49 protein-coding genes, 2 tRNA genes and 1 pseudogene (2 of these 52 cut by a window edge) are annotated in these 56579 nt (G+C 69.3%); 25 read left to right on the top strand and 27 right to left on the bottom strand.

Translation table 11 applies throughout. The features are described from left to right. Positions 1-1115 carry the 5' portion of an AAA family ATPase gene (locus GRS48_RS06055; RefSeq protein WP_321168316.1) on the bottom strand. It extends 46 nt beyond the left edge of the window, so only the first 1115 of its 1161 coding nucleotides appear in the window; its start codon is at positions 1113-1115; its stop codon lies off the left edge, out of view. 85 nt (positions 1116-1200) lie between these two features. Continuing rightward, positions 1201-1401 carry a hypothetical protein gene (locus GRS48_RS06050; RefSeq protein ID WP_159484560.1) on the bottom strand — a complete coding sequence of 67 codons (201 nt, stop codon included), beginning with the start codon at positions 1399-1401 and terminating at the stop codon, positions 1201-1203. Positions 1402-1660: 259 nt separating this feature from the next. Between GRS48_RS06050 and GRS48_RS06045 the strand changes: the two genes are divergently transcribed. Next, positions 1661-2062, top strand: coding sequence for a hypothetical protein (locus tag GRS48_RS06045; protein WP_159484558.1), 402 nt, complete (start codon positions 1661-1663; stop codon positions 2060-2062). 24 nt (positions 2063-2086) lie between these two features. Here the strand turns inward: GRS48_RS06045 and GRS48_RS06040 are convergent, their stop codons facing one another. Together GRS48_RS06040 and glpK are read right to left on the bottom strand one after the other, a co-directional pair. After that, positions 2087-3190 (bottom strand): hypothetical protein, encoded by a 1104-nt coding sequence (locus GRS48_RS06040; RefSeq protein ID WP_235028008.1) that lies wholly within the window; start codon positions 3188-3190, stop codon positions 2087-2089. A 3-nt stretch (positions 3191-3193) separates the two neighbouring features. Further along, a complete protein-coding gene (glpK, locus tag GRS48_RS06035) occupies positions 3194-4732 on the bottom strand; it encodes a glycerol kinase GlpK (protein WP_159484556.1) in 1539 nt (512 codons plus the stop codon). Positions 4733-5133: 401 nt separating this feature from the next. Here glpK and glpA point away from each other — a divergent pair, with 401 nt between their 5' ends. The 6 genes from glpA to GRS48_RS06005 all read left to right on the top strand — a co-directional run bounded on the left by glpA (position 5134) and on the right by GRS48_RS06005 (position 12644). Continuing rightward, positions 5134-6879: an anaerobic glycerol-3-phosphate dehydrogenase subunit GlpA gene (gene glpA / locus GRS48_RS06030; RefSeq protein WP_159484554.1), complete on the top strand. Its 1746-nt coding sequence runs from the start codon at positions 5134-5136 to the stop codon at positions 6877-6879. After that, positions 6866-8281 (top strand): glycerol-3-phosphate dehydrogenase subunit GlpB, encoded by a 1416-nt coding sequence (gene glpB, locus GRS48_RS06025; protein WP_159484552.1) that lies wholly within the window; start codon positions 6866-6868, stop codon positions 8279-8281. The genes glpA and glpB overlap by 14 nt, the downstream gene beginning before the upstream one ends. Next, positions 8278-9861 (top strand): anaerobic glycerol-3-phosphate dehydrogenase subunit C, encoded by a 1584-nt coding sequence (locus GRS48_RS06020; protein ID WP_159484550.1) that lies wholly within the window; start codon positions 8278-8280, stop codon positions 9859-9861. Before glpB ends, GRS48_RS06020 begins: the two co-directional genes overlap by 4 nt. 99 nt (positions 9862-9960) lie before the next feature. Then, positions 9961-11352 carry a CRTAC1 family protein gene (locus GRS48_RS06015; protein WP_159484548.1) on the top strand — a complete coding sequence of 464 codons (1392 nt, stop codon included), beginning with the start codon at positions 9961-9963 and terminating at the stop codon, positions 11350-11352. Positions 11353-11551: 199 nt separating this feature from the next. Continuing rightward, complete coding sequence (locus GRS48_RS06010) at positions 11552-11749, top strand: hypothetical protein (RefSeq protein WP_159484546.1); 198 nt, start codon at positions 11552-11554, stop codon at positions 11747-11749. 169 nt (positions 11750-11918) lie between these two features. Then, a complete protein-coding gene (locus tag GRS48_RS06005; protein ID WP_159484544.1) occupies positions 11919-12644 on the top strand; it encodes a ribosome assembly factor SBDS in 726 nt (241 codons plus the stop codon). 41 nt (positions 12645-12685) lie between these two features. Here GRS48_RS06005 and GRS48_RS06000 read toward each other — a convergent pair whose 3' ends face one another. Further along, positions 12686-13777, bottom strand: coding sequence for a transcription initiation factor IIB family protein (locus GRS48_RS06000; RefSeq protein ID WP_159484542.1), 1092 nt, complete (start codon positions 13775-13777; stop codon positions 12686-12688). Between the two features lie 255 nt (positions 13778-14032). Between GRS48_RS06000 and GRS48_RS05995 the strand changes: the two genes are divergently transcribed. After that, positions 14033-14692, top strand: a complete 660-nt coding sequence (locus tag GRS48_RS05995) for an HAD family hydrolase (protein ID WP_159484540.1) — start codon at positions 14033-14035, stop codon at positions 14690-14692. Between the two features lie 255 nt (positions 14693-14947). Here GRS48_RS05995 and GRS48_RS05990 read toward each other — a convergent pair whose 3' ends face one another. The 5 genes from GRS48_RS05990 to GRS48_RS05970 all read right to left on the bottom strand — a co-directional run bounded on the left by GRS48_RS05990 (position 14948) and on the right by GRS48_RS05970 (position 22400). Beyond that, entirely contained in the window at positions 14948-16186 is a 1239-nt protein-coding gene (locus GRS48_RS05990; protein WP_159484538.1) for an adenosylhomocysteinase, read from the bottom strand. 92 nt (positions 16187-16278) lie between these two features. After that, entirely contained in the window at positions 16279-17742 is a 1464-nt protein-coding gene (locus GRS48_RS05985; RefSeq protein WP_159484536.1) for a DHH family phosphoesterase, read from the bottom strand. 197 nt (positions 17743-17939) lie between these two features. After that, positions 17940-20672: a TRAP transporter fused permease subunit gene (locus GRS48_RS05980; RefSeq protein ID WP_159484534.1), complete on the bottom strand. Its 2733-nt coding sequence runs from the start codon at positions 20670-20672 to the stop codon at positions 17940-17942. Beyond that, entirely contained in the window at positions 20669-21319 is a 651-nt protein-coding gene (locus tag GRS48_RS05975) for a DUF1850 domain-containing protein (RefSeq protein ID WP_321168315.1), read from the bottom strand. Before GRS48_RS05975 ends, GRS48_RS05980 begins: the two co-directional genes overlap by 4 nt. A gap of 1 nt (position 21320) precedes the next feature. Continuing rightward, positions 21321-22400, bottom strand: coding sequence for a TAXI family TRAP transporter solute-binding subunit (locus GRS48_RS05970; RefSeq protein WP_159484532.1), 1080 nt, complete (start codon positions 22398-22400; stop codon positions 21321-21323). 157 nt (positions 22401-22557) lie between these two features. Between GRS48_RS05970 and GRS48_RS05965 the strand changes: the two genes are divergently transcribed. Then, positions 22558-22631: transfer RNA gene (locus GRS48_RS05965), tRNA-Lys, on the top strand. Positions 22632-22734: 103 nt separating this feature from the next. Continuing rightward, a complete protein-coding gene (locus GRS48_RS05960) occupies positions 22735-27099 on the top strand; it encodes an Eco57I restriction-modification methylase domain-containing protein (protein ID WP_321168314.1) in 4365 nt (1454 codons plus the stop codon). Here GRS48_RS05960 and GRS48_RS05955 read toward each other — a convergent pair. After that, positions 27089-27364: a transcriptional regulator gene (locus GRS48_RS05955; protein ID WP_159484530.1), complete on the bottom strand. Its 276-nt coding sequence runs from the start codon at positions 27362-27364 to the stop codon at positions 27089-27091. The genes GRS48_RS05960 and GRS48_RS05955 overlap by 11 nt on opposite strands. 147 nt (positions 27365-27511) lie before the next feature. On the opposite strand from GRS48_RS05955, the gene GRS48_RS05950 reads away from it, so the two are divergent. After that, positions 27512-28486 carry a sugar phosphate nucleotidyltransferase gene (locus GRS48_RS05950; RefSeq protein WP_159484528.1) on the top strand — a complete coding sequence of 325 codons (975 nt, stop codon included), beginning with the start codon at positions 27512-27514 and terminating at the stop codon, positions 28484-28486. A 53-nt stretch (positions 28487-28539) separates the two neighbouring features. Here the strand turns inward: GRS48_RS05950 and GRS48_RS05945 are convergent, their stop codons facing one another. Then, entirely contained in the window at positions 28540-29820 is a 1281-nt protein-coding gene (locus GRS48_RS05945) for a glycosyltransferase (RefSeq protein ID WP_159484526.1), read from the bottom strand. 61 nt (positions 29821-29881) lie between these two features. Then, positions 29882-30994, bottom strand: coding sequence for a glycosyltransferase family 4 protein (locus GRS48_RS05940; RefSeq protein WP_343160878.1), 1113 nt, complete (start codon positions 30992-30994; stop codon positions 29882-29884). A gap of 127 nt (positions 30995-31121) precedes the next feature. Here GRS48_RS05940 and GRS48_RS05935 point away from each other — a divergent pair, with 127 nt between their 5' ends. Both GRS48_RS05935 and GRS48_RS05930 read left to right on the top strand, forming a co-directional pair. Continuing rightward, positions 31122-31706 (top strand): SRPBCC family protein, encoded by a 585-nt coding sequence (locus GRS48_RS05935; RefSeq protein WP_321168313.1) that lies wholly within the window; start codon positions 31122-31124, stop codon positions 31704-31706. A 158-nt stretch (positions 31707-31864) separates the two neighbouring features. Then, positions 31865-31936 (top strand) — tRNA-Ala (locus tag GRS48_RS05930). 46 nt (positions 31937-31982) lie between these two features. Here the strand turns inward: GRS48_RS05930 and GRS48_RS15375 are convergent. From GRS48_RS15375 to purD, 3 genes and pseudogenes are all read right to left on the bottom strand, one after another. Continuing rightward, positions 31983-32114, bottom strand: a pseudogene (locus GRS48_RS15375) (type II toxin-antitoxin system HicA family toxin); the annotation flags it as partial. A gap of 72 nt (positions 32115-32186) precedes the next feature. Beyond that, entirely contained in the window at positions 32187-32678 is a 492-nt protein-coding gene (locus tag GRS48_RS05920) for a DapH/DapD/GlmU-related protein (protein ID WP_159484972.1), read from the bottom strand. Between the two features lie 279 nt (positions 32679-32957). Then, positions 32958-34241, bottom strand: coding sequence for a phosphoribosylamine--glycine ligase (purD, locus tag GRS48_RS05915; protein ID WP_159484520.1), 1284 nt, complete (start codon positions 34239-34241; stop codon positions 32958-32960). Between the two features lie 145 nt (positions 34242-34386). On the opposite strand from purD, the gene GRS48_RS05910 reads away from it, so the two are divergent. Together GRS48_RS05910 and GRS48_RS05905 are read left to right on the top strand one after the other, a co-directional pair. Then, on the top strand, positions 34387-36567 hold the full coding sequence (locus GRS48_RS05910; RefSeq protein ID WP_159484518.1) for a thioredoxin domain-containing protein: 2181 nt from the start codon (positions 34387-34389) through the stop codon (positions 36565-36567). A 113-nt stretch (positions 36568-36680) separates the two neighbouring features. Then, positions 36681-37763: a geranylgeranyl reductase family protein gene (locus GRS48_RS05905; protein WP_159484516.1), complete on the top strand. Its 1083-nt coding sequence runs from the start codon at positions 36681-36683 to the stop codon at positions 37761-37763. A gap of 50 nt (positions 37764-37813) precedes the next feature. Here GRS48_RS05905 and GRS48_RS05900 read toward each other — a convergent pair whose 3' ends face one another. Next, positions 37814-38335 carry a TRAM domain-containing protein gene (locus GRS48_RS05900; RefSeq protein ID WP_159484514.1) on the bottom strand — a complete coding sequence of 174 codons (522 nt, stop codon included), beginning with the start codon at positions 38333-38335 and terminating at the stop codon, positions 37814-37816. Between the two features lie 116 nt (positions 38336-38451). Between GRS48_RS05900 and GRS48_RS05895 the strand changes: the two genes are divergently transcribed. Further along, the gene (locus GRS48_RS05895; RefSeq protein WP_159484512.1) at positions 38452-39690 is read left to right on the top strand and encodes a mandelate racemase/muconate lactonizing enzyme family protein; all 1239 of its coding nucleotides are present in this window, start codon (positions 38452-38454) and stop codon (positions 39688-39690) included. A 63-nt stretch (positions 39691-39753) separates the two neighbouring features. Here GRS48_RS05895 and GRS48_RS05890 read toward each other — a convergent pair whose 3' ends face one another. Continuing rightward, the gene (locus GRS48_RS05890; RefSeq protein ID WP_159484510.1) at positions 39754-40167 is read right to left on the bottom strand and encodes a hypothetical protein; all 414 of its coding nucleotides are present in this window, start codon (positions 40165-40167) and stop codon (positions 39754-39756) included. A 6-nt stretch (positions 40168-40173) separates the two neighbouring features. After that, the gene (locus GRS48_RS05885; protein WP_159484508.1) at positions 40174-40620 is read right to left on the bottom strand and encodes a phage tail protein; all 447 of its coding nucleotides are present in this window, start codon (positions 40618-40620) and stop codon (positions 40174-40176) included. Between the two features lie 109 nt (positions 40621-40729). On the opposite strand from GRS48_RS05885, the gene GRS48_RS05880 reads away from it, so the two are divergent. Further along, positions 40730-41779 (top strand): acetamidase/formamidase family protein, encoded by a 1050-nt coding sequence (locus tag GRS48_RS05880; protein WP_159484506.1) that lies wholly within the window; start codon positions 40730-40732, stop codon positions 41777-41779. A 166-nt stretch (positions 41780-41945) separates the two neighbouring features. Beyond that, positions 41946-43571 carry a lipopolysaccharide biosynthesis protein gene (locus GRS48_RS05875; RefSeq protein WP_321168312.1) on the top strand — a complete coding sequence of 542 codons (1626 nt, stop codon included), beginning with the start codon at positions 41946-41948 and terminating at the stop codon, positions 43569-43571. 93 nt (positions 43572-43664) lie between these two features. On the opposite strand, the gene GRS48_RS05870 is transcribed toward GRS48_RS05875, so the two are convergent. Further along, positions 43665-44306 (bottom strand): hypothetical protein, encoded by a 642-nt coding sequence (locus GRS48_RS05870; RefSeq protein ID WP_159484504.1) that lies wholly within the window; start codon positions 44304-44306, stop codon positions 43665-43667. Then, positions 44296-45498 (bottom strand): DUF3179 domain-containing protein, encoded by a 1203-nt coding sequence (locus tag GRS48_RS05865; protein WP_159484502.1) that lies wholly within the window; start codon positions 45496-45498, stop codon positions 44296-44298. Before GRS48_RS05865 ends, GRS48_RS05870 begins: the two co-directional genes overlap by 11 nt. Positions 45499-45687: 189 nt before the next feature. On the opposite strand from GRS48_RS05865, the gene GRS48_RS05860 reads away from it, so the two are divergent. Then, entirely contained in the window at positions 45688-46299 is a 612-nt protein-coding gene (locus GRS48_RS05860; RefSeq protein WP_159484500.1) for a translation initiation factor IF-2 subunit beta, read from the top strand. 245 nt (positions 46300-46544) lie between these two features. Further along, entirely contained in the window at positions 46545-47948 is a 1404-nt protein-coding gene (locus tag GRS48_RS05855) for a PAS domain-containing sensor histidine kinase (protein ID WP_159484498.1), read from the top strand. A gap of 166 nt (positions 47949-48114) precedes the next feature. Here the strand turns inward: GRS48_RS05855 and dph2 are convergent, their stop codons facing one another. Next, positions 48115-49158, bottom strand: coding sequence for a diphthamide biosynthesis enzyme Dph2 (gene dph2, locus GRS48_RS05850; RefSeq protein WP_159484496.1), 1044 nt, complete (start codon positions 49156-49158; stop codon positions 48115-48117). A gap of 162 nt (positions 49159-49320) precedes the next feature. On the opposite strand from dph2, the gene GRS48_RS05845 reads away from it, so the two are divergent. The 4 genes from GRS48_RS05845 to GRS48_RS05830 all read left to right on the top strand — a co-directional run bounded on the left by GRS48_RS05845 (position 49321) and on the right by GRS48_RS05830 (position 51971). Beyond that, a complete protein-coding gene (locus GRS48_RS05845) occupies positions 49321-49974 on the top strand; it encodes an alpha/beta hydrolase (RefSeq protein ID WP_159484494.1) in 654 nt (217 codons plus the stop codon). Between the two features lie 182 nt (positions 49975-50156). Beyond that, complete coding sequence (locus tag GRS48_RS05840; protein ID WP_159484492.1) at positions 50157-50531, top strand: YlbF family regulator; 375 nt, start codon at positions 50157-50159, stop codon at positions 50529-50531. A gap of 58 nt (positions 50532-50589) precedes the next feature. After that, entirely contained in the window at positions 50590-51312 is a 723-nt protein-coding gene (locus tag GRS48_RS05835) for a cell division inhibitor MinD (RefSeq protein WP_321168311.1), read from the top strand. Positions 51313-51317: 5 nt separating this feature from the next. Further along, positions 51318-51971 (top strand): transcriptional regulator, encoded by a 654-nt coding sequence (locus GRS48_RS05830; protein WP_159484490.1) that lies wholly within the window; start codon positions 51318-51320, stop codon positions 51969-51971. Positions 51972-52096: 125 nt separating this feature from the next. On the opposite strand, the gene GRS48_RS05825 is transcribed toward GRS48_RS05830, so the two are convergent. After that, complete coding sequence (locus GRS48_RS05825) at positions 52097-52354, bottom strand: hypothetical protein (protein WP_159484488.1); 258 nt, start codon at positions 52352-52354, stop codon at positions 52097-52099. Positions 52355-52427: 73 nt separating this feature from the next. Next, positions 52428-53369 (bottom strand): peptidylprolyl isomerase, encoded by a 942-nt coding sequence (locus GRS48_RS05820; RefSeq protein ID WP_159484486.1) that lies wholly within the window; start codon positions 53367-53369, stop codon positions 52428-52430. 152 nt (positions 53370-53521) lie between these two features. Here GRS48_RS05820 and cyaB point away from each other — a divergent pair, with 152 nt between their 5' ends. Then, positions 53522-54103 (top strand): class IV adenylate cyclase, encoded by a 582-nt coding sequence (gene cyaB / locus GRS48_RS05815; protein ID WP_159484484.1) that lies wholly within the window; start codon positions 53522-53524, stop codon positions 54101-54103. Positions 54104-54145: 42 nt separating this feature from the next. Here the strand turns inward: cyaB and GRS48_RS05810 are convergent, their stop codons facing one another. The 3 genes from GRS48_RS05810 to GRS48_RS05800 form a co-directional block, all read right to left on the bottom strand. Continuing rightward, positions 54146-54346 carry a hypothetical protein gene (locus tag GRS48_RS05810; RefSeq protein ID WP_159484482.1) on the bottom strand — a complete coding sequence of 67 codons (201 nt, stop codon included), beginning with the start codon at positions 54344-54346 and terminating at the stop codon, positions 54146-54148. A gap of 139 nt (positions 54347-54485) precedes the next feature. Then, a complete protein-coding gene (locus GRS48_RS05805) occupies positions 54486-55088 on the bottom strand; it encodes a DUF2062 domain-containing protein (RefSeq protein ID WP_159484480.1) in 603 nt (200 codons plus the stop codon). A 58-nt stretch (positions 55089-55146) separates the two neighbouring features. Next, a protein-coding gene (locus GRS48_RS05800) for an HAD-IC family P-type ATPase (protein ID WP_200840211.1) crosses the window boundary here: on the bottom strand, positions 55147-56579 show its 3' portion. Its footprint extends 1297 nt past the window's final position; the window shows 1433 of its 2730 coding nt (coding positions 1298-2730); its start codon lies beyond the right edge, outside the window — the gene reads right to left on this strand; the stop codon is at positions 55147-55149.

Raw genomic sequence — 56579 nt, 5'->3', positions numbered from 1 at the left:
GGGACGAGCCGGCTCGGCGGCCGACCCTTCCCGTCGGAGCGCTCGACGGTTACCCGGTCGAGCAGCCCCGCGTCGGCGAGCTCGTACAGGACCCGACGCACCGTCGACGCGGACAGGTCGACGTCCCCCGTGCTGGCGATCGCCTCGGTGGCCGCGTTGACCGACTCGCGATCCGCCTCGGAGAGGCTCACGAGCTCGTACAGCAGCCGCTGTCGGCTGTCCGACAGCGCCAGCACCCGCCCGAGCGAGACGCAGGGTTTCGGCACCCCCGCGATGCCCGCGTCGAGGTCCGCGGGGCGGATCGTCGTGGCCCCGGCGCGCTCGGCGTGCCAGGCGGCCCCCGTGATGGCGGCCAGCGCGTCGTGGGCGTCGCCCGCCGCCCACTCGGAGACGTCCCGGATCTGTTCGTGGGTGAGCGCGTTGCGGACGAGCCCGGCCGAGGTCCGGGTCGTCAACACCTCGACGAGCACGTGGTGCCGGTACCGGTCGAACCCGATGGTCACCTCGGGACGCCAGTCTATCGAGTCGGGCGGCTCGCGGCCGAGACAGACCGGTACGAGCCGGTCCGTCACGTCGGAGAGCCACTCCACGAGCGTCGGGACGTCGGGGGTCTCCGGTTCGTTCGCGTGGTCGAGCGCGACGACGACGTCCGTGCCCGTGCGGACCGTCGCCTCGAGCTCCGCCGCGAGGTCCGCGGTCCCGATCCCGTGGTCGGGGACTCGCTCGTCGCTGACCGCCGCCAGTGTGTCGTGGTAGAGACGGAAGCGCGTGGCGGCGCGCCGGGTGTCGACGTGGACGAACTCCGGGAGGGTCGGGTCGACGGCGCGGGTCGACGTCTGGATCGACTGTCGCCGCCCGCCGTACGTCGACAGGCGGCCGAAGAGCGCGGAGATGATCGCGGATTTCCCGCTCCCTTTGGGCCCGTGGACGTAGATGCTCGGCGGGAGCGCTCCGGCAAAGGCAGGGTCGAGGACGTCGAGCAGTCGCTCCAGGTCGGGCCCGCGACCCGTCGGCGAGGGCGGGTGGGTGACGGGGGAGACGGCGTCGGGGTCGACGACGACGCCCGCGCTGGCGTCGTACCCGAGTCGCCGCTCGATCCGGTCGTCGATGTTCACGTTGCACCCTCCGGAAGGGTGGTATAAAACCGGCCCGAACTATCGTCATCGGCGACGGAGGGGCACAGCCCACCCGTCCCGGCCCTTACCAGTGGTCGGGCTTGTACCGGTTGATCAGGAGCGTCGAGACGACGAAGAAGCCGGCGCTGATGAGGCCGGCGAGCACGCCGGCCAGGAGCCGGATCCCGGCCGACCCCTCCGCGAGGACCGCCATGACGACCGTGACGACGAGCATCACCACGATCAGGTTCCGTCCGTCCCGCCTGTTGAGCCCCAGGATCGCCATGGCCGCCGATCGTCGCCCGGGGTTGTAAAACCACCCCGCAGCGGGTCGGGCGGACTCGGGTCCGGCAGGCGGATCGGGTCGGGCGGGTGGATCGGGTCTGGCGGGCCGATCGGCGTCGACGTCCGGTACGTGTGGGTAGCGGACGGGTACGGATAGGCTGCGGACAGGCACGGACGGGCAGCGGACGGGATCGGGTGATCGGAGGGCGGGCCTCCGGGACGTCCACACACTTAACACGCCCGGCGGTCTCCGCGTGGACATGACGAACCAGGAATTCCACGAGTCGGTCGTGACCGCCGACAAGTGGAGCAAGGTGATCGCGCTCGGCGTCGCGATCGCGGCCTTCCTGCTCGCTCGCCGAACGGCGGGGGACGTGCAGTTCGCATCGATCGTCGCGGCGGCCGCGGCCATCGGCGTGCGGATATACGTCCCGTACCACGCGAGCACCCGGGTGCCCGAGGCGGAGCGGACCGCGATCCACGACCACCCGCTGACCGGGAACTATCACCACGGGGCGGCGGGCCTCGCGCTGGTCGCCCTGGCGCTCGCCGCGCTCGCCGCGTTCGTGTTCGGTCACGGGTTCCTCGCTGCGGTCGGTGTCGGGGTCATCTCCGGTGGGGTGGTGTACGTCGTTCTCGCGTCGTGGCTGCCGGCCGCCTGAAAAAGTCCTCGCCGCAGGTGGGCGTTAGACCGCCCCGGGAACCCACACGGCCGACCCGAGGATCCCGAGGATCGACAGGATCGCGATGAACGTGTGGGTGATCGCGATCGAGGCCGCGGGCGGGTCCACGTGGGTGTCGCCGTGGGCGTAGAAGACGCGCTGGAACGCCTCGCCGACGAGGGCACCGAGCACGCCGAACAGCCCGGCTATCGCCAACGCCGTGATCGGGCTGTATCCCGTTCCGGCCGTCGCGAGATACGCCGTCGCCGCCGGCAGCGTCATGTGGTGGGTGACCGGGATCTTCCCGATCCCGAGGTTCAAGAACAGCAGCGACGCCGCGCTGATGCCGAACCCGAGGAACGGGCTCCCCGTCTGGATCGCGGCGTACGCGCCGGCCAACCCGGCGACCAGCCCGATCGACGCGACGTGTGACCACTTGTACATGTTCGGAAGCCACGGCTCGACGGCGAGACGGTCCGTCCCGTCCTTGTCGCCGTCGCCCGGGACCTCCCCGTCCGAGCGCATCTCCTCGCGCTCGAACGGCCCCATGTCCATGTAGCCGTTCGCCTTGTCGCTGACCACGCCGATGACCGAGTAGCCGAAGACGACCCGGTGGGCGATCGCGCTGGCGACGACGGTGAACGCGATCGGGTCCGTCGGGAACGCGCCGTTTCGGAGCACCTGTTCGACCAGGATGCCGAACACGCCGAAGGCCGCACCGACGGCGAGGATGTCCGGTCGACTCCCCAACGCGACGGTGATGTCCTTGGCGTTGTGGTAGTCGAAACCGGATCCCACGTCGCCCTTGCTGGCGGCGTACGCTGCCGCCGCGGCACCTCCGGCGAAGGAGATGTGCGGACCGAACACCGGACCGAAGCCGACGTCGACGCCGGCCCCGCCGGCCGCGTCGCCGCCGAAGACGCCGGCGATGACGAGGAACCCGGTGAAGACGAACGCCGGGAGCGCGCCGAGTGCGGCCCCGAACGCCCCGCCCGCGGCCGCCCCGAGCCAGATCGTCGGATCGAGGAGGACGTCGAGGATCGCGTCGAGCGACCCGGGGGTCCAACCGGACGCCTGCGTCAGCGCGTCACCGCTCGCTAACAGTGCCATCGCGACTGCGGAGGTCATGTACTACTCCTCCTCCTCGTCACGGGCCCAGTCCTTCGAGCGCTCGACCGCCTCGCTCCAGCGACCGTAGCGCCGGTCGACGTCCCCGCGGTCGTCGTCGGGCGTGAACTCACGGTCGATCTGCCAGTTGTCGCGGAGCTCGTCGACCGTCTCCCAGTAGCCGACGGCGAGCCCGGCCGCGTACGCGGACCCGAGCGCGGTGGTCTCGTCGACTTCGGGGCGAACGATCTCCGTGTCCATGATGTTCGACTGGAGCTGACAGAGGAAGTTGTTCTTCACCGCCCCGCCGTCGACGCGCAGGCTGGTGAGGTCGATGTCCGCGTCCTGAACCATCGCCTCGGTGACGTCGCGCGTCTGGAAAGCGATGGACTCGAGGGTCGCCCGCACGAGGTGGGACTTCTCGGTGCCGCGAGTCATCCCGAGGATCGTCGCGCGGGCGCGCTGGTCCCAATGGGGCGCGCCGAGCCCGGTGAACGCGGGGACGAAGTAGACGCCGTCCGTGGAGTCGACCTCCCGCGCGAGCTCCTCGGTCTGGGCCGCGTTGTCGATGAGTTCGACGTCCTCGAGCCACTCGATCGCGGCCCCGGTGGCGAAGATCGCCCCCTCGAGGGCGTACTGGATCGGCTCGCCGGAGCGCTGGAACCCGATCGTCGTGAGCAGGCCGTGGTCGGAGGAGACGGCCTCCTCGCCGGTGTTCATGAGGAAGAAACTCCCCGTCCCGTAGGTGTTCTTCGCGTCGCCGGCGTCGAAACAGGTCTGGCCGAACAGCGCCGCCTGCTGGTCGCCGAGCGCGCCGGCGACGGGAACGGCCTCGCCGAGGAAGCCGTCCGCGTCGGTCGAGCCGTACGTCTCCTCGTCGGAGGAGGGACGGACCTCGGGCAGCATCGCCTCCGGGACGTCGAACTCCTCGAGGAGCTCGTCGTCCCATTCCGCGTCGCGGATGTTGTACAGCATCGTCCGGGAGGCGTTCGTCACGTCGGTGATGTGGTTGCCCGTCAGCTTCCAGATGAGCCACGTGTCGATCGTGCCGAAGAGGATCTCGCCGTCGGCCGCACGATCCTTGATGTCCTCGGGACGGGACCGCTGGAGCTTGATCGGGTCGGAGTTCTCGAGCAGCCACTCGGCCTTCGTCGCCGAGAAGTAGGCGTCGACCTCGAGGCCGGTCTTCTCACGGATCGGACCCGCCCAGTCGTCGTCCTTCAGATCCTCCACGCGGTCGGTCGTCCGGCGGTCCTGCCAGACGATGGCGTTGTGTACCGGCTGTCCGCTCTCCGCGTCCCACAGCACGGTCGTCTCGCGCTGGTTCGTCACCCCGATCGCGGCGAGCTGGTCCGGGCCGATGTCGGCCCGCGAGAGCGCCTCGTTGATGACGCCCTTCGTGTTGTCCCAGATCTCCATCGGGTCGTGTTCGACCCAGCCGGGCTCCGGATAGATCTGCTCGTGTTTCTCGTAGGCGTTCGCGACCACCTGTCCGCTGTGGTCGAACACCATAAACCGTGTGCCTGTCGTCCCCTGGTCTATCGCGCCGACGTACTGTGTCATGTGTTGGATCCCTCCTGTGGCGGTGTGCCGGCCGCAACGGTGCGCCGCGGCCCGATCCGAGCGGCCGATCGAGTGATCGCCTAACCGGCCGAGCGATCGACCGACCAATGCCGGCCGAGCGGTCGACCGGCCGACGCCGACCGACCGCGGGACCGGTCGGCGCCTCGCGAGCCACGACGCCACGGCATATCTTTACGGACACTACCGCGCCATTCGTGAACATAATGGAAGAGCATAATAGTCTTACTGTTATGTTCCTGTTTTTGATTGGGAGATTAATGGGAAATCAGCGGAATGACCCGACCGAGGCGAGGGGGATACGTTCTGAACGATCCAGATAGTTACGTGAGGTCCGGACCGAGAGGTAAAGTAAAGTGTGCCGCCCCCGAACGGCGAACGTCATGAACGAAGCGGCGGACGTCATCGTGGTCGGCGGGGGGTCGACCGGCTGCGGCGTCGTCAGGGACCTGGCGAGGCGGGGGCTCGACGCGGTGCTCGTCGAGAAGGGCAACCTCACCCACGGGACGACCGGGCGGATGCACGGGCTCTTACACAGCGGCGGCCGGTACGCCGTCTCCGACCGGAAGAGCGCCCGCGAGTGCATCGAGGAGAACCGCGTGCTCCGAGACATCGCGAGCCACTGCGTCGAGGAGACGGGCGGCATGTTCGTCAAGCGCCCCGAGGACGACGAGGAGTACTTCCAGGAGAAGCTCGAGGGGTGTCGCGCGTGCGACATCCCCGTCGAGGTGATCGACGGCGAGGAGGCCCGTCGGCGGGAGCCCTACCTCGCGCGCGACGTCGAGAAGGCGATCGTCGTCCCCGACGCCGCCGTCGATCCCTTCCGGCTCTGCGTCGCGAACGCCGCCGACGCCCACGAACACGGGGCGCGGATCGAGACCCACGCCGAGGTCGTCGACGTGCTCATCGAGGACGGCGCGGTCGTCGGCGTCGCGGTGGAACACCGATCGGGCCCCGGCAAGCGAGTCCACCGGAAGCCGGGAACGCGCGAGGAGATCCGCGCCGACTACGTCGTCAACGCGACCGGCGCGTGGGCGGGCCAGCTCGGGGACATGGCGGGCGTCGACGTCGAGGTCCGCCCCTCGAAGGGCGTGATGACGGTGATGAACACCCGACAGGTCGACACCGCGATCAACCGCTGTCGCCCGAAGGGCGACGCCGACATCATCGTGCCCCACGAGACCGCCTGCATCCTCGGGACGACCGACGAGGAGGTGACGGACCCCGAAGACTACCCCGAGGAGGAGTGGGAGGTCGACCTGATGATCGAGACGCTCTCCGAGCTCGTCCCCGTCCTCAAGGAGGCCCGCACGCTCCGGTCGTTCTGGGGCGTCCGCCCCCTTTATGAACCCCCGGGGACGGGGACCGACGATCCGACGGACATCACGCGCGACTACTTCCTGCTCGACCACGACGAACGCGACGACCTGCCGGGAATGACGAGCATCGTCGGCGGCAAGCTCACCACCTACCGGATGATGGCCGAGTCGATCACCGACCACGTCTGTGAGAAGCTCGACCACGAGGCGACGTGTGACACCGCCGAGGCGCCACTGCCGGGCTCCGATGACTTCAGCGTTCTCCGCGATTACATGGAGGAGTTCGGCGTCCGCTCGCCGATCGGTCGGCGCTCCGTCCAGCGGCTCGGCTCCCGCGCCGACGACGTGTTGAACGGAACCGACCCCAACCCGGTCGTCTGCGAGTGCGAAGGCGTCACGCGCGCGGAAGTGCAGGACGGGATCGACGCCGCCGGCTCCGACCTCAACGCCGTCCGCATCCGGACGCGCGCGTCGATGGGGAACTGTCAGGGCGGCTTCTGTACCCACCGCATCGCCGCCGAGCTGGCTCAACAGTACCCCGAACCGGTCGTCCGCGACGCCGAGGACGAGCTGTACCAGGAGCGTTGGAAGGGCCAGCGGCACGCGCTGTGGGGCCGACAGCTCTCCCAGACCATGCTGAATCACCTGCTGCACGCGACGACGATGAACCGGGACGGCGACCCGGCCGGGCTCGACGGCGACGTGGCGTTCGACGCGTTCGACGCCGGCCCGGGGACCGACGCCGCGTCGGGGACGGGGTCACCGGACGGCACCGCCGCCACCGACGGGGGTGTCGATGGCGATCGATAGCGACGTGTTGGTCGCGGGCGGCGGGCTCGCGGGGATCACGGCGGCGGTCGCCGCGGCCCGCGAGGGCGCGGACGTCCGGCTGGTGTCGTACAAGGCGAGCACCCTCCGGCAGGCCTCCGGGCTGATCGACGCGCTCGGCTACGTCCCGCCGACGGAGCCCGCGAAAGCGCTTCGGGAGGGACCGCCGACCGCGGGGCGGGGGGTCGACCCCGACGAGTGGCCCGACCCGGACGGCCCGCTCGCCGACCCATTCGCGGCGATCGACCGGCTCCCCGCGGACCACCCGTATCGGGTGCTCGGGGCCGACGCCCTCCGCGACGGCCTCGCGCTGTTCGACGATCTCGTGGGCGACGCCTACGGCGGGTCCCACACCGACCGCAACGCGCTCGTGCCGACGTTCGGCGGGAGCGTGAAGCCGACGGCGCGGTACCCCAGGGCTGCGGCCGCCGGGCTGGCCAGCGACGACACGCCGACGCTGATCGTCGGCTTCCGGTCGCTCACCGAGTACGACGCCCGGGCGTTCGCGGACCGGCTCACCGCGGCCGGCGTCCCGTTCCCGGTCGCGGGCGTCGAGGTGGAGTTCGCCGAGGCGTTCCGCGCGGACGCGAAGATCACGCGGACGGCGAGGGCGCTGGACGCCGACGAGCCGATCGACGGCACTCCCGCTCGCGAGGCGCTCTCGAAGGCGGTCGCGCCCCACCTCCACGACATCGTCGACGGGGACGGTGGCGTCGACCGGGTCGCCCGCGTCGGCTTCCCGGCGTTCCTCGGCGACGACCACGCCGCGGAGGTCCGCGCTGACCTCGCCGACCGGCTCGGCGCGGACGTCTTCGAGGTCCCGATGGGGCCGCCGAGCCTCCCCGGGCTCCGGCTGGAGGACCGGCTGTACGACGCGCTCGACCGCGAGGGCGTGCGCTTCGAGACGGGCAACCCCGTCGTCGGCGTCGAGACCGCCGCGGACGGTCGCGTCGACTCGGTGACCGTGAGCCGGAAGGGCCGCGAGGTGCCCTACGCCGCGGACGCGTTCGTGGTGGCGACCGGCGGGCTGGTCGGGAAAGGGATCGAGTCGGACCGCGAGGGCGTACGGGAGCCGGCGTTCGACCTGCACGTCCCGCACCCGGACGACCGCTACGAGTGGTTCGTCGACGACGCCTTCGGCGAGCAGCCGTACGCCCGGTTCGGGGTCCGACCGAACGGGCGGGCCCAACCGCTCGACGCGGCCGGTGAGGTCCAGTACGGGAACGTGTTCGCGGCCGGCTCGGTGGTCGGCGGCGCGGACGTGGCGCGGGAGAAGTCGGCGAGCGGCGTCTCGCTCGCGACCGGCGTCGTGGCCGGCGTCGAGGCGGCGCGGACGGCGGCGGGAGCGGAGACGACGGACGCAGCGACGGAGGCATCACAATGACACGAGACACGGGCGACGACGGAACGGGCGGATCGGACGGGCAAGACGCGACCGGCGACGACACGGGCGACACGAGGTCCCCGGAACCGGGCGTCCCCCGGGTCGGGCGCGACGAGCAGCCCTCGGTGTTCGTGCCGGACGCCGGCGCGGAGGGGGACGAGACGGTTGCCGGTGCGGAGGGTGACGAGGTGGTTGCCGGTGCGGAGGGTGACGAGACGGACGCTTCGGCCGTCTCGAACACGGACAGGTCGGGGGAGCGCCTGACCGACGGCGGCGTCGAGAGCGCGACGGGAGGGACCGACTCCGTCGAGCTCGACCCCGACGCGTACGACCCGGTCGACGTGTTCGCCGGCGGCGACCTCGACCTCCGCGAGGGCGCGGACTCCTGTTATAAATGCACGAGCTGTGACACCTCCTGTCCGGTCGCCGCGGTCGACGACGAGTTCCCGGGGCCGAAGTTCCAGGGGCCAGAGCAGTGGCGGCTCAAGCGCAAGGACGACGCCGACATCGACGACTCGATCACGTCGTGTTCGAACTGCATGCGCTGTGACGACGCCTGCCCGTCGTCGGTGCCGCTCTCACAGATGCACAACGAGGCGCGCGGCCAGTACGTCGACGAGCAGATGGACAAACTCTCGCGGGAGTACGTCCGGAACCGGATCCTCTCGAACTACCGCTTCTTCGCGAACATCGCGAGCAAGACCCCGCGGCTCGCCAACTTCGCCGCCGGCCTGCCGGGCGCGATGTGGCTCGGCGAGAAGGTGCTCGGCATCGCGGGCGACCGCGAGTTCCCGCCGTTCGCCACGCAGACGTTCCGGGAGTGGTGGGGCGAACGCGGCGGCGCACAGGTGTCCGACCCCGACAAGCGAGTCGCGTACTTCCACGGCTGTTACTCGAACTACAACACGCCGGAGGTCGGCAAGGCGATGGTCCGCGTCTACGAGCACTTCGGCTACGAGGTCATGGTGCCGCCACAGAAGTGTTCGGGGACGCCGATGTTCGCGAACGGGATGCTGTCGGACGCACGCCGACACGCGGAGACGAACGTCGAGAACCTGATCGCCGCCATCGGCGACGGGGCGGACGTGATCGCGTCGTGTACGTCCTGTTCGATGTCGCTCCGCCAGGAGTACCCTGAGCTGTTCGACATCCACGGGATCGAGGACGTCGCGGAGCACACCTTCGAGGCGATGGAGTACCTCCGGATCCACGAGGACCTGACCGGAGCGCTCGCGGCGGGGGGGCTCGACGAGGAGCGCGCGTTCGCGTACCACGCGCCGTGTCACGCGCGCAACCAGGGGCTCGCCCGGCAGGCGGTGGAGACGTTCCGCGACGTCGACGGCGTGACGATGGAGGACGTCGGCGACTCCTGTTCGGGGATCTCGGGGACGTACGGCTGGAAGAAGGAGAAGTACGAGACGTCGATGGCGATCGGCGCGGAGATGTTTGATCACATGGAGGACGCCGAGGGGGAGGTCGGGATGACGGAGTGTCCGACCTGCGCGATGCAGATGGAACACGGCACCGGCTACGAGATCGAACACCCGCTCCAGCTGCTGGCGGAGACGCTCGTCGACTGACCGAGTCGTCGTGCCAACCTCGCGGTCGAGCGCGCCGGGGCCGCGACCCCGCTCGCCCCGACCCGTGTGTTCTTAAGTCCCGAGCGGTGAGGGGAGAGCATGTTTCGCGACCGTTCCACCCTCCTTACCGATGAGGACCCGGTTCGGGGGTACGGCGTCGCCGTGACGCCGGGACGGGACGGACCGCTCGTCTTCGTCGCCGGCTACGGCGAGCCGAACCGGCTGTACGCCCGCGACGGCGACCGGTACGTCGACACGGCCTGCGGCATCGTCGCCGACGGCGACCGCCACGGGATGGGCGTCTGTGCGGCCGACGTCGACGCCGACGGCTGCGAGGAGGTGTACGTCCACAACTGCGCGAGCTACGCGGGGCTCACCGGCGATTCGGACCTGCTCTTGGACCGCCTCGAGTCCGAACGCTACCGGTGGACCGACGCGTTCGCGCTCGGCGTCAACGCCGACCGGCTGAACTTTCGGGCGGGTCGGTCGGTCGCGGCGCTGGACCGGTTCGGCACCGGTCGCTACGGGGTCGCGATCGCCAGCTACGGCGCGCCGGTCGCCTTCTACGAGCTCGGCGAGGACGGCGAGGTGTCCGACATGGCCGCGGACGTCGGGCTCGCGATCGACGGGGCGTGCCGGTCGCTGCTGCCCGGCCCCGTCGTCTCCGAGGGGATCGATCTGTTCGTCGGCGTCGAGCACGGCCCGAACCGCGTGTACCGCAACGACGGGGGCCACTACGTCCGCGCCGACGTCGACCCGGCCCTCGCGGACCCCGCGGGCGACACCCGCGGCGTGACGCTCGTCGACGAAGGGGGCCGATTCGCGGTCGCGTTGGGGAACTGGGAGGGCGAGAGCCGGCTCTGCCGGCGCGGCGCGGACGGACGACATCGGGATGTCGCGCCGCCGGGACTCGCGGCCGCCGGGAGCGTTCGGTCGGTCGTCGCGGCCGACTTCGACAACGACGGCCGCGAGGAGCTGTTCTGTAACGCCCTGGGGGAACGGAACCGACTGTTCGCCCGCGCGAACCCGGACGACGGGGACGGCCCCCCGCGGTGGGTCGAGGCCGACGCGGGGTCCGCCGCCGAACCCGACGGCTTCGGGACCGGGGCGGTGGCGGCCGACCTCGACGGCGACGGCGCGCTCGAACTGCTCGTCGTCCACGGGGAGGTGGCGGCACAGCCGATCACCGTCCACGGGGTCGACGGCGCGGCGGCGGCGGGCTGGCTCCGGATCCGGCCGACGACCCGTCACGGAGCCCCCGCGCGGGGAGCGATCGTCCGGCTCGAAACCGACCGCAGCGTCCAGCGGCGGGTGATCGACGCCGGGAGCGGCTACCTCTGTCAGACCGAGCCGGTCGCCCACTTCGGCCTGGGCGGGGCGACGCCGACCCGCGTCACGGTCCGGTGGCCGGACGGCCGCGAGCGGACCCTGTCGGCTCCGGCCGCCGACGCGGAGATCGACGTTTCCCACCCTGACGCGGACCGGGACTGAGCGGCGAGCAGCGCCACCCGTCCTTCTGCGTCGACCCCCGAGTAGCCCTACCCGTCCTTCCGCGCCGACCGGCGCTGCGAGACGATCGGCGACCGTGACCGTAGTCGCGGTCGCGGTCGTCAGAGCCCGCCCAACCGGCCTCGCGGCCAGAACTGCCGCGCTTCGCGGGTTCAAGTGTCGCGGGAACGGGAGTGAGCGTATGGTTGATCCGACCTCCGACCTCGAAGCGGACGTCGACGAGGAGTCCGCGCCGCGCTGTGTGGCGTGTGGCGAGCCCGCGTTCGGTGCCGGCCGGCGGACCGTGACCTGGGTCGCGGACGGCCGCGTGGCGTCCCGCCACTTCTGTACCGACGACTGCCGAGCCGCGTGGGACGACGAGCGCCCCGCAGCCGGGTAGCCGGTCCGACCCACACGAGGGATCGGGGCGTGGCGGCCGGTCGTCGGGGTGTGTCGGCAGCCATCGGGGTGTGTCGGCGGCCACCGCGCCCTGGCGGTCGGCCGGAGCGCGTGTTCGGGGACGCCTGGGTGCGGGAGGCTTTTTCACCTCGGAGGCGGTAGCTGTCCCTATGATATCACTCGACGAGGCCGTGACGGCCCGACTGGAGTCACACGGTGAGCGGTTCGAGGTCCTCATCGACCCCGACGCGGCGCTGGCGATGAAACGCGGGGAGTTCGACGGCGAGCTGACCGACGTGATCGCCGCCGAGGACGTCTTCGAGAACGCCTCCCGGGGCGACAGACCCGCCGAGGAGGACTTAGAGACGGTGTTCGGGACGACGGACCCGCTGGAGATAATCCCGCGGGTCGTGACGGACGGCGAGATCCAGATCACCGCCGAGCAGCGCGCACAGATGCTCGAACGGAAGTACAACCAGCTCGTCACCACCATCACGCGTAACGCCGTCAACCCGCAGATGGACGACTCCCCGCACCCGCCGGAGCGGATCGAGCGCGCGCTGGAGGAGGCCGGGTTCAAGGTCGACCCGATGGAGCGCGTCGAGAGCCAGATCGACGACGCCCTCGAAGCGCTCCGACCGGTCATCCCGATCCGGTTCGAGGAGGTGACGATGGCCGTCCAGCTCCCCGCCGACTACGCCGGCCCCGGGCAGGCGAAGGTGCGCGAGTTCGGCGACCTCGAGCGCGAGGAGTGGCAGAACGACGGCTCCTGGGTCGGCGTGCTCACGTTCCCCGCCGGCCTTCAGAACGACCTGTACGACCTCGTCAACGAGGTGACCTCGGGCGAGGGCGACGTCCGCGTGATCAAGGACAAAGACGAGCTCAGCACCCGCTGATCGGCGGCGGTGTCGGGCGGTGTCGCGGCGATTCGCGGCTCTCAGGCTGCCGCGGACGCGTCGTCCGCGCTCCCCTCGCCGCGTTCGCGGCCGGGGAACGTCGACTCCTGCGCCTCCAGCAGCTCCTGGTAGCGGTTCCGGATCGTCACCTCGCTCATGCCGGTGGCCTCGCTCACCCGGCTCTGCGTGAGGTCGATGTTCGTGAGCCGGCCGGCGGCGTACAGCGCTGCGGCCGCGAGGCCCACGGGCGACTTCCCGCTGTGGACGTTCCGGCGTTTCGCCTCCCGGAGCAGTTCCCGGGCGAGACGCTCGGTGCCGTCGGGAACGCCGAGATCGCTCGCGAACCGCGGGAGGTAGCTCTCGGGGTCGGCGGGCCGGATCTCCAGTTTCAGCTCCCTGTTGAGGTAGCGGTACGCCCGCTTGAACTCCTCCTGGTCGACCCGCGAGACGTGTGCCACCTCGTCGATCGATCGGGGGACGGCCTCCATCCGCGCGGCGGCGTGCAGGCTCGCCGTGGCGATCCCCTCGATCGACCGGCCGGGCAGGAGGTCCTCGTCGAGCGCGCGGCGGTAGATGACCGAGGCGGTCTCGCGGACGTTGTCCGGCAGGCCGAGGGCGCTGGCCATGCGGTCGATCTCGCCGAGCGCCTGCTTGAGGTTGCGCTCCTTCGAGTCGCGCGTGCGGAACCGTTCGTTCCACGTCCGGAGCCGCTGCATCCGCTGGCGTTGACTGCTCGACAGCGACTTGCCGTAGCCGTCGGTGTTCTGCCAGCCGATGTTCGTCGACAGCCCCTTGTCGTGCATCATGTTCGTCGTCGGCGCGCCGACGCGCGACTTCGAGTCGCGCTCGGCGCTGTCGAACGCGCGCCACTCCGGCCCGCGGTCGATCGCGTCGGCGTCGACGACGAGCCCGCAATCCGCACAGATCGTCTCCGAGCCGTCCCGGTCGAGGTGGCCCTCACACTCGGGACAGACGAGCGCTCGCTCGTCCGCCTCGGCGCCGTGTTCGGCGTCGCGCTCGGTGTCGGCGTTCCGCTCGGTACGGTCACGCCGCTCGGTACGGTCGCGCCGCTCGCCGCGTCGGTTCTCGTCGGTCTCGTCGTGCTCGTGGGCACGGAATCGTGGTGAACTCATGGTGAATGGAGGGTGGCGCGCGACGAGAAGGGTGAAAACGTATCGCCGCCGCCGGGGTTTCCTTCACCAAGGGTTAGTGGATGGTAGTATATAAGTCTTCTTGGCAAGAGTATCCATGACCAATGAACACATGGCACCTGAAAACGGCGTTTTCGGGCCCGGAATCCGATGTCGTCGCGGCTTCACACGCGTCAAACGACGGCTCGCGGACCCGACGGGTGAAACGCTTTTAAATATCCGGCGTGAACGGCCTGTATGACGTACGATACCGTCGTATTCGACAACGACGGTGTCCTCGTCGGCCGCACGCGGTTCGACGTCCTCCGGGAGGCGACCCGGGAGACGTTCGAGGAGCTCGGCGTGGCCGACCCGGACCCAAACGACGTAGAGCGAATGACCATCGGCGCGACCCCAGGCAGCGTGGGGACCGTCTGTCAGACGTACGACCTCGACCCGGGAACGTTCTGGCGAACCCGGGACAGCACCGTCTCGAAGGCCCAGCAGGTGGAGGCTCGCGAGGGGCGCAAGACGCCCTACGACGACCTCCACGAGCTGGCGGACCTCGACGTCGAGATGGGGATCGTCTCCTCGAACCAACAGGAGACGGTGGACTTCCTCGTCGACCACTTCGACGGCTTCGAGCGGTTCGGCGCGGCGTACGGCCGTGAGCCGACGATCCACAGCCTCCAGCTCCGAAAGCCGAACCCCCACTACATCGAGTGTGCGCTCGCGGACCTCGACGCCGACGAGGCGCTGTTCGTCGGCGACAACGAGTCCGACATCGAGGCGGCACACAACGCCGGCATCGACTCGGCGTTCATCCGCCGCCCCCACCGCGACGACTGGGACCTGAACGTGTGGCCGACGTGGGAGATCGACTCGCTGTCGGACCTCCACGACGTCTGTTCGACCTGACCGTTCCGTCGAGCAGCCACTCCATCGAGCCGCCGCCCCGCCGAGCCGTCGCCCCGCCGAGCCGTCGCCCCGCCGCCCCGCAGAGCTATCGCCCTGCCGAGCTGCCGCCTCGCCGCCCTGCCGAGCTGCCGCCTCGCCGAGCCGCCGTCTCGTCGACCCCTTTTCAGTGACGCCGCTCGACGGCGATGTTTAAAAACGGGCAGCGTCGCGCGAGGAACGTACCCCGTACGAAACCGCACGGAGCCGTGACCGGCGCTAGAACGCGCTCTCCTCGTGCTCCCAGTCGGTCATGTACTCCCGCTGGCTCTCGGTGAGCCCGTCGATCTCGACGTCCAGGGTCTCGAGTTTACGCTCGGCCACCGCGCGGTCGAGCCGGTCCGGGATCGCGTACGCGCCGGGCTCGAGGTCGGTGTTCTCGACTATCAGGTCGTAGGCGGCGATGAACATCATCGAGTGGGTCATGTCGATGACCTCGGCCGGGTGGCCCTGACTGTACGGGCCGGTGAGGTTCACGAGGCGGCCGTCGGCGAGGACGTTGATCCGTCGTCCGTCGGCGAGGTGGTACCGAGTGATACCGGCCTTCGGCTCGGTGACCTCCTCGGCGAGGCCCGCGAGGTCGTCGACGACGATCTCTACGTCGAAGTGGCCGGCGTTCGCCACCTGTGCGCCGTCGGCCATCGCCTCGAAGTGCTCCTCGCGGATCACGTCGCGGTTGCCCGTCGTCGTGATGAAGAGGTCGCCGGCCGACGCGGCCTCGCCCATCGACATCACGCGGTGGCCGTCCATGTGGGCCTCCAGCGCCTTCCGCGGGTCGACCTCGGTGACGATCGTCTGTGCGCCCATCCCGCGGGCCTTCCGGGCGACCCCGCGGCCGCAGTAGCCGTAGCCGGCGACGACGACGTCCTTCCCCGAGAGGATGGTGTTCGTCGTCATCGCGACGTTCGTGAGCGCCGACTCGCCCGTCCCGTGGACGTTGTCGAAGTAGTGTTTCATCGGCGTGTCGTTCACGGTGTACACCGGGAACTGGAGGATCCCCTCCGCCTCCATCGCCTCGACCCGCGTCACGCCCGCGGTCGTCTGCTCGCCGCCGCCGATGACCGTCTCGGCGACGTCCGGGTGCTCGGCGTGGACCTTCGAAATGAGCTCACAGCCGTCGTCGAGGATGAAGTCCGGCTCCTCCTCCAACAGCGCGTGCTGCTGTTCGTCGAACTCCTCGTCGCTCATGCCCTCCCACGCGAACGCGGTGATGCCGTCGACGGCGTCGAGGGCATCGACGACGTCGCCGTGGGTGGACTGGGGTTCGCTCGGCGCGAACAGCACCTCCGCGCCCGCGGCGTGAAGCGTCTCGATCAGAACGCCGCTTTTGGCTTCGAGGTGGGTCGCGACCGCGACCGTGGTGTCCTCGAGGGGTCGATCGTCGCCGTGGTCGGCCTGGAACGATCGGAGGATCGGGCAGTAGTCGCGCGCCCACGCAAGGGGGTCTTCCTGACTCATGGATCGGGGTTCTCGTGGGCGATTAAATAGTTGCTTACAGCGGCCCGCCGTTCCGGGTCGCCGCCGGCGCGTTCGGCCGCTTCCGCTCCGGCCTACGACCCGTTCGTCGCCTCGCCGCCGCGCTCGACGCCCATCGCGTCGAACAGCTTGCGCCGCACCGCCTCCTCCGTGAGTTGGAGGAGCGTGTCGCGGTTCTCCTCGCTCGTCTCGATCCCCGTGAAGATCCCGAGCGGGATCTCGACGGACCCCTGCGTGGAGTGGCCGGCGGCGTCGCCCATCTCGGAGAACGCCTCCTGGAGGACGTTGCCGATGTCGAGCCGGATGTCCTTCGAGCGCGCCGCGAGGTAGATGGTGTCGTCGGCGATGCCGAGCACGGCCGACGTCGTGATCCCCTCGAGGTTGAGGAGGTGTTGGGCCGCCTGCACGAGCGCCTCGCGGTCGCGGATGAACCCCGCCGTCGAGAAGAGGTGGCTCCCCTGCACCTGGCGGTTCTGGATCGCCTCGGCGAGGACGTCGAGGGTCTCCGGCGACATCGACGGCGACTCCACCTGTTCGAGGGTGTCGTGGTTGGCGAACGGGTGGAGGTAGGCGGCGGCCGTCAGGTCGGCGGGGCTCGTGTCGCGTTTGAAATCGAGCGTCTCCGCGCGGATGCCGTACAGCAGCGCGGTCGCGACCGCCTCGGACGGCGAGAGGTCGAACTCCTGGAGGTACTTCGTGAGGATCGTCGACGTCGAGGAGACGTTCGTTCGCACGTCGACGAACCGGGCTTCGACGGGGGTCTCGGTCTCCGAGTGGTCGATGTAGACGTCGACGTCCGTCTCGAGTTCGACGTTCCCCTCGCCCGACTTCGCGAGGTCGACCGCGGCGAGCGTGCCGTACTCGGTCAACGGGGGCGCGTCGTCGCGGGCGAGCAGGTCGATCCCCAGCAGGTTGACGAACGCCCGGTTCTCCTGGTGGCCGACGTCGCCGGCGTAGAGGATGTCGGCCTCGACGTCGAACGCCGCCGCGATCGCCTGGAGCGCGGTCGCGGACGCGATGGAGTCCGGCTCCGGGTTGTCGTGGGTGAGGATCGCCATCCGGCCGTCGGTCCCCTCGATTATCTCGGCGAGCTGGCGCGCCATGTACTCCAGCTCGCCGGTCTCGAGCGACTGGAGGGCGCTGTCGGCGATGACCGTCGACGGGTTGATGACGACGTCCGCGCCGCGGTCGCGGAGCTCGTCCTCGCTGACCGGGTCGGACGCGCGGACGACGACGTACTGGTCGCCCCCGCGGTCGCGGACGGCCGAGACGGCCGCCTTGTTGGCCTCGACGTCCGACGCGAGGATCAGGATGATGTCGCGGTCGCCGATCGCGTCGACGACGTCGGGCTCGGAGATGTCCCGCACCTGTGCGTTGAGGTCCTGGTCGCGGAGGGCCTCGACTCGGCTCTCGTCGCGATCGAGGATGAGCACGTCCTTGCCGCGGTCCGTCAGCTCCTCGGCGACGGCGTGCCCGACGCTCCCACAGCCGAGGATCGCGTACCGCGTCCGTGCCGATCCGCGTACCCCACTACTCATTGGGTTGATTTCCGTGGGATCGCACTTAACGAGTGTGTTCTCGACGAGCGAGGCCGCAGGAACGGTTCCGAACGGCGATCACGCCGCCGTCGGGCGGTGAAGATCGCTTCGCAGTCGGCGGACCGGAGGCGCTCCGCAGTCGACGGACCGGAGGCGCTCCGCAGTCGACGGACCGGAGGCGCTCCGCGAGCGAGCGATCAGGACGACGCGCCCGGTTCCGTCTCCGTCCCCGCGTCGGTCTCCGTGCCCTCGCCGCCGACCGTCCCGCCCGCCGCGCGGTCCGCGACGGTCCGCGCGCGTCGGCGGTTCCTGACCAGCCCGGCGACGAGCATCACGGCCCCGACCCCGCGAAGCGCGAGGTCGTTCGTGAGGGTGTGTAGCATGACGTCGACCCCGAAGGTCCCGAGCGCCGTTCCGGCGGGCAGGAGGACCATCCCGGGGACCGAGAGGAAGACGGCTGCGGTCATGAGCGCCGCCCGGGACGCCCGGGAGACGGACGCGTGGTAGTAGCCGATGATCGCGACCCCGAGCGCGTACACGCCGGCGAACGTCGCCAGTACGGGCGCGACGACCTCGGGGAGGAAGAACCCCAGGTCGGCCACGTCCGCGAACGTGATCAGCGACGAGTCGCCGTCCTCCCGCGACCGGAGCAGCAGTATCCCCGGCGCGAAGACGAACGCGAACGGGACGAGGATCTTGTTCAACGACAGCAGGAACGCCGTCTTCCCCGTCTCGAACGGGTCGGACTTCGCGATCCCGGCGGCCGCGTAGGCGGCGACCATCACCGGCGGCGTGACGTCAGCCATGAGCCCGAGGTAGAGGACGAACAGGTGGACCGCGAGGATCGCGATGCCGAACTCCGGCAGCACCGGGCCGAGGAGCACGACGATGATGATGTACATCACGGTCGTCGGCATCCCCATCCCGACGATGACGGAGGCGATCCCGGCGAGGATCAACAGGAGCACGAGCGACCCGCCGCTCACGTCGAGGATGAGCGCTCGGAGGCTCCCGCCGAGCCCGGTGATCCCGATCACGCCAGGAATGATGCCGGCGGCCGCGACGGCGACCACGACGATCGTCGCGGTCCGGGCCCCGTTGTCCATCGACTTCAGCACGAACGCGGTGAACCGGCCCGTTCGGGTGTTCGCGATCTCGCGGCCCAGCCGCTCGTCGGTCGCCGCGGCGGCCTCCTCGACGGTGTCGTCGAGCTCGAGCAGCGGGGCGTCCCCCCGCGGGTCCGCGAGCAGGAAGACGACGCTGATCGCGGTGACGATCGTCGGGAGCGACGCGACCGCCTCGCGGAGGGCCGCGGCTGCGGAGAGCGCCGGTCCCGTCTCCCCGTAGAGGAGTCCGACGGGCGTCACGCCGGTCGTGAACAGCGTGGCGACGTACAGCGCGAAGCCGGCCGCGATGGAGCCGACGAGCGCCGGGCCGGTCCGTTCGTTGTACGCGGCGACCATCGCGATGAGCGCGACCGTCGCGGCGATCGTCAGCCAGCCGGCACGCCCCACGGAGAGCCGGGCGATGACGAGGTAGTAGAGGAGCAGCCCGAGCGGGACGAGGTAGAACCAGCCGCGGCGCATGTGCGGGCCGATGTCGAGCAGTTCGCTCCGGTCGAGGCCGCCGATACCCTCCTTTGCGGCCTCGAAGTGGACCATCACCCACATCCCGAAGAAGAAGGCGAGGGCGGGCAGCGTCGCCGCGATGACGACCTCGCGGAACGGGGTCGCCGTGTACTCGACGATGAGGAACGCCGCCGCGCCCATCACCGGGGGAAGGATCTGTCCGCCCGAGGAGACGGAGGACTCGACCGCGCCGGCGAACTCCGGCGAGTAGCCCGAGCGTTTCATCAAGGGAATGGTGAGCGCGCCGGTCGTCACCGTGTTCGCGACCGACGAGCCCGAGAGCATTCCCATGAACCCGGAGGAGACGACGCTGGCCTTCGCCGGGCCGCCCTGCCGGGTGCCCGTGATCGAGTACGCCAGGTCGATGAACCACTTGCCGGCCCCGGACATCTCCAGGAACGCGCCGAACAGGATGAAGATGTAGATGAACCGGACGGAGACGCCGACGGGGACCCCGAGGATCCCCTCGACGGTGTACCAGAGGTTCTGGACGATCTGATCCCAGCGGAGCTGTGAGGTGGCGAACATGCCGATCCCCGGGGCGTCACGCGGGAGCAGGTAGCCGTACTTCGCGTACAGCAGGAACACGGAGACCAGCACGGTGAGCAACAGCCCGAGCGCCCGCCGGGTCGCCTCCAAGACGAGCAGGATCGCGAGGACGCCCATCAGGTACGCGAACGCGTACGTCGCGAACGGTCCGACCTCCAGCGGCGCGAGCCACGGGTAGACGTCGCCGAGCGTGGCGGCCCCTCCGAGCCCGCGGATCCGCACGACGTTGGTCACCTCGTCGTACCGGGTGACGTAGTAGATCGTCGGCAGCGTCGACAGCGCGATGAGCGCGAGGTCCGACGGCGTGATCCGCGTCGACGACGCGTCGACGAACGCCCACCGGACGCCGTCGTGGGCGCGCTCGACGACGGCCGTGACCGGCCCGTCCCCGAACCGCGAGCGGACGGCCGGCGGGATCGCGGCGAGTCGCCCCGTGATCGCGCCGGTCCCCGTCGATCCGGGGAACAGCAGGAACGCGAGCACGAGCGCGAAGTTGACGTGGATCGCGCGGATCTGCAGCTGTGCGAGCGCCCCGATCCGAACCGTCTCGAGCCCGGGGACCGTGAACTCGAAGACGAACCCGCGCGCCGCGATCCACAGCTGGAACGCCGAGAAGGCGATCGCGACGACCGAGACCGTAACTGCGGCGATCCCGCGGAGCGTCCGTCGCGTGTCGATCTCGTCGTACACCTGCTCGTCGGGTTCCTCCGCGTCCGCGCCCGACACCACCCCGCTTCGCTCGCTCGTCGTCATCGGCAGCCCTCCCGACGCTCGACGGTTAGCTCGACGGGTCCGCCGTCTGCCATGCCCGCGAGGTCGTACCGCTCGTCACCGACGACGAGGTCGTGGTCGGCGATCGGGCCGGTCCCGACGCGCAACGGCCGGTACTCGACGCGCGGCGGCTCGGTGACGTACCGGCCGTCCCGCTCCGTCACCTCGGCCTCGGAGGGGAGCCCCGCGCCGAAGGAGCTGAACTCCATGCGGGTCATCGTGAGCCCGCAGTCGGTCGGGACGTAGACGTCCCGGACGAGGGTCCGCTCGACGCTGTGGGTGTACTCGAGGACGACCTCCGTGTCGGTCGACACCGGAACGCGGACGAGCTCCGCGCCCGACCCGTCGGCGACGACGAGCGTCGACCGAACCGGGCCGTCGCTGTCGACCTCGCTATCGCCGAGCGTGTCGCTGTCGCCGAGCGTGTCGCTGTCGGCGGACGTGTCGCTGTCGGCGGACGTGTCGCTGGTGGTAGACGGGCCGTCGGCTGACGAACCGCCCTCGACGGGCATCGCGACGCCGAACGTCGCCGTCGTGAACACCGCCGCACCGACCGCCGCCGTCACGAGGATCGCACCGACGAGGAGGACCCCGGGGACGCTCGTCGAGGCCCGCAACCCGCGGTTCACGCTACTCGAAGTAGCGCGCCGCGCCTTCGTGGAGGTCGATCGACATGCCGTCCTGGGCGGACTCGGCGGTGATGAAGTCCGCCTTGATCGACAGCTGGTCGACGTTGTCGAAGATCGCCGCGGTGACGTCCTCGACGACGTCGGCGCTGTACTCCTCGCGGCTCGCGATCATCGCCTGGACGGAGACCGTGTCCACGTCGTCGTCGATGCCCTCGTAGGTGCCGCCCGGGATGGTGTCGTCCGCGAACCAGGAGGCGTCCGCGCGCGCCGCCTCGCGCTCGTCGTCGGCCATGTTCAGGATCTCGATGTCCGCGGTCGTCGAGAGCTCCTCGACCGCGCCGACGGGCCACCCGCCGACGACGAACGCGGCGTCGACGTCGCCGTCGCGGAGCTGGTCGGCCGCCTGCGTGAAGTCCGTGTTCTGCTCGTCGAAGTCGTCGGAGGTGAGCCCCGCGACGGACTCGAGGATCTGTAGCGCGTTCACCTGGGTCCCGCTGCCGAGGTCGCCGGTGTTGATCCGCATGCCCTCCATGTCGGCGATGGAGTCGATCCCGGCGTCGGGGTTGATGATCACGTGGATGGTCTCCGGGTACAGGGTCGCGACGCCGCGGAGGTTCTCGATCGGCGAGCCCTCGAACGCCTCGAGGCCGGACCCCGTGGCGGCGAAGTAGGCGATGTCGTTCTGGATCATCGCGAAGTCCGCGTCGCCGTTGCCGAGGCTGCCGACGTTCTCGACGGACGCGCCCGTCGAGGACACCTCGACGTCGTAGTCCGTCGCGCCCTCGATGATCCCCTCGAACTCCCCGGAAAGCGGGTAGTACGTCCCGCCCGTCCCGCCGGCGTGCCAGCGGATCACGTCGGTTGGCTCGCCGGTGTCGTCGCCGTCGTCGTCGGTGTCGTCGTCCCCGTCGTCGACGCCGTCATCGTCGTCCGGTGGCTCCTCGTCGACGACGTCATCGCCGTCGTCCATCGGTTCAGGGTCGTCGCCCGCACAGCCGGCCACGCCGACGATACCGGCCGCTGCGGCGGCTTTCAGCAGGCGTCGACGGTCAACGGTCTCTCGCATCGGGTCGTCTGTCATACGACAGCGAATCGCTACCAACGAGCATAACTATTTTCAATCTTATACTATCTACAAGTAATAAACAACTAACTGGCAACCGGTTCACACTTCGGTGCCTGCGGCCGCGATCGGTGAATGAAAAGGCCTTTTACCGTGACCGGGGAACAGAGGATGAGGGCCGGTAGCTCAGTTAGGGAGAGCGACGGACTCTTAATCCGTCGGTCGCGTGTTCAAATCGCGCCCGGCCCGTTTTTAAACCCTGAGTGGCCTCACGAGCGGTCGATGCTGAAGCCGGAGCGGCGGACACAGGGAGATCGTCGTCTCGCGAACGCGGAGATCGACGCAGTGGGTAGTGACGGGAATCCGGTGGGTGGTAACGGAGGGGACGGCGTGTCCGTCACTGCGCCAAGCGTCCATGCGGATCCGACCGACTCGCGTCTCCACCCACCGGAACGCCGGGCGAAAGCCGGGGATCGCGGCCCGTGGCTTCGTCCTCCGCCATCTATTTGGTACCGCTGGGTCGTGGATCGGGTATCACATGAGTCAAGCCACACTCGGCAGTGGCCCGTATCGGAACTCGAACCTTTTTTCCGGATACTACCTCGACGAGCGCGTCGCCGATCTCGACGCGTGGGACTGTGACGAGGAGGCGGAAGCCGCCTTCGAGCAGATCCGTGACCGCTGGGAACGGGAGGGGTCGTTGCTTCCGTCGTACAACGAGGACGAACTCATCGACACGTGGATCGCCGACATCCTCGACGTTCTCGGCTACGGGACGAGTTCGGAGGTGACGCTGCCGGACGGCGGCGGCTACGTCGACCGGCTGCTCTTCGAGAACGAGGACGTGCGTCGCGACAGCGCCACCCAGGCGCTCGACGGCGGCACGGAGGGGCACTTCTCGCGGGCGTTAGCGATCCTCGAAGCCAAGCAGTGGGACGCCGACTTCGAGCGGTTCTTCTCGGAGCAACGCTCCTACCGGGACGCCTCACACCAGATCAAGTTCTACCTCGAACGGACGCCGGGCGACCTCCGATGGGGCGTGCTCACCGACGGGAAGAAGTGGCGACTCTACGGGACGAAGGACTACGAGACGCAGACCTACTACGAGGTCGACCTGCCGGAGGTCCTCGAAAGCGGGAGTCTGGAGGCGTTCAAGTACTTCTACGTCTTCTTCCGGCCGGCGGCGTTCGTCGAGCACGCGGGGAGTTCCTTCCTCGACGACGTGTGGACCGAGTCGGAGACCGCCGCCCAGGAGCTCGGCGAGGACCTGCAGGACAACGTGTTCCGCGCGCTGCGCGTGCTCGGGAAGGGGTTCGTCGAGTCGAACGACCTCGAGATCGACCCGGACGACGAGGCGGCCCGCGACGAGCTGAAAGAGCAGTCGCTCGTGTTGCTCTACCGGTTGATGTTCGTCCTCTACGCGGAGTCGCGCGGGCTGATCGACCCCGACGACCCGGCCGCCAGCGAGGAGTATCAGGAGTACTTCAGCCTCGAAGCCAAGCGGAGCGAGATCCTCGAGGACGTCGAGGGGCTCGACGTCGAGTCGGGCGCGGCCTTCGCCGACGAGTACAGTCGGTTCTCCTCGTCGATCTGGGGCCGGCTCACGGAGCTGTTCGAGCTGATCGACGAGGGCGAGGAGGAACTCGACGTCCCGCCGTACAACGGGGGGCTGTTCAGCCGCGAGGACCACGCGTTCCTCACCGAGAACGAGGTGACGGACCCGTACATCGCGGAGGTGATCTTCTGGCTGTCGACGACCGAGAACGACGACGGCGAGCACGTGCCCGCCGACTACGCCGACCTCGACACGCGGCACCTCGGCTCCATTTATGAGGGCCTGCTCGAACACGAGTTCCGTATCGCGCCGGAAGCGGGCGTCGCGGCGGTCGCGGCGGACGGCGGGCAGGTGTGGAAGTCGGGCGACGAGGTCGCGGTCGCGGACGCGGTCGAGGTGGTCGAGGAGGGCGGGCTGTACGTCGTCAACGACGAGGGCGAGCGCAAGGCGACGGGGGCGTACTACACGCCCGACTACGTGGTGACGTACATCGTCGAGGAGACGGTGGATCCCCTTCTCGACGAGATTCACGCGGACCTCCGTGCGGAGGGGTACGAACCCGAGACGGTGGAGTACGCGGCGGCGTTCTTCACGCGGGTCCAGGGGTTGAGCGTCCTCGATCCCGCGATGGGGTCGGGACACTTCCTGACGAAGGCGACGGGGTACCTCTCGAAGCAGGTGATGGACGAAGTGCGGGCGCTCGACGAGCAGGCGGGGTTCTTGGACGAACAGCACATTCGCCGGGAGATCTCCAAGGAGGTGATCTACGGCGTCGACATCAACGGGATGGCGGTCGAACTCGCGAAGCTGTCGATGTGGCTCGAGACGCTGGCGGCGGACCAGCCGCTCGCGTTCCTCGACCACCACTTAAAAGCGGGCAACTCGCTCGTCGGCAGCGACGTCACGGAGGTGCTCTCGGACGACACCGAGGAGCGCGGCGGCCAGCTCACGCTGACGCAGGCGTTCGCCAGGGTCAGACAGGACACGCTCGAACACGTGATGGAGCTGATGGCGGACCTGCTCGCGTTCGACAACGAGACGCTCGACGACGTCAAATCGATGGAGGAGCTGTACGACGAGATCCGCGACGACCCCCTTTATAAGCGATTGTTCCAACTGGCGAACGTCCACACCGCGGCGGAGTTCGGCGTCGACGTCCCCGCGGACGCCTACGAGCGGATGGCGGGCGCGATCGAGGACGAAGCCGACTGGGCCGAGATCCGGGACGAGCCGTGGTTTACAAACGCGCAGGCGACGGCCGACGAGCAGGACTTCTTCCACTGGGAGTTGGAGTATCCCGAGGTGTTCTTCGACAGCGACGGGGAGAAGTTGGCTGGGGCCGGATTCGATGCAGTTGTGGGGAATCCGCCGTATGTTCGAATGGAGGAATTCAAATCACTCAAGGAATACTTGGCCAGTATCTACGAGGTTCATGCTGCTCGGACTGACTTATATACGTATTTCATAGAAAGATCGACTGAACTGACAAGGTTGGGGGGAGAGTACGGATCAATTATTTCGAATAAGTTTCTCAGAGCGAACTACGGTAAATCGGTCCGATATTTACTTGGGCGCGATACCGCTATCCGAGAAATTGTTGATTTTGGAGGGCTTCCTGTTTTTCCCGATGCCACGGTCCGCTCTGCAATTGTTCTTGCCGAACGGAACACGGTTTCGAGCGAACCTGGACATTATGCGGCAATTGAGAATCTTAACTTTAGTTCTCTTTCAGAAGAAGTAGAAAAGACTGGATACAAAGTATCAAACGAAGGTCTCCACGGTGAGACTTGGCGACTCGTTGGCTCCGATATATCTAACCTGATGGATAAGGTCGAAGATTATGGGGAACCATTAGCAGAGTGGATTGACGATGGACAAATTGGCTGGGGAATAAAAACCGGTCTCAATTCAGCATTCATTATTGACGAGTCGCTAAAAAATGAACTTGTCAACAAGGACTCTCGGACAAAAGAACTCATTCAGCCACTAATCAGGGGGAAGCAACTCCGACGATACCACATCCAATCCGGCGACGAGTGGCTCCTATACGTTCATAGCGGTATTGATATCGAGGACTATCCAGCTGTTAAAGAGCATCTCGAACAGTACAGAGATCAACTTGAAGAACGGGCCGCAATTGATACGTGGTACGAACTTCAGCAGCCCCAGGAGGCATACGTTGAGTTCATCGAATCAGACAAAATCCTGTATCCGGAGATTGCGCCTGAGGCCCGTTTCGTATTTGATGGAGAACACCGTTATGCAAATAACAAGTGCTTTTTCATTCCTTCTTCAGATCTTGGACTTTTAGCGTTTCTGAACAGTAGCTTGTGCTTGTTCTATCTCTCACAAATCGTTGCAAAACTCGAAGGGAACACGGCAGACAGCTTATATTATGAATTCCGAACGCAGTACATGGAGCAACTTCCAGTAGTAGAATCGTTTGAGACAAACGGTCAAACGCTTAGTAGTCTTGCTCAAGACGCTTCCGAACTACGTGAGAGTCTTTCCAACCTCAATCTCTCACTTCAAGACCATCTCGGTACGTACTCTGGTAGCTCGACTCTCTCCAATGTCGGCCTCAGTCAACCTCCGCATCGGCGACGCCCGCGTCGATCGCGAGTCCCCCAACACGGTCCTCATAAAGGCCACCGCCCGCTACAAGCCCGACGACGAGGACGCGCACGAAACGGACCGCTGGGGCTACACGGAGACGGAGTACCTGCCCGCGTTCCGGATCACGGACCTCACGGAGCGGGAGGCGGACCTGATCGAGCACTTCGTGCCGGTCGCCGTCGACGAGGCGGGCGGCTTCGCCAACTTCCGCGAGACGGCGACGAAGACGAACTCGCTGATCGACCGCTTAAAAGCGATCGAGTTGCCCGACGTCGACGACGTCGCCGACGACCTGGAGAACTACCTGCGGACGAAAGAGCGCGCCGCGGAGCTCGACGCGAAGATCGAGCAGACGGACGAGCTCATCGACGAGATCGTCTACGAACTGTACGGGCTGACCGACGAGGAGATCGAGATCGTCGAGGAGGCAGTGGGAGAGTAGTTGTTGGAGGAGTTGTTGGACGCGAACGAGCGCGGCGAGTATTGCGCCACGATCGACCGCCCCGATCGCTCTCGATCGCCCTCGATCACCCCCTCACTCGATGAGGAACGTCGGCTCCGCGATCCGCTCGCTCCGGCACTCGGGACATCGCGACGGTTCGTTGACCGGATCGTCGAAGCGGTCGAACCCGCAGTCGCGGCACTCCGGGGGCGCGACGAGGAACGTCTCGTCGCCGTCGACCGACCGCGACACGTGCTGTAGGTGGTCGTACACGACCGGCGTCGGCAACGACAGCCACTCGCCCAACTCGCTCGCGGTCGCCGGGTCCTCCCGAAGGCGGTCGGCGACGCGCTGACGCGTCGTCTCCATGGGTTCCCGTGGCGGGGCGTATATAAAACGTCGGCGGCGGGGCGGGGGCCGATCGCCGGTCGTCGATCGTGATCGATCGTGGAGCGGTCCGGCGAGGGAGTTGACACGGGCACAAGAGGTATGGTTCCGGCCGTTGGTGATCCGCGTATGAAAGCCGTAGTGCTCGCGGGCGGGTACGCCACGCGACTCTGGCCGATCACGAAGGACCGCCCGAAGATGTTCCTCCCCGTCGGGGAGAACACCGTCATCGACGAGATCTTCGCCGACTTGGAGGCCGACGACCGCGTCGACGAAGTGTTCGTCTCGACCAACGAGAAGTTCGCGGAGCCGTTCGAGACGTACCTCGCGGACAGCGAGTTCGAGAAGCCGACGCTGTCGGTCGAGGAGACCGTCGCGGAGGACGAGAAGTTCGGCGTCGTGGGCGCGCTCGCACAGCTCGTCGACCGCGAGGACGTCGACGACGACCTGATGGTCGTCGCCGGCGACAACCTGATCAGCTTCGATCTGGGCGAGTTCGCCGACTTCTTCGAGGAGAAGGGGACGCCCTCGCTCGTCGCCTACGACGTCGGCTCGAAGGAGCGCGCGAAGTCGTACGGGCTCGTCGACCTCGACGGCGACCGCGTCGTCGACTTCCAGGAGAAGCCCGACGACCCGAAGACCACGCTCGTCTCCATCGCCTGCTACGCGTTCCCGGCCGAAACGCTTCCGGACCTCTCGGCGTACCTGGAGGAGGGCGAGAACCCCGACGAGCCCGGCTGGTTCCTCCAGTGGCTCCAGGGCCGGCAGCCCGTCCACGCGTTCACCTTCGACGGCGCGTGGTACGACATCGGCACGGCCGCCAGCTACCTCGACGCCGTCGAGTACGCGCTGGACGGCGGCACGCTCGTCGCGGACGGCGCGACCGTCGAGAACAGCACCCTCGGCGACGTCGTCCACGTGATGGACGGGGCCGAGGTGACCGACTCCACGCTCGAACGCGCCGTCGTCTTCGAGGACACGACGATCACCGACTGTGACGTCCGCAACTCGATCATCGACGAGGGCGTCACGCTGGAGCACACGGACCTCTCCGGCGCGCTCATCGGCGCGCACACCTCGATCACCCCCGGCGACGACTTCTAAACGGCCGAGCGCTCCTCGGCGACGACCGTCACGGAGCGAGGGCACGCTCCCGCTCAGGGACCTCGGGCTCCCGCGGACGTCCCGGCTCCGCCGCCCCCTCCGGATCCGCCGTTGTCCGCGGATTCGCCGCCTCTTCCGGAACCTCCGTTGTCCGCGGATCCGCCGTTGTCCACGGATCCTCCGGACGTCACCGACGCGTACACCTCCGCTAACGCGTCGATCGCGGCGTCCAGCGAGAGCGCCTCGCGGGCGTCGAGACAGGAGGCCCGCAGCCGGTCGCCGTCGTCGAGGACGCGGCCGATGGCGTCCCGGAACGCGTCGACGTCGCCCGGCGGGTAGCGGGTGCCGGTGACGCCCTCGACGACCGTCTCGACCAGCGCGCCCGCGTCGACTCCGACGACGGGCGTCCCGCAGGCGGTCGCCTCCATCGCGACGAGCCCCTGCGTCTCGACCGGGCTCGGGAAGCAGAAGGCGTCGAGCGCCGTATAATACGTCGGGAGCTCCTCACGTGGGAGGAACCCGAGGAACCGCGCGTCGACCCCCAACCGAGTCGCCGTCGCCTCCAGGCCGGCCCGCGCCGGGCCGTCGCCGCCGAGGACGAGGGTGACCTCGCGGTCCAGCCCGGCGACCGCCGCGAGCAACTCGTCGAGGCGTTTCTCGTGGCCGTGCCGTCCGGTGTAGCCGACGAGGGGGCCGTCGCCGAGGCCGTACCGGTCGCGGAAGGACCGCACCGCCGCGGGATCGGCCGGCGAGAACCGGTCGAGGTCGACGCCGTTGCCGACGGCGTGGACGCGCGGCGCGTCCGCGACGCCCGCGAGCGCCTCGCGAAGCGCGTTCGCGGTCGTTTCGCTCGGCGCGACGACCGCGTCGGCCGCCCCGAAGTACCGGCGCTCGTACGCCGCGGCCGCCGCGCGGACGCCGCGCTGGAGCAGCGGGCGCTCGACGAGGTAACGCGCGTACTCGGCCGTCGGCGTGTGATAGGAGGCGACGAGCGGTCGGTCGCGGCGGCGGGCGAACCGCCGGGCCGCGAGGCCGAGCGCGAACGGCGTGTGCGCGTGGACGACGTCGTAGTCGCCGTCGGCGACGGCGTCGGGGACGGCCGGGAGCGCCGCGCGGAACCCGGGGTAGAAGGGGAACGGGACGCTCGGCACGGGGAACTCGCCGGGCGCGGTCGGCGGCGCGCGGACGCCCCCGGACGACCGCGGCGCGTTCGGGTAGACGACGTCCATCCGCCCCCCGCGATCGGTCCAGCGGTCCCGCCACGTCTTCACGGTGTACGTCACGCCGTTGACGGTCGGGAGGTACGTGTCCGTGAACGCGACGACCGACTCCATGGGCCGACTTCGGCGACCGCGCTTATGAACGGTCCGGGAACAGCATCGACCCGTCACCGACTCACCACCGACCCATCGCCTCGCGCGTCCGCATCCGACCCTCCAGGAGGTCGGCGTAGATCCCCGACAGCTCCGCGCCGACGACGTCGAGCCCGTGTCGCTCCGCGGTCTCCCGCGCGTTCCGCCCGAGCCGTCGCGCGAGGTCCGGGTCCGCGGCGATCCGCGTGACCGCCTCGCGCATCTCCGCGCGCGACTCCGCGAGGAGGCAGTCCTCCCCGTCGGTGTAGTACTCGCGGAAGACGGGGAGGTCCCGGAGGACGCAGGGCTTCCCGCACGCCATCGCCTCCAGCGCGGCGATCCCCTGCGTCTCCTCTTTCGTCGCGAACAGGTAGACGTCGCCCGCGGCGAACGCGCCCCGTTTGTCCTCGACCCACCCCGTGAACGTCACGTTCGCCGGCGGGTCGGTCGTCCACCGTCGAACCGTCGACGACGCCCGTGGGCCGTCGTCGTACGGGCCGAACCACGCGAACCGGAACTCGCGGTCGGACTCCGCGTTCGCGAGCTCCTCGGCGAGCAGACAGAAGTCCGTCAGCCCCTTCCGCTCGAACACGTTGCCGACCGTGAACACCACGGTTCCGGTGAACCCGAACCGGTCCCGATAGGCCGTGCGCAGGCGTTCGTGGCCCGAAAGCGACGCGAGGTCAACGCCGTTGCTGATCGCCCGGACCGGCACGTCGACGCCGTTCGCCGCCAGCAACTCCGCCGCGTACTCGCTCGGAGCCAACACGAGATCGGCCAGCGAGTAGAACCAGCGGAGGTACCGGCGTAGCGCCGGCGCGACCGCCGTCGAACCCCGAAAGCTCCCCGCGAAGTCCTCGCCGGTCGAGTGGGCGTGACAGATCAGCGGGACGTCCCGGCGGCGGGCGGTCCGGGCGACCGCGACGCTGCCCGGCCCGAACAGGTTACAGTGGGCCAGGTCGAACTCGCGGATCGGCGGACGACCGCGGAGGAGGCCGGCGGCTGCGACACGGGGGTCCCCGCCACGCCACGGCGACTCGATCACGTCGAGATCGGCGGCCGCCCCGCGCAGGGCCCGGCGCTGCTGGCGGGCCGCCGTCCCGATCCCGCTGCGCTGCAGCGGGTCGGCGAGTTCGAGGTAGTTCAGGACGCGCACGGCCGATCGTTTCGGCGGCCGGCGTATATAAGCGGCCGGTGGCGCGCGAGCGCGAACGATGGCCGCCGCCCCTCTCAGTCCCGAAACCGGGCGGACCATTTATCCCGTCGCGGGCGAACGTGCCGCCGTGGACGAACTCGTCGTGCGGACGGAGGTGTACGCCGACCCCGAGGAGGTGTACGAGTTCCTGCTCGATTTCCCGCGGTACGGCCGCTACTCGGAGTACCTCCGGTCTGTGGAGACGATGGAGGGATCGGGCGGCCCGGGCACCCGCTACGCGCTCACGTTCGCGTGGTGGAAGCTCACCTACACCGCCCACTCGGCGGTCACCGGCGTCGACCCGCCCGAGCGGATCGACTGGGCGATCACGAAGGACATCGACGCCGACGGGTGCTGGCGTGTGACGCCGGTCGGAGACGACGAGGCGGAGGGCGGTAACGCGGACGGTGGTGGAACGAACGATGCCGGGAGTGACGACACCGCCGCGGAGCCGACCTGTGAGGTCGCCCTCGAGGTACGGTTCGACCCGAGTTCGGCCAGCTCGGACGCGCTGGACCTCCCGCGGCTCGTCTCGTTCGACTGGGTGCTGAAGAAGGCGATCCCGCTCATCAGGACGGAGGCCGAGCGCGTCGTCGAGCGCGCCGTCGCCGACCTCGAGGGTCGCACCCGCCGGATCGACCTCGACGTGTACGTCGACTCCGACCGGATCTGAGTGCCCGCCCGATCCCGGCCTCTCGCGCCGCTCCGACGCCCCTCCGTGCCACCGCCGTCGACGAGTGTCGGGCGACCGATGGCGTGTGGCGAACCCGCGTACGGCCCCCGAGTCGAAGCCCTTAAGAGCAATACCGCGAAAGGATCGGCTGCGTACGAGGGCTCGTAGATCAGTGGTAGATCACTCCCTTGGCATGGGAGAGGCCCCGGGTTCAAATCCCGGCGAGTCCATCACATAATTTTTCTTATACTTTGAGCGATAGGGCCGTGAGGCGTGCTCGTCGTGCAACGGGACGGTCACTCGACGACGGTCGTCCTCGTTCGTCGGATGCTCGTAATACAGTCAAGCGTGGCTCCCGGTCGTTCGCCGCCATTCGAGACCATCGGCGTTGACGAGTACCGTAACGATCTCGCGTCCCGAAAACGTCCGTCTCCCCGTTTATTCGAGCACGTCCGGTGGCCTCGATCGCCTGTCTCGCCCTCAATCGTCGTCCACGCCCGATTTCGCCGAAACGACCGTCGCCGGGACCCCCGCGACCGTCGTGTGCGGCGGGACGTCGTCGGCGACCAGCGAGTTGGCGGCGACCCGTGCGCCCTCGCCGATCGTCACCCCCGGTAGCACGACCGCCCCCGCGCCGATCATCGCGCGGTCCTCGACGACGACGTCGCCGAGGCGGTACTCCGCCTGGAGGAACTCGTGACACAGCAGCGTCGCGTCGTAGCCGACGATGGCGTCGTCGCCGACCGTGACGCGCTCGGGCCAGAACACGTCGGGCGTCGACTCCAACCCCCACGCGACCCCGGTCCCGACCGTGACGCCGATCCGGGACAGGAGCCAGTTCTTCAGCCGGAGGCTCGGCGAGACGCGCGCGAGCACGATGACGAGGTAGTTACGCATCACCGCCAGCGGCGACTTCGCGGCCGGCCACGACCACAGCGAGTTCCGCGTCCCCGGCGTCGGGTGCCGCTCCAGTCGGTCGCGCCGACCGGTCGATTCGGGCGCGGTACCCGCGGCTCCCGCGGTGTCCGCGGTCGCTGCGTCCTCGCCGCCCGCCCCCGCGCTATTCGCCTCCCCGTCGCTCGCCGTCGATCCGTCCGCCCCAGCGGTTCCCCGGTCGTCGTCGCGCTCGTCGCTCACGGGTGGGGGTTCGCCGGGCGTGCTTAAAAGGGTCCGTGCCGGGGTAGCGGATCGTGGGGGCGCCGGGTGTTGGAGTGTCGCCGTCGCAGTCGTCGCGGTCGTCGCGGTCGGCGGCTACTCGCGGAGCGCGTTCATGTGGTCGATCCGGCGCTCGACGAGGTCGGCCGTGCCGATGTCGTGGCGGACCCGAACGCGGTCGCCGGCGGCCGCGAGCGCCTCCTCGGCGGTCGCCTCCGCCGCCGCGATGGAGTCGCCGAGCCCGACGACCGCGAACGCCCGCGACGTCGTCGTGTACAGCCCGTCCTCGCGCTCGTCCACGCTCGCGTAAAAGAGGAGGGCGTCGCCGACGCTCCCCTCGTCGACCTCGATCCGCGCGCCCGCGTCGGGGTCCGTCGGGTACCCCTCGGGGACCGCGTACTTGCACACCGTCGCCTGCCCGGAGAACGCGAGCTCGGGAAGCGGGTCGGCGTCGCGGGCGGCGGTCAACACGTCGAGGAACGGCGTCTCCAGCGCGGGCAGCGTGTTCATCGCCTCCGGGTCGCCGAAGCGGGCGTTGAACTCGACCACCTTCGGCCCGTCGGCGGTCAGCATGAACTGGCCGTAGAGGACGCCCTTGTACGCCGGCAGCGCGTCGACGACCGCCGCGAGGACCTCGACGGCCGCCTCGTAGTCGCCCTCGTCCATGAACGGAAGCGCGGGCCCGGTGTCCGTGTACGACCCCATCCCGCCGGTGTTGGGCCCCTCGTCGCCCTCGTAGGCGCGCTTGTGGTCCTGTACCGCCGGCGTCGGGCGGAACTCGCCGTTCGCGACGAACGCCTGGATCGTGAACTCCTCGCCGACCAGCCGCTCCTCCAACACGACGCGGTCGTACGCGGCGTCGCGCAGGTACGTCTTCGCCTCCTCGGGCGTGACCTGGTCGCCGATCACCTTCACGCCCTTGCCGCCCGTCAGGCCGGCCGGCTTCACGGCGAGGTCGCCGTCGGACGCGTCGATGTACTCGCAGGCGGCGTCCATATCGTCGAACACCTCGAAGTCGGGACACCCCGGGATCCCCGACTCGCGCATGAACCGACGCTGGTACGCCTTGTCCGTCTCCAGCCGTGCCTCCGCCGCCCGCGGGCCGAACGTGTACACACCGGCGTCGTCGAGCGCGTCGGCGACCCCCGCGTCGAGCGCCGACTCCGGCCCGATCACCGCGAGGTCCGCGCCGACCGACGTCGCGTACGCCACGACGGCGTCGGCGTCGGTCTCCGCGACGTCCTCGAACCCGTCCGCGAGGGTACGGATCCCGGGGTTCCGGTTGCTCGCGCAGGCGTACAGCGCGCAGTCGTCCGCCAGCGCCCGGGCGATCGCGTGTTCTCTCCCCCCGCCGCCGACCAGGAGCACGGTCTCCGTCATACCCGACGGATATGCGCACGGTAGTGTAAACCTTCCCGTCTCGATCCGGGTGTTTGGGCACGGTTATGTGCATTCTTGAGAGTCAGGCGATCGCGGCCGCGACGCGGTGTGACGGGTTTTTGACCGGGGCGGGCCAATTACGGGTATGTCACAGCCGACCGACCGAAACCGGTTGGACGAGGAGGCCAGCCCCTACCTTCGGCAGCACGCCGACAACCCCGTCAACTGGCAGCCGTGGGGCGACGACGCGTTCGAGCGCGCCCGCGAACACGACGCCCCGCTGTTCGTCTCCATCGGCTACGCCGCCTGTCACTGGTGTCACGTCATGGCGGAGGAGAGCTTCGCCGACGAGTCGGTCGCGGCGGTCCTCAACGAGTCGTTCGTCCCCGTCAAGGTCGACCGCGAGGAGCGGCCCGACGTCGACAGCACGTTCATGACGGTCTGTCAGCTCGTTACCGGCGGCGGCGGCTGGCCCCTCTCCGCGTGGTGTACGCCGGACGGGAAGCCGTTCTACGTGGGCACATACTTCCCGCCGGCGTCCCGCGGGAACCGCCCCGGCTTCACCGACCTCTGCCGACGGATCGCCGACTCGTGGGCGGACCCCGAACAGCGCGCCGAGATGGAACGGCGCGCCGACCAATGGAGCGCGAGCGCGCGCGACGAGCTGGAGTCCCTCCCCGACGCGCCGGGCGATCCCCCGGAGCCCGGCCTCCTCGACGACGCCGCCGCCGCGGCCGTCCGCGGGTACGACGACGGCCACGGCGGGTTCGGCACGAACGGGCCGAAGTTCCCGATGCCGGGACGGATCGGTCTGCTGTTGCGCGCGTACGGGCGGACCGGTCAGGACGCGCTGGCGACGGCCGCGACGGGGACCCTCGACGCGATGGCCTCCGGCGGGATGTACGACCAGATCGGGGGCGGCTTCCACCGGTACGCGGTCGATCGCGACTGGACGATCCCCCACTTCGAGAAGATGCTGTACGACAACGCGGAGCTGCCCGCGACCTATCTCGACGGCTACCGCCTCACCGGCGACCCCTCGTACGCGCGGGTGGCCGCCGAGTCGCTCGCCTTCCTCGACCGCGAGCTCCGCCACGAGGACGGCGGGTTCTTCGCGACCCTCGACGCGCGGAGCCGACCGCCGGCGGGCCGCGGCGGCGGGGACGAGCCGACCGAGGGCGCGTTCTACGTCTGGACGCCCGCGGAGGTCGACGACGTCCTCGACTCGACGGCGGCGTCCGTGGCGAAGGACCGGTACGGGATCCGCCCGGGCGGGAACTTCGAGCGCGGCACGACCGTCCCCACCATCGCGACCTCGATGGCGTCGCTCGAGTCCGAGCACGGGCGATCGAGGGACGAGCTCCGGGAGATCCTGATGGGTGCGCGTCGCGAGCTCTTCGAGGCCCGCGAGACCCGCCCGCGGCCCGCCCGCGACGAGAAGGTGATCGCGGCGTGGAACGGGCGGGCGATCTCCGCGTTCGCCGCCGCCGGGTGGACGCTCGGCGAGCGGTACGGCGACATCGCCGCCGAGGCACTCGGGTGCTGCCGCGATCGGCTGTACGACGAGGGAACCGGCGAGCTCGCGCGGCGCTGGCTCGACGGCGACGTGAGCGCGCCGGGGTACCTCGACGACTACGCCTTCCTCGCGCGCGGCGCGCTGGACGCGTACGGCGTGACCGGCGACGTAGACCACCTCGGGTTCGCGCTCGACCTCGCCGACGGGCTGGTCGACGCCTTTCACGACGCCGACGACGGCACGCTCTACTTCACTCGCGAGCCGGGTGATGGGGCCGGGACCGGGACCGGAGCCGGGGCCGCCCCCGATGACCACCTCTTCGCGCGGCCGCAGGAGTTCGCCGATCGGTCGACGCCGTCGAGCCTCGGCGTCGCCGTGGACACGCTCGCGGCGCTCGACGGGTTCCGAACCGATCGGCGGTTCCGGGGGATCGCGGAGTCGGTGCTCGCGACCCACGCGGACCGGATCCGTGCGAACCCTCTCGAACACGTCTCGCTCGTCAGGGCGGCCGACCGCGTCGCCGACGGCGGGACGGAGCTGACGATCGCCGCCGAACGGGTCCCGGACGCGTGGCGGCAGACGATCGGTGAGCGGTTCCTGCCGGACGTGGTCGTGGCGCGCCGGCCGCCGAGCGAGGCCGGTCTCGACGACTGGCTCGACCGGCTCGGGCTCGCGGAGGCCCCGCCGATATGGGCGGGGCGGGACGCGACCGACGGCGAGGCGACGGTGTACGCCTGCACGGGGGCCACCTGCTCGTCGCCGGAGACCGACCTCGACGCCGCGCTCGCGTGGCTGGCCGATCAGCGCTGAGGACGGTTTGCTGGTCGACGCTGAGGACGGTTTTCCTGGTCGACGCTGAGAACGGTCGGCCGATCGACGCTGACGGCGGCCGTTTATAACGCTCGACCGCGTTTGGAACCGACATGTACGATCTCGCCGTCGTCGGTGCGGGACCGGCCGGGTCGCGGTTCGCGCGCCGGGCCGCCGAGTCCGGACACGACGTCGTCGTCCTCGAGAAGGGCTCCGTCGGGACCCCGCTGGCCTGCTCGGGTCACGTTTCCACGGACGTCTGGGAGTTCGTCCCCGAGGAGGCGCGCGACGAGCTGTTCCAGAACCGCGTGTACGGGGCGCGGTTTCACGTCGGCGGGCCGGACTCCCGCTCGTACCCCTTTTATAAAGAGGAGGAAGTGTCGAACGTCATCGACCGCGTCGGACTCGACCTGACCCTCGCGGACTGCGCGCGCGACGCGGGCGCGGACCTCCGCGAGGGCCACACCGTCGTCGGGGTCGACGAACGGGCCGATCGGGTCGTCCTCGAGGTCAGCGTCGCCGACGGCGACACCGAGCGGGTCGAGGCGCGGATGGTCGCGGGCTGTGACGGCCCGACCTCCCGCGTCCGGCGCGCGGTCGGCCTCGACGAGCCGGACGAGCTGCTCCACGGCGTGTTGGCGTTCGACGAGGATCCGGACGACGGCGATTTCGTCGACGTCCACCTCACCGCGCCCGGCTTCTTCGCCTGGCGGATCCCGCGCGGCGACGCCGGCGTCGAGTACGGGCTGGCGGCCCCGCCCGGGGACGACGTCTCAGCGCTGTTCGACCGGCTCACCGACGCCTACGACGTGACGACCGACCGGTTCTGCTCGGGCGCGATCCCGATCGGGCCGCCCGACCGCGTGACGACCGACCGCGTCTTCCTGATCGGCGACGCCGCCGCGCAGACGAAGCCGTTCACGGGCGGCGGGATCCGCTACGGGATGACCGCCGCGGACGTCGCCGCGCGGACGATCGATCCGACCGACCCGTCGACGCTCGCCGACTACGAGGCCGGGTGGCGCGACGCGCTCGCGACGGAGATCCGTCTCGGGAAGGCGATACGTGCGTGCTACTCGCTCCCGGAGCCCGTTCAACACGTCGGGCTGTGGGCGCTCTCCGGCGAGATCGGCGTCCACATGGACGAGCCGACCTCGTTCTTCTCCCGCGAACACCTCCGACGGCTGTTCTCGTAGTCGGTAGCGACGGCGGTCGACACGGGTCGATCGCAGGGTCGCGAGCGGGGCTACTCGTCGAGCACGGTCGCGAACGAGACGTTGTCGCGAACGCTCGTGATCTCCACCGTGACCTCGTCGCCGAGCTCCGAGTCCGGAACGATGACGACGTACCCGCGCTCGATCTTCGCGATCCCGTCGCCCTTGTCGCCCAGGGTTTCGATGGTGACGTCCCGGACGTCACCCTCGGACACCGGCGGCCCGGACGACGCGGTCCGGGACCGCGCTCCACCGGACCCACGGTTCCCGTTCGTCGCCGCGTCGTTCCCGTCCGCTCCCGCTGCGGTGGTCCGTCCCGTAGCCCTCGAGCCTCCCGACGTCGACCCCCCCGACGTTGACCCTTTCAGCGGCGATCCCTCCGACGTCGACCCGGCGTCGTCGCGAGCGATCAGCGCGACCCGATACGTCCCGCCGAGGTCGACGGTCCCGTGTTCGACCTCCCGCGACGGGACCCGGACGACGTACTCCCCGTCCGCGTTCCGCTCGATCGATCCCGTATAGAGACACGACAGCGATTCGGTGATCTCGACCATGCGTTCCGTTCGCGGTGCCGGGATGAAAAACACCGCGTCGTCGTCCTGCGAGCGATTCCGACCGACTCGGGGGGCTGAGCATAAACGTTTACTTCGGTGCGAATGAATCGTCACGCATGAGCCGGAACTACGAGTCGCTACACGACCCGAACGCGGAGTACACGATGCGGGAGCTCTCCGGGGAGACGATGGGCGTGACGGGCTCGCGGGGCGGCGGGCGCGACGTGGAGATCACGGACGTACAGACGACGATGGTCGACGGCAACTTCCCGTGGACGCTCGTCCGCGTCTACACTGACGCCGGCGTCGTCGGGACCGGCGAGGCGTACTGGGGCGCGGGCGTTCCGGAGCTCATCGAGCGGATGAAGCCGTTCGTCGTCGGCGAGAACCCCCTCGACATCGACCGGCTATACGAACACCTGATCCAGAAGATGTCCGGCGAGGGCTCCGTCGAGGGCGTCACCGTCACCGCGATCTCCGGCATCGAGGTGGCGTTACACGACCTCGCGGGGAAGATCCTCGACGTTCCCGCCTACCAGCTGCTCGGCGGGAAGTACCGCGACGAGATGCGCGTCTACTGTGACTGCCACACCGAGGAGGAGGCCGACCCCGAGGCGTGTGCCGACGAGGCCGAACGCGTCGTCGACGAGCTCGGCTACGACGCCCTGAAGTTCGACCTCGACGTGCCGAGCGGCCTGGAGAAGGACCGCGCGAACCGCCACCTCCGCCCCGGCGAGATCCGTCACAAGGCCGAGATCGTCGAGACGGTGACCGAACGGGTGAAGGACAAGGCGGACGTCGCGTTCGACTGTCACTGGACGTTCTCGGGCGGCTCGGCAAAGCGGCTCGCCGCCGCCCTCGAGGAGTACGACGTGTGGTGGCTCGAGGACCCCGTACCGCCGGAGAACCTCGAGGTCCAGGAGGAGGTCACGAAGTCCACGGTCACGCCCATCGCCGTCGGCGAGAACCGGTACCGCGTCACCGAGGAGCGCCGCCTCATCGAGAACCAGGCGGTCGACATCATCGCACCGGACCTGCCGAAGGTCGGCGGCATGCGCGAGACCCGCAAGATCGCGGACGTCGCCAACCAGTACTACGTCCCGGTCGCGATGCACAACGTCTCCTCGCCGGTCGCGACGATGGCCGCCGCACACGTCGGCGCGGCCGTCCCGAACTCGCTGGCCGTCGAGTACCACTCCTACGAGCTCGGCTGGTGGGGCGATCTCGTCGAGGAGGACGTCATCGAGGACGGCTACATCGAGATCCCCGAGCGGCCCGGCCTCGGCGTCACCCTCGACATGGACGCCGTCGAGGCGCACATGGTGGAGGGCGAGGAGCTGTTCGACCCCGCGTAGGCGGAGCGGGACCGTTCTGGGGGTCGGAGAGAGGTCGCCGACGGTCAGCCATACGGTCGACGGTCAGCCATACGGTCGACGGTCGGGTTCACTCCTCGGCGAGCCCGGATCGCGGAGCCGACCGAACGCCGTCGGCGTTTGCGTCGCCCGCGTCTCACGGACGTGGCCGCGGTCGTCGCGGTACCTGACGTGTGACTCGAAGGTTCGCGGGCCGTCGTACCCGTCACGGGGCGCGAGCACGGTCCGGAACCGGCTCCCCGGCGGGACGACGCCGACCGTCTCGAACGGGTTCGACGCCCCGGGCTCGGCGTCGAACGCCACGGCGGCCCACCCGGGATCGAGCGAGACGGCGACGTCGTGGGCGGCACGGGGGCCGACGTTCTCGACGACGAGCAACAGCACCCCGCGCTCGGCGTCGAGCGAGACGACCACGTCGGGCGCGCCGAACAGCCGGCGTCGGAGGGCGTCGAACGCCACCGTCGGTCACTTCCGGTCGCCGCCGACCGATTCGACCGCGTACCCCTCGTGTGCGAGCTCGAGGGTCTCGGTCGCGACGCCGTTCTCCCGCGAATCGAGCGTCGGTCCGGCGAGCCGGACCGGCCACGCGTTCTTCACCTTCCACACCACCGTGGGATCGTGCTCGGCGTCGAGCAGCGAGACGGTGACGTTCCGTCGTTCGACCGTTCCGAGCCGGACCGTGTTCACCCACTCGTAGAACTCGTTGTCGCCGGGGGACACCCCGCGCTCGAGGACGAGGTTCGCGTACCGTGGGCGTCCGGGCATCGTTCGGTCGCCGTACTCCGGCGAGGAGCCCTCGCGGTAGGCGACGACGTCGTGAGCGATCTCGAGCCCGGAGACCCTCGTGCAGCCGACCCGGGTGCCGCCCCACTCGACGACGAAGTGGATCGGGCTGGCAGGATCCGATGACATGACACGATATTCCATACCACGGTCATAACGGTACCGGTGACACGACGGATCCCCCTCGCCGACCGCGACGAACGTTTTTAAGTGACCGGCGATCGACCCGTGATTACGTATGACACACCACGAACAGGGGGCGGGATCAGGGACGACGGGATCGGGGGGGACGGGACCGGGAGCGACGGAGTCGGACGCGACCTCGGCGGAGCGGGAGTACACGGTCGATCATCGGCTGTCGGACGCCGAGGACAACGTCCACCGCAGCTGGGACAACGCGACCGATCCGGTCCTCACGGTGGACTCCGGCGACGTCGTCCGGTTCGAGTGCCGCGACGCCGTCGACCGCCAGCTCGACGTCGAATCGACCGCCGACGACTTCGCGAACGTGAGCTTCGACCCCGTCCACCCGCTGACGGGCCCCGTCGCCGTCGCGGGCGCGGAGCCCGGCGACGTCCTGCAGGTCGACCTCCTCGACCTCCAACACAAGGGCTGGGGGTACACGGGCTACCTGCCCGGCGAGATGGGGCTCGGGCTGCTCCCCGAGGAGTTCCCCGAGGCCGGCGTCCACATCTGGGACCTCGAGGGCGACGTGGGGCGGTTCGTGAACGGAATCGAGGTTCCGCTGGACCCCTTCCCGGGCGTCATCGGCGTCGCGCCCGCCGCCGCCGGGGAACACGACACGCTCCCGCCGCGGCGCGTCGGCGGAAACATGGACGTCAAGCACATGACCGCGGGGTCGACGGTGTATCTCCCCGTCGAGGTCGCGGGCGCGCTGTTCTCGACGGCCGACTGTCACGCCGCACAGGGCGACGGCGAGGTCTGCGTGACCGGGATCGAAGCGCCGATGTTCGTCACCGCGCGCCTCTCCGTACGGACGGACATGGCGATCGATCAGCCGCAGTTCGAGACGAACGGACCGTTCACGCCGACCGGCCGCGACGAGCGGATGTACGGGACGACCGGGATCGCCGACGACCTGATGGAGGCGACGAAGCTGGCGACGCGACACATGATCGACCACCTCCACGAGGAGCGTGACCTCACGCGGGGGGAGGCGTACATCCTCTGTTCGGCGGCGATGGACCTGAAGGTCAGCGAAGTCGTCGACGCACCCAACTGGACCGTCTCGGCGTACATGCCGGAGAGCGTCTTCCCGGACGGGTGAGCCATTGGCCGCGTGAGCGGCGCCGAGCGGCGGGCGGCTCCCGGTCGATGGTCCACGCGAGGGTTTCGACTCGTCGACGTCTCACGCGAGGGTTTCGACCCGTCGACGTCTCACGCGAGGGTTTCGATCCGTTTAATCCGCGGTCGTGCCGTCGGACGAACGTATCGTGGGAGACGATCCGAGGGAGCGGCCCGACGACGCCACTGACGGTTCCGGTGCGGGTACCGGCGATACCGACGACGGTTCCGTCGCGGACGTCGCTGAGGACGAGCACGACGCGCTGGTCGAAATCGCGCACGGCGCGGTCGTCACGTCGGGGGCGTTCTCCGCCCAGCGCGGGTTGACGACCGCGACCGAGTTCGTCCTCGCCAGGGGGCTCGGGCCGACGACGTACGGCGTGTACGCGCTCGCGTGGCGTATCGCCCAGGTGCTCGTCCGGCTCGTCACGTTCGGGAGCGTGCCGGCGCTTCAGCGCTTTCTCCCGGCCGCGAGCGACGACCCGGCCCGCCGCTCGCGAGTCACGGGACTGGCGTACGCGACGACGGTCTGGGTCGGCGTCCTCATGGCGGTCGGCGTCTGGGTGTCGGCCCCGCGGATCAACGACCTCACCGTGACCGAGCCGGCGTTCATCCCGACGCTTCGGCTGTTCGGCGTCCTGGTGGGGCTCGCCGGGCTGGCGATGATCGCCGCCGGCGTCTTCCGCGCCATCGGGTCGGCCCGCGGCGAGGTCCTATTCAACAAGCTGTTGCGCCCGGCGGCCCGGCTCGTCGGCGCGCTCGTGGCCCTGGCGCTCGGGTACTCCGTCGTCGGCGTCGCCGGTGCGATGGTCGCCTGTCTGTTCCTGCTCGTCGTCGTCGGGGTCCCGCTGTCGGTCCGCGTGACGCGGATCACCCCGACGCTCCGCGGCGCGCGCTCCGAGGCGTGGCGCTTCTATAACCACGCCGCGCCGGTCGCGATGAGCAGCCTCGGGAAGGTGTTCCAGAACCGCGTCGACGTCCTCCTGGTCGGCGCGCTCCTCTCGGCGGTCGCGGCCGGCGTGTACAACGTCGTCCTCGTACTGATCGCCATCGCGTGGATCCCGCTGTTGTCGTTCAACCAGCTCCTCCCCCCGGTGGCGTCCGACCTGTACGCGGACGACCGAACGGACACGCTCAACGCGGTGTACTCGTCGGTGACTCGGCTCATCGTCACGACGGTCCTGCCGCTGCTCGCGGTGCTGGGCGTGTACGGCGGGGAGCTGCTCGCGGTGTTCGGCGAGACGTACGTCCGCGGCTACGTTCCCCTCGTCGTCTATCTCGGCGGCGTGTTCGTCGGGAGCGCCGTGGGCGCGACCGGCTGGCTCCTCATGATGACCGACCACCAGTACGCGCGGATGGCGCTCGACTGGCTGCTCGCCGCCCTCAACGTCGGGCTGACGTACGTCTTCGTCCTTCGGTTCGGGCTCGTCGGCGCGGCGCTCGGCACCTCCCTCGCCATCGTCGTCCAGAACGGGCTCCAGTTGCTGTTGCTTCGCCGGTTCGAGGGGTTGTGGCCGTACGACCGTACCTTCGGAAAGCCGCTCGCTGCCGGAGCCGTGATGATCGGCGGTATGCTCGCGGTTCGAGCCGTGGTCCCCGGGATCGCGGCGGTCGTCCTCGGCTCCCTCGCTGGGGTCGCGGCGTATCTGCTCACGCTGCACGCCCTCGTCGTCGACCCCCGGGACCGGCTCGTCGTCCGCGAGCTCGCCGAGAGCTACCGCGAGACGCTCTCGGAGTGGCGAAGCGCGGGAAGCGATACCCGCGGAAAGCGGTGACCGGAGGGATCGGCGACCGCTGGACGAGGGTCGTCCCGGACACGCCGGCTTCGGGATCGGTCCTGCCACCCGCCGACTTCGGGATCGGTCCTGTCACCCGCTGGCTTCGGGATCGACCCGGCTCCCGACCCACAACAGCGTTCCGACCAGGGCGACGACGGCGAGCGGGAGGAACCACCGCATGGCGGCGAGGATCCCAGTAGAGGCCTGCACACCGATGATCAGGAGCAGCGTCGGGCCACAACAAACGAACCCGGAGAGGATCCCCGGCAGCCCGGCGGCCGCCCCGGCACCGGGACCGATCCGACACGCGGACGGGCCGCGCCAGGCGACGACGGAGACCGCCAGAGTGACGCCGACGAGCGTCGCGAGCGCGACCCCGATCACGGCGTTGACGGGCGCAAAGAGGTACTCGACCGGACCGACGCCGACGAGCGCGACCGTCTCGTACTGGAACGGCGCGACCCGACGCGCCGCGGTCGACAGCGGATCGCTCACGACGAACACGTCGATCAGCGGCTCCGTCCCGGCGATGCCGCCGCCCACGACGGTCCGTCGTCCGAGGTGCCCGAGCCCGGCGCTGTAGAGGAGAACGTATCCGACCACGACAGCCCCGAACGTCACGCGGCCGTCGCGACGCGCGAGCGATGCGCGAACGGCGAACGCCGCTCGACGGACGAGCCCCACGGACCACGCGACCGGCGCACCGGTCGGGGTGGACGTCTCAGCGCCCATCGCCGGGTCCCGTGTGTCGGCCGACGAACGCGGTGGTGGGGTAAAACCCGGCCCAGGCGAACCACATCGCGTCGAACGCCAGAACCGACTCGAGCGGCAGTTCGGCGGCGGGAACGCCCCCGCCTTCGCCCTCGACCCGGTAGGCGTCGCCGTCCGCCTCGATCGACAGGCCGTCGGGGTCGCGGTAGACGTAGCCGGTCGAGAGCACGGGGTCCGTGACGGCGACGAGCCGGTCCGCACCGTTGCTCCCGCCCCCACCGTTCGCGCCGGCTCCGCTCGCCGGTATCGTTCCCGAGAGCGTCCGGTTCTCGAGTAGCGTCTCCTTGTCGAAGGCGATCGCACCGGTCGCCGTCCGCGCGCCGATGACGACGGACTTCGCGTGGCCGTCGTCCGGCCGGGAGAGCGGGGAGAACATGGTCGAATCCCCCGCGTAGTAGCCCTGTAGCGGATCGTAGGCGCCGTACGGGTCGCTTCCGTACCGACGCGCGAAGCCGGTGTCGTCGGTCAGGACCTCCGAGTCCGGATACGCGGCGCGCCACTCGCCGAGCGTCGTCCACACGACGCGGAACTCCCGAAGCGATCGACCCCGCATCGGGCCGTCGATGGCGGTGGCGAGCAGCTGGGGCCACCAGCTCTCCGTCTCCCGGTCGTACATGATCAGGTTCGAGTTGACGAGGTGGCCGGAGACGCCGAACTCCGCGGCGCCGCGCTCGAACCCCTGTGCGGTACCGGTGAGCGGACAGTACGTGACCGCGACCTGCTCGCCGGCGATCACGTCGTTGACGATCTCGTGCCAGACGAGCACGTACTGGGGATACGCCCTGGCCACGCCGTCACGCACGACGCCGAACACGGGCGCGCCGTCGCCGAGCGGGTCGTCGGCGACCGGACGGAACCGCGGACGGTCGATCGAGGGGATGCCGTCCTGTCCGACACCCCCGCTTATCGACGCCTCGAGCAGCCGGTCGTGGTCGTACTCGAGGAACAACGGATCGGCCGTAGTCGGTGGATCGGGGGCGGGCGGGTCACCGAGCGCCTCGTCGTCGCCGTCCCCGTGTTCCGCCTCGGAGGACGAGTCCGATCCCGACCCGCCGCGGATCCCACCGACGACGTCTCCATCGGTACACCCGGACAAGGCGGTGACGCCCCCAGCGAGGGCGACGGCGAGGAGGCGTCTGCGGCTGTGGTTCATACACTACCGACGCGCCCGAACGTATCAAGCGCGAGCCGGCTGTGCGACGCGTACGCATCAGCCACGAACGTCGACCATGGACGCGCCGAGCAGGTCCAAACCGAGGAGACGGGGGCGCTCGTATCGATCGAACGGCCGGGGCGGAACGGACCCGGAAGCGATTTCCGTCGCCCCCTCTTGCCGTTCCGTATGGAATACGAATCGAGCCTCGATCGCGCCATGGAGGCGGTCCCCGACTTCGGTGGCTCCGACGAGCGACTGTCCGTGCCGTCCCCGCAGACCCAGAAGGACGGGGCGTTCACCCGCCTGACGAACCTCTCGGCCATCGCCGACGCGCTGGGACGGGACCCCGAGCACGTCCACTCGAAGATCCAACAGGAGCTCGGCACCGCCGGCCAGTACGACAACGGCCGGGCGCGTTACAACGGGAACTTCCGCGAGAGCGACTTCCAGGCGGCCGTCGACTCGTACATCGAGTCGTTCGTCACCTGCTCGGAGTGTGGCCTCCCCGACACGCGGCTGGAGACCGAGAACCGGACGCCCATGCTTCGCTGTGAGGCGTGTGGGGCATTCCGTCCGGTCGCCAAGCAGTCGACGGCGAACACCCAGCGACAGGAGGAAGCGATCGAGTCGGGTAACACGTACGAGCTACGCATCGTGGGCACGGGCCGCAAGGGCGACGGGGTCGCCGAGCGCGGCGAGTACACGATCTTCGTCCCCGGCGCCCAGGAGGGCGACACCGTCCGTGCGTACATCAAGAACGTCTCCGGTAACCTCGCGTTCGCGCGCCGCGAGAGCTGATCGGACCGATCGGGCCCGCGGCCCGAAGCGACGATCGGCCATCCGGATCGGTGACCGATCCCTGAGGCGACAACCGATCCCTGAAGCGACAACCGATCCCTGAAGCGACAACCAACCCCCGAAGCGACAACCAACCCCTGAAGCGACAACCGACCCCCGAAGCGCTCGACCCATCGGCAGCGGCGGACACGGATCGGAGGGAACAGTATTTACGTCCGTTCCTCGGAACACAACCGTGAGACGCGATGCGTAACGACGAGATCGAACGCCCGGACGACACCTTTTCGGCGTTGTTCGGGGCGCTACCCGTCGGCGCGCTCGCCGAAGGCCCCGACCGCGGCGTGCTCGCGGTCAACCCGCGACTGATCGAACTGTTCGGCCTCTCGACCGCCGCGACGGACCTCGTCGGCGTCGATGCCGCGGAGCTGATCGGACGGATCGCAGAGCGATGCGTGGATCCGGAGGGATTCACCGACCGGGCCGCCGAACTGGTGGCGGCTCGGGAGCCCGTCGAGGGCGACGAGTGGGACCTCCGGGACGGGCGAACCGTCGAACGAAGCTATCGGCCGGTCGACCTCCCTGGTGGGAGCGGGAACCTGTGGCTGTTCCGTGACGTCTCCGCGACCCGGCGGACGGTGCGCGAGCTCGCGGAGAGCGAGGAGCGGCTGAGCCTCGCGCTGTCGGCCGGCCAGCTCGGGATCTGGGAGCTCGATCTCGGTTCGAACGATTCCCCGGTCCGCTCGCCGCGTCACGACTGGATCTTCGGCTACGAGGACCCGATCGACGACTGGAGCGTCGAGACGTTCCTCGAACACGTCCATCCGGACGACCGCGAGGACGTCCGTCGACGGTTCGACGCCGCCTTCGAGACCGGACGCTGGGAGTTCGACTGTCGCATCCACCGGGCGGACGGCGAACGGCGGTGGATCGAGGCCCAAGGGGAGTTCCACTTCGACGCCGAGGGGACGCCGACGCGCGCGGTCGGCACCGTCGAGGACGTCACCGACGAGCGGAACTCCCGGGAGGAGCTGAAACGCGTTAACGAGCGCTTAGACCAGTTCTCCAGTATGGTGTCACACGACGTCAGGAACCCGCTTTCGGTCGCGTTGGGGCGGCTGGAACGCTACTACGAAACCGGGGACGAGTCGAACTTAGCGCCCGTCGAGACGTCGTTACGCCGGATCGAGGAGATCGTCACCGACCTCGCGGCGCTGGCCCGATACGGCTCCACGGGTGACGAGCACGGGCCGGTCTCCCTGCCCGACGCCGCCCGGGCCGCATGGGCGATGATCGATACACGGTCGGCGACGCTGGAGACGGAGCCGGTGACGCTCATCGGCGACGAGAGCCAGCTGCAAGGGCTCTTCGAGAACCTGTTCCGGAACGCGGTCGGCCACGGCGGCCCGGACGTGACGGTCCGCGTCGGCCCGCTTCCGGACGGGTTTTACGTGGAAGACACCGGGGACGGGATCCCGTCCGACCACCAGGATCACGTGTTCGAGCACGGCTACACCACGGGGTACGGCGGGAGCGGGATCGGGCTCACGATCGTCGACCGGATCGCGAACGCACACGGGTTCGACGCCACCGTCGCGGAGAGCGCGGAGGGCGGCGCACGGTTCGAGTTCCGGGAGACGGCGCCGTCGTAGACGGGACGTCACGGTAGCGACCGGCGCGAACGTGTACTGACGGGAACGAGGATCGGTGCGAACGAGGATCGGTGCGAACGAGGATCGGTGCGAACGAGGATCGGTGCGAACGAGAACCGGTACGAACGAGAATCGGTACGAACGAAGGTCGCCGAGCGCGACGCCGTTACCAGGTGTCGTGGAACGTGTCGAACTCGATGGAGTCGAGCGGCTTCTCGCCGATCGCCGCCTCGTACTCGCCGGGGGTCAACATCGGCTTGTGGAACCGCGGGCCGTCGTCGGTCGTGATCCGCGGACAGCCCGTGTTGACGAACGCGTCCATCGCGAAGTTCCGGAGGCGGTCCGGAGTCACCTCGTCCATCGTGATCAGGTACGCGTTCTCGTTGTTCTCGACGATCTCCTGAGCCTTCTCCCAGCGACCCTGTCCGATCTTCGTACAGAAGATCACGCCCCACTTCTCGGCCCCCATCGCCTTGTGCACCGACGCGTAGCGCTGTTTGAGGAACTGGTCGTGTTCGGCGATCTTCACGACGTTGTTGACCGGGTCGGCAATGACGACGCGCTTTTCGGGGTGTTCCATCGCCAACCCGACGGGATGGAACTTGCCGCCGCCGACGTACAACACTTGGTCGGCGGGGATGTCCGCGGAGGCGTAGTTGCAGCCGAGCACCTGCCCCTCCATCGTCAGTCGGTCGTCTCCGCGGCGAGTGTGGACCTCGTAGCCTCGCTCCTCGAGCCAGTCGGTCATCTCCTCGAATCGGTTCATGTGCTGGGCGGTCGTGACGATCCCGACCTCGGGGTCGTCCTCCGGGTCCTCGAGCTCGTCGAGCGCGTCCTCCATGATCGGGAACGGATCGACGTTCGAGAACAGCGGGACGTAGATGATGCTGTCGGACTCCTTCATCGGCGTGTGGCCGAAGTGGACGAAGACGTCGGTCCGGCGCATCAGGTACGTGTCGAGGTCACACGCCCCGTAACAGGGCTGTCCGGAGATCATGAACGTGACGTCGTCGGGGGCGGCCTCGCGGAGGTCGTCGGCGACGCTCGGGCCGCGGCGTTTCAACCCCTCAGGGAACTGGAGGCCGACCTTCGTGGCGTCGCGCTCCTCGATGGCCTCGACGATCCGGTCGAGTTCGTAGTCCCACTCGCGATCGTGTTTCAGGGCCATCCCCGTCTTGGTGAGGTCGCCCTCCGTGGACCCGCGGCTCATATATCCCGTGGTTGCGGCCCAGCACGGTTAAACCGCCCGTTCCCCGGAGAAAGCACCGATCGATCATGAACGGCGTCGGTCACCCTCGACGCCGTCCCCGAGACGCCGACGTGCCGCTGCCGCGGCCGACAGACACAACCGCCGACCCGTCCAACGGCGGATATGACCGAACTCCCACTGGAATACGTCCACGTCGCGCCCGACGACGACGCCGCGAACGCGCCCGCGGTGTTCGTGTTACACGGCCGGGGCGCGGACGAGCAGGACCTGCTACCGATCGCCGAGCGCCTCCCGGACGCCCTCCACGTGATCAGCCTCCGCGCGCCCGAGCCCCTGCAGGGCGGCTACACGTGGTACGAACTCGACCTCTCCGGCGGGGGGCTCCACGAGAGCCAGCCGCACGCCGCGGAGTTCGCGCGGAGCCTCGATCTCGTCTCCGAGACCGTCGCCGCCGCGGTCGACGCCTACGACCTCGATCCGGACCGACTCGGCCTGCTCGGCTTCAGCCAGGGGGCGATCTCGAGCCTGGCGCTCCTGCTCGACGCGCCCGACCGCTACGCGTGGGTCGTCGCGCTCCACGGCTACCTCGCCGACTCGCACGCCGACCGCGACCCGGACGGGATCGACGGGACGCCCGTGTTCGTCGGCGCGGGGTCCGGGGACCGCGTGATCCCGGAATCGCGGTCGCGGGCCGCCGCAGACCGCCTCGAGGCGATCGGCGCGGACGTCACCTACGGGGCGTACCCGACCGGACACGGTGTCGGGCCGGACGAGCTGGCCGCCGTCGTCGCGTTCGTCGAGGCCCGGATCGACTGATACGGGGTGATCCGAGGCTGAGTTAGGGCTGATCCGAGGCTGGGTTAGGGCTGATCCGAGGCCGATCCGGCGTTCCGGTTCGATCGCCCACGCGCCCCGCCCTGACGCCGCTGCTGTCGACTCCGACGGGTCGGCGGTGCCGGCTCCGGCAGGTTGAAACCGATCGCGTCCCGAACGAGGGTATGAGCGCGGAACAAGCGTCCATCGAGGACCTCGGCCGTGAGCTCGGCGAACGGATCGCCCGAACGCCGGAGTACGAGCGCTTCGAGGAGACCCGCGAGGCCGTTCAACGCGACGCCGCGGTCCAGGAGCGGATCGACGAGTTCGAACGGCTCCGGGCGGAGTTCATGCAGGCCCGCCAGACCGGACAGGCGACCCAGTCCGACCTCGAAACGGTCCAGAGCACCCAGCGGGAGCTCCACTCGATGCCCGTCATGCGCGAGTTCCTCGACGCCCAAGACGAGCTGAACGACACGCTCGAAGCCGTCAACGAGGCGATCTCCGAGCCGCTCGACGTCGACTTCGGCGGCGAGGCCGGCGGCTGCTGTCAGGACTGAGCGGCCGATCGCCGCGGCGAGGGAGACGTTTTAAGTATCATACGGCAGCAGAGCCTCCGTGATAGCCGTCGCCGGCGGAAAGGGCGGGAGCGGGAAGACGACGACCACCCTCGGCGTCGGACGGGCGCTCGCCGACCGGGAGGCCGGCCCCGTCGTCGCCGTCGACGCCGACTGGGACCTCCCGAACCTCGCCGCGCTGGCCGACGCGGTCGGCACACGGGACGGCGAGCCACCCGCGCCCGATTCGCGGACGGTTCCCGCGACGTTCGGAAACGCCGGGCGTGACGCGGCGTGGTCGGGGAACGGCTCGGGATCGTTCTCGGTCCTCGCCGCGCCGGACGATCCGACGATCCGCGACGAATACGCGGCCTTCGAGGCCGTAAGCGGGTCCGCCCCGGGCGGCGCGCGAGTTCTCCTCGACTGTCCCGCGGGCGTCTCCCCGGACGCGGCGGTTCCGCTGCGCGCCGCCGACGCGAGCCTCCTCGTGACGTCGCGACACCCGCCGGCGCTTCGGGACACCGCGAAGACGGCCGCGATGGCGCGGGCGCTCGATTGTCCGCCCCTCGGCGTCGTGGTCACGCGGGCGGCGTCCGCCCCGAACGGCGTCGCCGACCTCCTCGCGTGTCCGTCGCTCGGTGCGGTTCCCGACGCCCCGTCCGCCCCGTTGGGAGAGCCCGCGGTCCGCGCGGCGTACGACGATGTCGCCGCCGCGCTGATCGGTCAGGGGATCGGTCAGTCGGGACCGGTACCGACAGAGACAAACCGCCCCGGCGGTCAGTGACCGACATGGATCGTCTGCCGACGGGCGTGTCGGTGCTCGATCGGGAGCTCGACGGCGGGGTCCCGTCCGGGAGCATCGTGGTCTTGAAGGCGGACCCCGCGAGCCAGTCCGAGCTGTTCTTGAACACGTTCAGCGGGGCCCGTCCGACGACGTACCTCACCACCGTTCGGTCCTCGGCCGCGGTCGAGCAGGGGTTCGAGCGCGCGAAGATCCCCCCGGAGGACGTGACGGTCGACGCCATCGACGGGAGCGGCCACGGCGGCGGGAGCGGCGACGCGGGATCGACCCTCGAGAACGCCACCGCCAGGCTCGACGCGATGCCCGAACGTGGGACCCTCGTCATCGACTCGCTCGGCCCGTTGGAGGCGTTCGATCCGGAGCCGTACCGCCGGTTTCTCGCCGCTCTCAGCGAGCGGGTCACCGAGACGGGCGGAGTCGCCGTTCTCCACGCCATGACCGCGCCCGAGCGGTCGCGGAACCGGATCGTCTCGGAACAGGTGGCCGACGTCGTCTTCGACCTCCGGACGACCGTGAGCGGGACCGACGTCGTGAACCGGCTCGTGGTCCCGAAGTTCCGCGGCGGCGTTCCGTTGGACGAGCCCCTGAAGCTGAAGCTCACCGACGGCGTCGCCGTGGACACCAGCCGGGACATCGCCTGAGACGACGGCCGCGTTCCGGCGCGGTCGACGTGGACGCTCGATTCACCGACGCCGACGCACATACCGAACTCGTCGACGTCGACGCACATACCGAGCTCATCGACGTCGACGCCGTCGTCCGTCAGTCACAACAGGGTCGTGAGGAGCACGACGGCCCCGACGAGCGCGGCGAGCAGCGCCCAGTTTCGAGCCGTGTCCCACGAACCGTACGGGCCTCCCTTTCGGGAGAAGAGGTACGCGAAGTAGACGAGTACCGGCGAGAGCGTCGCCAGCGCACCGATATCCCCAATCAGTCCGAGCCCCGAAACCACCGCGAGAGCGACCGTCGCGGCGGCGGCGGTGCCGGCGACGACGACGTCCTCACGGGCCCGTTCGATCTCCATACCGGTCGGTGGGGCGGCAGGGGTTCAAAAAGGATCGGTTCGTCAGCGTCGCGTCCGACGGTCGGTCGCCGTGTTACTCCTCGTCGAGCTCGTCGACGATCTCGTCGGCGTCGATGTCCACGTCCTCGAGCGCCTCCTCGATGTCGGCCGCGCCGGCACCGCCCATGCCGCCCATCATGCCGCCCATGCCGCCCATGCCGCCGCCCTCGATGACCTCCTCGACGACGACGCGGTCGAGGTCGAGCCGGCCCATGAGGTCCTGGGCGATCTGCTGTTTCTGGAACATCCACTGCTGGTTCATCTGCATCCCGGGCGTCGCCGTGATGTAGAGAACGTCCTTCTCGACCTCCTCGGTCTCGACGACTTCCTCGCCGTCGTCGTCCTCGGTGACCGTCTCCTCCTCCTCGACGACGGTCTCGATGCGGACGTCGGGCTCCTCCTGAAGGTACATCCCGAGCAGGCCGGCGGCCTTCTCCTCACGGTCGTCGATGACCTCGAGGATCTCGTACTCGTACTCGAGCTCCTCGCCCGCGAGCGGGTGGTTGAAGTCGACGCGGGCGCGCCCGCCGATGATCGTCTCCAGGTGTCCCTGACGGTTGTCGATCTGGATCTGCGCGCCGGGGTAGCGGCTGTCCTCGGGGATCTTGTCGGCCTTGACGGTTTCGACCTCGTCGGGGTCGTACGCGCCGAAGGCGTCCTCGGCGGAGACGTCGACGACGCCCTCGTCGCCGACCGACGCGCCGGTGAGCGCCTCCTCGACGGACGGGAAGACGTGACCCGCGCCCAGCGCGATGATCCGCGGCTCGAACTCGTACTCGTCGGTGTCGATCTCCGACTCCTCGGCCACCGCCTCGTCGGTCGTGTCGATGACGCGGTCGTCGTCGGCCGTGCGGATCGTGTAGGCGATGCGGACGAAGTCGCCGTCCTGCAGGCCCGTCGATTCGGCTTCGGTCGTGTCTTCGGTGTCGGCCTGTTCGGCGTCGGCGTCCGTGTCGGCCTGCTCCTGGTCGCTCATGCGCGAAACATCACTCGTTGTACCCTTAAGGCGCACGGTTCGACGCGGTCGTCGTGCCCCGCGGTGACACACGAAAGGGCGGCTCCGGCGCGCGACGCCCCGCCGCGCGGCGGTCCCGCCGACTTATTACCGTGGACGGACGGATCCCGTCCATGTACGAGGTCGAGATCAAGGTCCCAGCGCCCGTCGACGACGTCCGTCAACGGCTCCGCGAGGCGGACGCCGAGCCGGTCGACGCCGGACGCCAGCGTGACGTGTACTACGACGCGCCCCATCGCGACTTCGCTGAGACCGACGAGGCGCTCCGGCTCAGACACGAGAGCCCGCTTCGGGACGGGATCGGCTCCGCGGTGGAGGGGGAGACGACGACGGCGGTCACGTATAAAGGGCCGCTGCTCGACGACGCCTCCAAAACCCGTGAGGAGCACGAGACGGGCGTCAGCGACGGCGACGAGGCCGGGGCGGTACTCGCCGGGCTCGGGTTCACGCCCGCCGCTACCGTGGTGAAACACCGGGAGTTCTGGACGCTTGACGGGTTCACCGTCACCCTCGACGCCGTCGAGGACGTGGGCGAGTTCGTCGAGGTGGAACGCGAGGTCAACGAGGAAGCGGCGATCGACACGACCCGGGAAGACGCGACGCGCGTCCTCGACCGGCTCGGACTCGACGCCGCGGATGGGGTCCGAACGTCGTATCTCGGGCTCCTGTTGTCGGGGAACGAACGCGACGAATGAGTTGAGTCCCGACGGCGTCCAGCCGGGCGCTACCGAAACGGTTCAGTCGTCGCTTTCGACGACGTACCCGTCCCGACCAAAGGAGACGGAGGCCGCCGGATCGACCGACTGTGCGCCGAGGTACTGTGCGGATCGGACGCCGACCGACTCGACCGGATAGACGACGTACTCGGCGGACGCGCGGACGAGATCGAACCGGCTTGTGAGAACATCATCCAGCTTTTTTTGGATAGATCGGATCATGTCTAATCATTATCGGAGAGGTTAAAGAGAATTGTGGAACCCATGACACCACTCGTCAAGGGAACCGGACGCGACTTCGCCCGGTCCGCCCCTGTCGTCCTTCGAGGGACGGCTCCCGGCGATCACGCCGCGGAAGGCGTCATCGACCGCCGTCCGTGCCGTGTGCGTCGTCGCCGTGGGATCGGGCCTCCCCCGCCGCGTCGACGGGGCCTCCGTCGGGACCGACGGCCTTCTCATCCGGACCGACGACCCCTTGATCGGGACCGACGACCTCCTCGATCGTCTCGACGATATCGACGCCGCGTGCCTGATACGCTTCGACGAGTCGGTGACAGACGAAGTAGCCGGGGACGGCGGCGACGACCGCGAGGATCACGTTCCCGACGAGGAGCCGAGTGACGATCTCCGGCCCCGCGGACAGCGATACCTCGGCGCTCGTCACGCCCGGGACGGGCCCGAGGATCAGGACGCCGAGCGTGAAGCTCGCGGCGTACACTCCCCACTTCACGACCGGATTGAACACGAGGACGGAGGCGAACAGCGCCACGCGGTTGATGCGGTCGAACAGCCACGCGAGCGCCACGAAGACGATCAGCCCCGTCCCGAGCGTCGGCAGCATCGTGATGAACACGCCGAGCGCGAAGCTCCCCGCGGTCTCGCGGGAGCTGTACTCCTCCGCGAACGACCGCTGGAGTTCGGCTTTGACCCGTCCGGTCCACTCTTCCACCCGACTCAGGATCATCGACAGGTGGTAGCTCGCCGCGAGGAAAGTAGCTGTCGGCGAGCGGTCGCCGCCGCGATCAGTCCAACAGTCGGTAGAGCGGACGGGTGACGAGGAGGTGATAGTCGGTGTTCGGGTCCCACCGGCGGAAGACGAGGCTGTTGGTCATCACGGACACCGAGGATCCGGCCATCGCGAGCCCGGCGAGCGCGGGATTGAGCAGCCCGAGCGACGCGATCGGGATCAGCGTCGCGTTGTACGCGAACGCCCAGAAGAGGTTCTGTCTCACCTTCGCGATCGTCGCCTCGGAGATCCGGAGCGCCTTCAGGACGTCACGGGGGTCGTCGCGCATCAGCGTTACGTCCGCGGACTCGATGGCGACGTCCGTCCCGGATCCGATCGCGATCCCGACGTGCGCGGTCGCGAGCGCGGGCGCGTCGTTGACGCCGTCGCCGACCATCACCGCGCGGCTCCCGTCCGACTGTACCGCTTCGATCGCGTCGGCTTTGTCCGCCGGGAGGACGCCCGCACGGACGCGGTCCGGGTCGATCCCCACCTGCTCGGCGACCGCCCGAGCGGTCCGTTCGTTGTCGCCGGTGAGCATCGACACCGCGATCCCACGCTTCTCGAGGGCTGCGACCGTCTCCCGGGCGCTCTCGCGGACCGTGTCCGCGGTCGCCACGACGCCCAGGAGCTCGCCGTCGACGGCGACGAGCATCGCGGTCTTCCCGGCGGACTCCAGCCGCTCCATCGTCGCCTCCGCGGGGCCGGTGTCGACGCCGGCCTCGCGCAGGAGCTTGCGGTTCCCGACGAGCGTCTCGCCGAGCGGGGTCGTCGCGCGGATCCCGTGGCCCGGGACGTTCTCGAAGCCGTCCGGGTCCGCCACGGGGACGCCGCGCTCGCGCGCGCCCGCCACGATCGCCTCGCCGAGCGGGTGCTCGCTTCCGGACTCGGCGGCGGCGGCCGCCCGAAGCAGCCGGGTTTCGTGGGCGTCGGCGTCGGCGGTGTCTGCGGCGTCCGCGCGGTCGTCCTCGACGGCGACGCCGCCGTCGGGAGCCGCCCCGTCGCTTCCGGGACCGAACCGATCGCCGTCGTCGCTCACGGGACGACCGTCGGCGAAGGCGACGACGTCGGTCAGCTCCATCTCCCCGTGCGTGAGCGTCCCCGTCTTGTCGAAGACGACGACGTCGACGTCGCGGACGCGCTCGAGGACGTCCGCCCCTTTAAATAGGACGCCGTTGGTCGCGGCGATGGTGGAGCCGACCATCGTCGCCGCGGGGGTCGCGAGCCCGAGCGCGCAGGGACACGCGATGAGCACCGCCGAGGCGAACACGACCATCGAGAACTCGAGGACGCTCACGCCGCCCGCGACGGGGCCGCCCCCGACCGGCGTCCACAGCGGGAGCCAGTCCACGAACGCGGCGAGCGTCTCCGGGAACAGCGCCCAGATCACCGCCCACAGCGTCGCGTTGGCGATCACGACCGGGACGAACACCCCGGACACCTCGTCGA

The sequence above is a fragment of the Halorubrum sp. JWXQ-INN 858 genome (assembly GCF_009806985.1).
Lineage (GTDB): Archaea > Halobacteriota > Halobacteria > Halobacteriales > Haloferacaceae > Halorubrum.
Note: the sequence above shows the minus strand (reverse complement) of the source record. Positions and strands in the feature narration are given on the sequence as shown.

Bases quoted from the DNA above. Each gene is read 5' to 3' on its own strand.
- glpA (WP_159484554.1), top strand. From the start codon at position 5,134: ATGAACGAAGCGGCGGACGTCATCGTGGTCGGCGGGGGGTCGACCGGC.
- GRS48_RS05860 (WP_159484500.1), top strand. From the start codon at position 45,688: ATGGAATACGAATCGAGCCTCGATCGCGCCATGGAGGCGGTCCCCGAC.
- glpB (WP_159484552.1), top strand. From the start codon at position 6,866: ATGGCGATCGATAGCGACGTGTTGGTCGCGGGCGGCGGGCTCGCGGGG.
- GRS48_RS05845 (WP_159484494.1), top strand. From the start codon at position 49,321: ATGACCGAACTCCCACTGGAATACGTCCACGTCGCGCCCGACGACGAC.
- GRS48_RS06015 (WP_159484548.1), top strand. From the start codon at position 9,961: ATGTTTCGCGACCGTTCCACCCTCCTTACCGATGAGGACCCGGTTCGG.
- GRS48_RS05870 (WP_159484504.1), bottom strand. From the start codon at position 44,306: ATGGGCGCTGAGACGTCCACCCCGACCGGTGCGCCGGTCGCGTGGTCC.
- GRS48_RS06050 (WP_159484560.1), bottom strand. From the start codon at position 1,401: ATGGCGATCCTGGGGCTCAACAGGCGGGACGGACGGAACCTGATCGTG.
- GRS48_RS05995 (WP_159484540.1), top strand. From the start codon at position 14,033: ATGACGTACGATACCGTCGTATTCGACAACGACGGTGTCCTCGTCGGC.
- GRS48_RS06020 (WP_159484550.1), top strand. From the start codon at position 8,278: ATGACACGAGACACGGGCGACGACGGAACGGGCGGATCGGACGGGCAA.
- GRS48_RS05880 (WP_159484506.1), top strand. From the start codon at position 40,730: ATGACACACCACGAACAGGGGGCGGGATCAGGGACGACGGGATCGGGG.
- cyaB (WP_159484484.1), top strand. From the start codon at position 53,522: ATGTACGAGGTCGAGATCAAGGTCCCAGCGCCCGTCGACGACGTCCGT.
- GRS48_RS05910 (WP_159484518.1), top strand. From the start codon at position 34,387: ATGTCACAGCCGACCGACCGAAACCGGTTGGACGAGGAGGCCAGCCCC.
- GRS48_RS05865 (WP_159484502.1), bottom strand. From the start codon at position 45,498: ATGAACCACAGCCGCAGACGCCTCCTCGCCGTCGCCCTCGCTGGGGGC.
- GRS48_RS05900 (WP_159484514.1), bottom strand. From the start codon at position 38,335: ATGGTCGAGATCACCGAATCGCTGTCGTGTCTCTATACGGGATCGATC.
- GRS48_RS05990 (WP_159484538.1), bottom strand. From the start codon at position 16,186: ATGAGTCAGGAAGACCCCCTTGCGTGGGCGCGCGACTACTGCCCGATC.
- GRS48_RS05905 (WP_159484516.1), top strand. From the start codon at position 36,681: ATGTACGATCTCGCCGTCGTCGGTGCGGGACCGGCCGGGTCGCGGTTC.
- GRS48_RS06045 (WP_159484558.1), top strand. From the start codon at position 1,661: ATGACGAACCAGGAATTCCACGAGTCGGTCGTGACCGCCGACAAGTGG.
- GRS48_RS05980 (WP_159484534.1), bottom strand. From the start codon at position 20,672: ATGACGACGAGCGAGCGAAGCGGGGTGGTGTCGGGCGCGGACGCGGAG.
- GRS48_RS05970 (WP_159484532.1), bottom strand. From the start codon at position 22,400: ATGACAGACGACCCGATGCGAGAGACCGTTGACCGTCGACGCCTGCTG.
- GRS48_RS05895 (WP_159484512.1), top strand. From the start codon at position 38,452: ATGAGCCGGAACTACGAGTCGCTACACGACCCGAACGCGGAGTACACG.
- GRS48_RS05810 (WP_159484482.1), bottom strand. From the start codon at position 54,346: ATGATCCGATCTATCCAAAAAAAGCTGGATGATGTTCTCACAAGCCGG.
- GRS48_RS06040 (WP_235028008.1), bottom strand. From the start codon at position 3,190: ATGACCTCCGCAGTCGCGATGGCACTGTTAGCGAGCGGTGACGCGCTG.
- GRS48_RS05985 (WP_159484536.1), bottom strand. From the start codon at position 17,742: ATGAGTAGTGGGGTACGCGGATCGGCACGGACGCGGTACGCGATCCTC.
- GRS48_RS05885 (WP_159484508.1), bottom strand. From the start codon at position 40,620: ATGTCATCGGATCCTGCCAGCCCGATCCACTTCGTCGTCGAGTGGGGC.
- GRS48_RS05955 (WP_159484530.1), bottom strand. From the start codon at position 27,364: ATGGAGACGACGCGTCAGCGCGTCGCCGACCGCCTTCGGGAGGACCCG.
- GRS48_RS05820 (WP_159484486.1), bottom strand. From the start codon at position 53,369: ATGAGCGACCAGGAGCAGGCCGACACGGACGCCGACGCCGAACAGGCC.
- dph2 (WP_159484496.1), bottom strand. From the start codon at position 49,158: ATGAGCCGCGGGTCCACGGAGGGCGACCTCACCAAGACGGGGATGGCC.
- GRS48_RS05855 (WP_159484498.1), top strand. From the start codon at position 46,545: ATGCGTAACGACGAGATCGAACGCCCGGACGACACCTTTTCGGCGTTG.
- GRS48_RS05840 (WP_159484492.1), top strand. From the start codon at position 50,157: ATGAGCGCGGAACAAGCGTCCATCGAGGACCTCGGCCGTGAGCTCGGC.
- GRS48_RS05950 (WP_159484528.1), top strand. From the start codon at position 27,512: ATGAAAGCCGTAGTGCTCGCGGGCGGGTACGCCACGCGACTCTGGCCG.
- GRS48_RS05830 (WP_159484490.1), top strand. From the start codon at position 51,318: ATGGATCGTCTGCCGACGGGCGTGTCGGTGCTCGATCGGGAGCTCGAC.
- GRS48_RS05825 (WP_159484488.1), bottom strand. From the start codon at position 52,354: ATGGAGATCGAACGGGCCCGTGAGGACGTCGTCGTCGCCGGCACCGCC.
- purD (WP_159484520.1), bottom strand. From the start codon at position 34,241: ATGACGGAGACCGTGCTCCTGGTCGGCGGCGGGGGGAGAGAACACGCG.
- GRS48_RS06005 (WP_159484544.1), top strand. From the start codon at position 11,919: ATGATATCACTCGACGAGGCCGTGACGGCCCGACTGGAGTCACACGGT.
- glpK (WP_159484556.1), bottom strand. From the start codon at position 4,732: ATGACACAGTACGTCGGCGCGATAGACCAGGGGACGACAGGCACACGG.
- GRS48_RS05805 (WP_159484480.1), bottom strand. From the start codon at position 55,088: ATGATCCTGAGTCGGGTGGAAGAGTGGACCGGACGGGTCAAAGCCGAA.
- GRS48_RS06010 (WP_159484546.1), top strand. From the start codon at position 11,552: ATGGTTGATCCGACCTCCGACCTCGAAGCGGACGTCGACGAGGAGTCC.
- GRS48_RS06000 (WP_159484542.1), bottom strand. From the start codon at position 13,777: ATGAGTTCACCACGATTCCGTGCCCACGAGCACGACGAGACCGACGAG.
- GRS48_RS05945 (WP_159484526.1), bottom strand. From the start codon at position 29,820: ATGGAGTCGGTCGTCGCGTTCACGGACACGTACCTCCCGACCGTCAAC.